The sequence below is a fragment of the Steroidobacter cummioxidans genome, assembly GCF_003104955.1.
Genome location: NZ_LSRW01000003.1, coordinates 173,015 through 218,077 on the forward strand (window position 1 = coordinate 173,015; position 45,063 = coordinate 218,077).

General features: G+C 61.8%; 42 protein-coding genes and 1 pseudogene (1 of these 43 running past the window's edge). 23 read left to right on the forward strand and 20 right to left on the reverse strand.

The features are described from left to right. Window positions 1-454: the 5' portion of an Lrp/AsnC ligand binding domain-containing protein gene (locus D0550_RS02105; protein WP_116807440.1), read on the reverse strand. 86 nt of this gene lie to the left of the window's left edge; the window shows 454 of its 540 coding nt (coding positions 1-454); it begins with the start codon at window positions 452-454; its stop codon lies beyond the left edge, outside the window. 155 nt (window positions 455-609) lie between these two features. Here D0550_RS02105 and D0550_RS02110 point away from each other — a divergent pair, with 155 nt between their 5' ends. From D0550_RS02110 to D0550_RS02135, 6 genes and pseudogenes are all read left to right on the forward strand, one after another. After that, the gene (locus D0550_RS02110; protein WP_116807441.1) at window positions 610-1,650 is read left to right on the forward strand and encodes a Leu/Phe/Val dehydrogenase; all 1,041 of its coding nucleotides are present in this window, start codon (window positions 610-612) and stop codon (window positions 1,648-1,650) included. After that, window positions 1,650-2,901 (forward strand): annotated as a pseudogene (locus tag D0550_RS02115) (thiamine pyrophosphate-dependent enzyme). The gene D0550_RS02110 and the pseudogene D0550_RS02115 overlap by 1 nt, the downstream one beginning before the upstream one ends. Then, entirely contained in the window at window positions 2,898-3,914 is a 1,017-nt protein-coding gene (locus tag D0550_RS02120; protein ID WP_116807442.1) for an alpha-ketoacid dehydrogenase subunit beta, read from the forward strand. The pseudogene D0550_RS02115 and the gene D0550_RS02120 overlap by 4 nt, the downstream one beginning before the upstream one ends. After that, a complete protein-coding gene (locus D0550_RS02125) occupies window positions 3,911-5,173 on the forward strand; it encodes a dihydrolipoamide acetyltransferase family protein (RefSeq protein ID WP_116807443.1) in 1,263 nt (420 codons plus the stop codon). Before D0550_RS02120 ends, D0550_RS02125 begins: the two co-directional genes overlap by 4 nt. Window positions 5,174-5,344: 171 nt before the next feature. Next, window positions 5,345-7,045: a bifunctional diguanylate cyclase/phosphodiesterase gene (locus tag D0550_RS02130; protein ID WP_116807444.1), complete on the forward strand. Its 1,701-nt coding sequence runs from the start codon at window positions 5,345-5,347 to the stop codon at window positions 7,043-7,045. Window positions 7,046-7,093: 48 nt separating this feature from the next. Beyond that, window positions 7,094-7,699, forward strand: a complete 606-nt coding sequence (locus D0550_RS02135; RefSeq protein ID WP_116807445.1) for a GNAT family N-acetyltransferase — start codon at window positions 7,094-7,096, stop codon at window positions 7,697-7,699. On the opposite strand, the gene D0550_RS02140 is transcribed toward D0550_RS02135, so the two are convergent. From D0550_RS02140 to D0550_RS36745, 3 genes are all read right to left on the reverse strand, one after another. Next, on the reverse strand, window positions 7,686-8,207 hold the full coding sequence (locus D0550_RS02140; RefSeq protein ID WP_116807446.1) for a gamma carbonic anhydrase family protein: 522 nt from the start codon (window positions 8,205-8,207) through the stop codon (window positions 7,686-7,688). The genes D0550_RS02135 and D0550_RS02140 overlap by 14 nt on opposite strands. Before the next feature lie 78 nt (window positions 8,208-8,285). Continuing rightward, on the reverse strand, window positions 8,286-8,567 hold the full coding sequence (locus D0550_RS02145; RefSeq protein WP_116807447.1) for a hypothetical protein: 282 nt from the start codon (window positions 8,565-8,567) through the stop codon (window positions 8,286-8,288). Window positions 8,568-8,792: 225 nt separating this feature from the next. Beyond that, window positions 8,793-9,047: a SymE family type I addiction module toxin gene (locus D0550_RS36745; protein ID WP_116807448.1), complete on the reverse strand. Its 255-nt coding sequence runs from the start codon at window positions 9,045-9,047 to the stop codon at window positions 8,793-8,795. A gap of 112 nt (window positions 9,048-9,159) precedes the next feature. Here D0550_RS36745 and D0550_RS02155 point away from each other — a divergent pair, with 112 nt between their 5' ends. The 5 genes from D0550_RS02155 to D0550_RS02175 all read left to right on the forward strand — a co-directional run bounded on the left by D0550_RS02155 (window position 9,160) and on the right by D0550_RS02175 (window position 12,654). Next, complete coding sequence (locus D0550_RS02155) at window positions 9,160-9,516, forward strand: helix-turn-helix domain-containing protein (RefSeq protein WP_116807449.1); 357 nt, start codon at window positions 9,160-9,162, stop codon at window positions 9,514-9,516. 19 nt (window positions 9,517-9,535) lie between these two features. Next, window positions 9,536-10,288, forward strand: a complete 753-nt coding sequence (locus D0550_RS02160) for an AAA family ATPase (protein WP_116807450.1) — start codon at window positions 9,536-9,538, stop codon at window positions 10,286-10,288. 282 nt (window positions 10,289-10,570) lie between these two features. Then, window positions 10,571-10,771, forward strand: coding sequence for a toxin-antitoxin system, antitoxin component, Xre family protein (locus D0550_RS02165; RefSeq protein ID WP_116807451.1), 201 nt, complete (start codon window positions 10,571-10,573; stop codon window positions 10,769-10,771). 5 nt (window positions 10,772-10,776) lie between these two features. Next, window positions 10,777-11,112 (forward strand): type II toxin-antitoxin system PemK/MazF family toxin, encoded by a 336-nt coding sequence (locus D0550_RS02170; RefSeq protein WP_116807452.1) that lies wholly within the window; start codon window positions 10,777-10,779, stop codon window positions 11,110-11,112. Between the two features lie 159 nt (window positions 11,113-11,271). Then, the gene (locus tag D0550_RS02175; protein WP_116807453.1) at window positions 11,272-12,654 is read left to right on the forward strand and encodes a PQQ-dependent sugar dehydrogenase; all 1,383 of its coding nucleotides are present in this window, start codon (window positions 11,272-11,274) and stop codon (window positions 12,652-12,654) included. On the opposite strand, the gene D0550_RS02180 is transcribed toward D0550_RS02175, so the two are convergent. Beyond that, on the reverse strand, window positions 12,587-13,942 hold the full coding sequence (locus D0550_RS02180) for an MATE family efflux transporter (RefSeq protein ID WP_116807493.1): 1,356 nt from the start codon (window positions 13,940-13,942) through the stop codon (window positions 12,587-12,589). The genes D0550_RS02175 and D0550_RS02180 overlap by 68 nt on opposite strands. A gap of 160 nt (window positions 13,943-14,102) precedes the next feature. Between D0550_RS02180 and trxC the strand changes: the two genes are divergently transcribed. Continuing rightward, window positions 14,103-14,564, forward strand: a complete 462-nt coding sequence (trxC, locus tag D0550_RS02185; protein WP_116807454.1) for a thioredoxin TrxC — start codon at window positions 14,103-14,105, stop codon at window positions 14,562-14,564. Between the two features lie 15 nt (window positions 14,565-14,579). Here the strand turns inward: trxC and D0550_RS02190 are convergent, their stop codons facing one another. Then, window positions 14,580-15,518, reverse strand: a complete 939-nt coding sequence (locus D0550_RS02190; protein WP_161965588.1) for an aldo/keto reductase — start codon at window positions 15,516-15,518, stop codon at window positions 14,580-14,582. A gap of 263 nt (window positions 15,519-15,781) precedes the next feature. Here D0550_RS02190 and D0550_RS02195 point away from each other — a divergent pair, with 263 nt between their 5' ends. Together D0550_RS02195 and D0550_RS02200 are read left to right on the forward strand one after the other, a co-directional pair. Beyond that, window positions 15,782-16,768 (forward strand): DUF4394 domain-containing protein, encoded by a 987-nt coding sequence (locus tag D0550_RS02195; RefSeq protein WP_116807456.1) that lies wholly within the window; start codon window positions 15,782-15,784, stop codon window positions 16,766-16,768. Between the two features lie 185 nt (window positions 16,769-16,953). Further along, window positions 16,954-18,246, forward strand: a complete 1,293-nt coding sequence (locus D0550_RS02200) for a serine hydrolase domain-containing protein (protein ID WP_161965590.1) — start codon at window positions 16,954-16,956, stop codon at window positions 18,244-18,246. Between the two features lie 6 nt (window positions 18,247-18,252). On the opposite strand, the gene D0550_RS02205 is transcribed toward D0550_RS02200, so the two are convergent. Further along, window positions 18,253-19,302, reverse strand: coding sequence for an NAD-dependent epimerase/dehydratase family protein (locus tag D0550_RS02205; RefSeq protein ID WP_161965591.1), 1,050 nt, complete (start codon window positions 19,300-19,302; stop codon window positions 18,253-18,255). 218 nt (window positions 19,303-19,520) lie between these two features. Between D0550_RS02205 and D0550_RS02210 the strand changes: the two genes are divergently transcribed. Then, the gene (locus D0550_RS02210; protein WP_206606046.1) at window positions 19,521-22,031 is read left to right on the forward strand and encodes a TonB-dependent receptor plug domain-containing protein; all 2,511 of its coding nucleotides are present in this window, start codon (window positions 19,521-19,523) and stop codon (window positions 22,029-22,031) included. On the opposite strand, the gene D0550_RS02215 is transcribed toward D0550_RS02210, so the two are convergent. Continuing rightward, on the reverse strand, window positions 22,028-22,648 hold the full coding sequence (locus D0550_RS02215; RefSeq protein ID WP_116807495.1) for a LysE family translocator: 621 nt from the start codon (window positions 22,646-22,648) through the stop codon (window positions 22,028-22,030). The genes D0550_RS02210 and D0550_RS02215 overlap by 4 nt on opposite strands. Before the next feature lie 264 nt (window positions 22,649-22,912). Between D0550_RS02215 and D0550_RS02220 the strand changes: the two genes are divergently transcribed. Further along, window positions 22,913-23,428, forward strand: coding sequence for a YybH family protein (locus D0550_RS02220; RefSeq protein WP_116807459.1), 516 nt, complete (start codon window positions 22,913-22,915; stop codon window positions 23,426-23,428). Between the two features lie 7 nt (window positions 23,429-23,435). Here D0550_RS02220 and D0550_RS02225 read toward each other — a convergent pair whose 3' ends face one another. Further along, the gene (locus tag D0550_RS02225; RefSeq protein ID WP_161965592.1) at window positions 23,436-25,214 is read right to left on the reverse strand and encodes a beta-N-acetylhexosaminidase; all 1,779 of its coding nucleotides are present in this window, start codon (window positions 25,212-25,214) and stop codon (window positions 23,436-23,438) included. A 344-nt stretch (window positions 25,215-25,558) separates the two neighbouring features. Between D0550_RS02225 and D0550_RS02230 the strand changes: the two genes are divergently transcribed. After that, window positions 25,559-27,382 (forward strand): outer membrane protein assembly factor BamB family protein, encoded by a 1,824-nt coding sequence (locus D0550_RS02230; RefSeq protein ID WP_161965593.1) that lies wholly within the window; start codon window positions 25,559-25,561, stop codon window positions 27,380-27,382. A 4-nt stretch (window positions 27,383-27,386) separates the two neighbouring features. Here the strand turns inward: D0550_RS02230 and D0550_RS02235 are convergent, their stop codons facing one another. Next, the gene (locus D0550_RS02235) at window positions 27,387-27,998 is read right to left on the reverse strand and encodes a nucleoside phosphorylase-I family protein (protein ID WP_116807462.1); all 612 of its coding nucleotides are present in this window, start codon (window positions 27,996-27,998) and stop codon (window positions 27,387-27,389) included. An 83-nt stretch (window positions 27,999-28,081) separates the two neighbouring features. Here D0550_RS02235 and D0550_RS02240 point away from each other — a divergent pair, with 83 nt between their 5' ends. Next, the gene (locus tag D0550_RS02240; RefSeq protein ID WP_116807463.1) at window positions 28,082-29,491 is read left to right on the forward strand and encodes an amino acid permease; all 1,410 of its coding nucleotides are present in this window, start codon (window positions 28,082-28,084) and stop codon (window positions 29,489-29,491) included. A gap of 14 nt (window positions 29,492-29,505) precedes the next feature. Here the strand turns inward: D0550_RS02240 and D0550_RS02245 are convergent, their stop codons facing one another. Both D0550_RS02245 and D0550_RS02250 read right to left on the reverse strand, forming a co-directional pair. After that, window positions 29,506-30,375 carry an alpha/beta hydrolase gene (locus D0550_RS02245; protein WP_116807464.1) on the reverse strand — a complete coding sequence of 290 codons (870 nt, stop codon included), beginning with the start codon at window positions 30,373-30,375 and terminating at the stop codon, window positions 29,506-29,508. Further along, window positions 30,375-31,373 (reverse strand): hypothetical protein, encoded by a 999-nt coding sequence (locus tag D0550_RS02250; protein ID WP_116807465.1) that lies wholly within the window; start codon window positions 31,371-31,373, stop codon window positions 30,375-30,377. Before D0550_RS02250 ends, D0550_RS02245 begins: the two co-directional genes overlap by 1 nt. 221 nt (window positions 31,374-31,594) lie before the next feature. Between D0550_RS02250 and D0550_RS02255 the strand changes: the two genes are divergently transcribed. After that, window positions 31,595-33,313 (forward strand): redoxin domain-containing protein, encoded by a 1,719-nt coding sequence (locus D0550_RS02255; protein WP_116807466.1) that lies wholly within the window; start codon window positions 31,595-31,597, stop codon window positions 33,311-33,313. Window positions 33,314-33,754: 441 nt separating this feature from the next. After that, window positions 33,755-34,090: a DUF8200 family protein gene (locus tag D0550_RS02260; protein ID WP_153067003.1), complete on the forward strand. Its 336-nt coding sequence runs from the start codon at window positions 33,755-33,757 to the stop codon at window positions 34,088-34,090. A gap of 63 nt (window positions 34,091-34,153) precedes the next feature. Here the strand turns inward: D0550_RS02260 and D0550_RS02265 are convergent, their stop codons facing one another. The 6 genes from D0550_RS02265 to D0550_RS02290 form a co-directional block, all read right to left on the reverse strand. Continuing rightward, window positions 34,154-34,477 (reverse strand): DUF2845 domain-containing protein, encoded by a 324-nt coding sequence (locus D0550_RS02265; protein ID WP_153067004.1) that lies wholly within the window; start codon window positions 34,475-34,477, stop codon window positions 34,154-34,156. Window positions 34,478-34,494: 17 nt separating this feature from the next. Then, complete coding sequence (locus D0550_RS02270; RefSeq protein WP_116807469.1) at window positions 34,495-34,923, reverse strand: hypothetical protein; 429 nt, start codon at window positions 34,921-34,923, stop codon at window positions 34,495-34,497. Window positions 34,924-35,000: 77 nt separating this feature from the next. Then, window positions 35,001-36,779: an amidohydrolase family protein gene (locus D0550_RS02275; protein ID WP_116807470.1), complete on the reverse strand. Its 1,779-nt coding sequence runs from the start codon at window positions 36,777-36,779 to the stop codon at window positions 35,001-35,003. 290 nt (window positions 36,780-37,069) lie between these two features. Next, the gene (locus tag D0550_RS02280) at window positions 37,070-39,145 is read right to left on the reverse strand and encodes a PQQ-dependent dehydrogenase, methanol/ethanol family (protein WP_116807471.1); all 2,076 of its coding nucleotides are present in this window, start codon (window positions 39,143-39,145) and stop codon (window positions 37,070-37,072) included. A gap of 113 nt (window positions 39,146-39,258) precedes the next feature. Beyond that, entirely contained in the window at window positions 39,259-39,465 is a 207-nt protein-coding gene (locus tag D0550_RS02285; RefSeq protein WP_153067005.1) for a hypothetical protein, read from the reverse strand. A gap of 52 nt (window positions 39,466-39,517) precedes the next feature. Next, the gene (locus D0550_RS02290; protein ID WP_116807473.1) at window positions 39,518-40,159 is read right to left on the reverse strand and encodes a hypothetical protein; all 642 of its coding nucleotides are present in this window, start codon (window positions 40,157-40,159) and stop codon (window positions 39,518-39,520) included. Window positions 40,160-40,523: 364 nt separating this feature from the next. Here D0550_RS02290 and D0550_RS02295 point away from each other — a divergent pair, with 364 nt between their 5' ends. Then, a complete protein-coding gene (locus D0550_RS02295; protein WP_116807474.1) occupies window positions 40,524-41,339 on the forward strand; it encodes a class I SAM-dependent methyltransferase in 816 nt (271 codons plus the stop codon). On the opposite strand, the gene D0550_RS02300 is transcribed toward D0550_RS02295, so the two are convergent. After that, window positions 41,336-41,800 (reverse strand): hypothetical protein, encoded by a 465-nt coding sequence (locus D0550_RS02300; RefSeq protein ID WP_116807475.1) that lies wholly within the window; start codon window positions 41,798-41,800, stop codon window positions 41,336-41,338. The two genes, D0550_RS02295 and D0550_RS02300, sit on opposite strands and share 4 nt — an antisense overlap. Window positions 41,801-42,082: 282 nt before the next feature. Here D0550_RS02300 and D0550_RS02305 point away from each other — a divergent pair, with 282 nt between their 5' ends. Then, a complete protein-coding gene (locus tag D0550_RS02305) occupies window positions 42,083-42,472 on the forward strand; it encodes a hypothetical protein (protein WP_116807476.1) in 390 nt (129 codons plus the stop codon). Window positions 42,473-42,574: 102 nt separating this feature from the next. Further along, window positions 42,575-43,606, forward strand: a complete 1,032-nt coding sequence (locus D0550_RS02310; RefSeq protein WP_116807477.1) for a hypothetical protein — start codon at window positions 42,575-42,577, stop codon at window positions 43,604-43,606. Window positions 43,607-43,608: 2 nt separating this feature from the next. On the opposite strand, the gene D0550_RS02315 is transcribed toward D0550_RS02310, so the two are convergent. Further along, window positions 43,609-45,054 carry a DUF885 domain-containing protein gene (locus D0550_RS02315; RefSeq protein WP_116807478.1) on the reverse strand — a complete coding sequence of 482 codons (1,446 nt, stop codon included), beginning with the start codon at window positions 45,052-45,054 and terminating at the stop codon, window positions 43,609-43,611. Window positions 45,055-45,063 lie beyond the last annotated feature (9 nt).

A 45,063-nucleotide genomic window follows, 5' to 3' on the forward strand; every position in this document is an offset into this window, starting at 1 on the left:
TCACTTCTTCCAGCACGAAATAAGTCTGGGTGTGACGCACGCCGCGCACGTTGACGATCTTGTCGCCGAGCACGCGCCGATACTCGTCCATGTCCTGCACTCGCGTCTTGATCAGATAGTCGAAACCGCCCGCCACCATGTGGCACTCGACGATCTCTTCCACCAGTTGCACGGCTTCCTTGAAGCGTTGAAACACGTCCTGAGTGGCGTGATCGAGCGTGACCTCGGTGAACGCGAGCATGCTTTGCCCGAGACGCTTCGGGTTCAGATGCGCGAAGTACCCGTCGATGAATCCTTCCCGCTCCAGGCGCCGCACGCGCTCGATGCAAGGAGTGAGCGTCAGATTGACGGTGCGCGCCAGTTCCGCGACGGTCAGCCGCCCGTCGGTCTGCAATAACGACAAAAGCTGGCGGTCGACGCGATCCAGTTCACGGCTGGGTGGATTGCTGCTCATACGAAGTAGTAATTCCTCCTGTTCTGGCAGGCCCAATTGGCAGACTATGCTGCTAAACAGTCGGTATTGTAGCGCAATATGCTCCGGGACAGGGCGGAGCGGACCGCACCGCTGCGCCACACCCATAACTCCAGCGAACCAGCTTCGTATCAGCCATGTTCGACCATCCTTCGTTCGACCAGCACGAGCGCGTGGTCTTTGCGCACGACGCTGCCACCGGCTTACGAGCCGTCGTGGCGGTGCATTCGAGCGCGCGAGGACCGGCCGCCGGCGGTTGCCGGCTGTGGCACTACAAGTCCACGCAGGATGCGCTTGCGGATGTCCTGCGACTGTCGCGTGGCATGAGCTACAAAAACGCGATGGCGGGATTGCCGCTCGGCGGCGGCAAGGCCGTCATCATGATCGATGCCGACCGGCCCAAGACGCCGGCGCTGCTCGAAGCCTTCGGCCGCTTCGTCGAGTCGCTGCACGGCCAGTACATCACCGCTGAAGATGTCGGCGCTTCGGTCGCCGACATGGAAATCGTCGCCGGCCAGACGCGTTACGTGAGCGGATTGCCTCGGACCGCAGTGACCTCGGACGGCAATCCCAGCCCGAAAACGGCTCTGGGCGTGTATCTGGGCATCAAGGCAGCGGTGAAATTCAGACTGAAGAAAGACGAGCTGCGCGGCCTGACCGTCGCGGTGCAAGGACTGGGCGGCGTGGGTTACGAGCTGTGCAAGTTGCTCGCGGCCGACGGCGCCAGGCTGCGCGTTGCCGATGTTCGCGAGGCCGTGACGCAGAAGGCCGCGACGCAATTCGACGCGACCGTCTCCAGCCCGGATCGAATCTTGTTCGAGCGCGCCGACGTGGTTGCCCCGTGCGCCCTCGGCGCGCTGTTCGATGCCGACACCATTCCGAAACTGCAGACCCCGATCATTGCCGGCGCCGCGAACAATCAGCTCGCGACGGCGCAGGACGGCGCGCGACTGCATTCGGCCGGCGTGCTCTATGCACCCGACTATGTGATCAACGCGGGTGGCATCATCAGCGTTGGTCGTGAATATCTGGGCGGCGCGACGGCCGAATCCATCGGCGCCGAAATCCACCGGATTCCCGTTCGACTCACCGAAATTTTTGTGCGTTCCAGCGCCACCCATCGTCCCACCAGCGAGCTGGCGGACGAGATGGCGCGTCAGCTGCTTGCGGAGGCTTGATGATGAGATCCCGTTTGCACGTTCCGAGACCGCCGGCTCGCCCCGGCGAGAAACCGGACTTCAGTTATGTCGCGGTTTCTCCGGCCGGCGCCGCCGCGCGGCCCGATCCGAACGCGCCCTTGAGCGAGACCGAATTCCTGTCCAAGGAAATGGTCCGCGTCCTCGATGACAACCATCGCGCCGTGGGCCCGTGGAATCCGCATCTGGCCGCCGCCGATCTCGAGCTCGGCCTGCGTCACATGGTGCTGACGCGCGCGTTCGACGACCGCATGCATCGCGCTCAGCGCAGCGGAAAAATCAATCACGTTCTACATGAAGTCCACCGGCGAGGAAGCCGTGTCGATCGCCGCCAACATGGCGCTGAAGCCGAGCGACATGATGTTCCCGGCGTATCGCAATCAGGGCCTGCAGATTGCGCGCGGCCGCAAGATCGTCGATCTGATGTGCCAGTTGCTGTCGAACACCAAAGACATGTGCAAAGGCCGTCAGCTGCCGGTGATGTATCACTCGGTAGAGGGCAATCTGTTCTCGATCTCCGGCAACCTCGCCACGCAGTTCCCGCAAGCGGTGGGCTGGGCGATGGCATCCGCGATCAAAGGCGAAGATCACGTTTGCGCCACCTGGCTCGGCGACGGCAGCACGGCCGAGGCCGACTTCCATTACGCCCTGCTGTTCGCGCAGATCTACAAAGCGCCGGTCATCCTGAACGTCATCAACAATCAGTGGGCCATTTCCACGTTCCAGACGTTTGCCGGTGGCGAAGGCCGCTCGTTCGCCTCGCGCGGCCCGGGCTATGGCATGCCGGGCATTCGCGTCGACGGCAACGATTTCCTGGCCGTCTACGCGGTGACTCAGTGGGCCGCCGAGCGTGCGCGCACTGGCGCCGGCCCGACCTTGATCGAGCTCGTCACCTACCGTGCCGCACCTCACTCGACCAGCGACGATCCGTCGCGCTATCGCCCGAAGGATGAGGAGAAGAGCTGGCCGCTCGGCGATCCGATCGAACGACTCAAAGGCCACCTGCGAGCGCTCGGCGAATGGTCCGATGAGCGCGAGCAGACGATGCTGAAGGAATGCGAAGAGCAGGTGAACCAGGCGTGGAAGGAAGCCGTGACCTACGGCACGCTGACCGACGGTCCGCAGCTCGATCCTGAAACCATGTTCCAGGATGTGTTCAAAGAACAAACGCCCGCCCTGGCGCGTCAGCGCATGCAGCTGGCCCAGGAACTGAAGGAGCGCGCGCAGAAATGACTCAGATGAATATGATCCAGGCGCTCAACTCCGCCATGGATGTGATGATGGCGCGCGATCCGGGCGTCGTCCTGATGGGTGAAGACGTCGGTTACTTCGGCGGCGTGTTCCGCGCCACCGAAGGCCTGCAACGCAAGTATGGCGAGCATCGCGTGCTCGATTCGCCGATCGCCGAAGGCGGCATCGTCGCCACGGCTATCGGCATGGCCATCAACGGCCTGCGTCCGGTCGCGGAAATTCAGTTCGCGGATTACATCTATCCGGCCTACGACCAGATCGTCAGCGAGCTGGCGCGCATTCGTTATCGCAGCGGTGGCGACTTCTGCGCCCCGGTCACGATTCGCACGCCTTGCGGCGGCGGCATTCGCGGCGGCCAGACCCATTCGCAGAGCCCGGAAGCGCTGTTCGCGCATGTCGCCGGCTTGAAGGTGGTGATCCCGTCCAATCCGTACGACGCCAAAGGTTTGCTGATCGCGTCCATCGAAGAAGACGACCCGGTGATCTTCCTCGAGCCGAAGCGACTCTATAACGGCCCGTTCGATGGCGATCCGAACAAGCCGGCGGTGGGCTGGAACTCACATCCACGCGGCGACGTGCCTGAAGGCCATTATCGCGTCGAGCTCGGGGTCGCCGAGATCGCCCGTCCTGGCACCAAGCTCACCATCATCAGCTACGGCACCATGGTGCACGTGTGTCTGGCCGCCGCCGAAAAGGCCGGCGTCGATGCCGAAGTCATCGACCTGCGCTCGATCGTGCCGCTCGATGTCGAGACCATCGCCAATTCGGTGAAGAAGACCGGCCGCTGCATCGTCGTGCACGAAGCAACGCGGTTCGCCGGTTTCGGTGCCGAGATTTCCTCGACCATTCAGGAAGAATGTTTCTGGCACCTGGAAGCGCCGGTGCTGCGCGTTGCCGGCTGGGATACTCCCTATCCGCACGCATTCGAGTGGGAATACTTCCCTGTCCAGGCGCGCGTCGTCGCCGCCATTAAAGCAACGATGGAGGCGTCATGAGTCGCCATGTAGTAAAGCTGCCGGATCTCGGCGAAGGCACGACCTCATCCGAGGTCGTGGCATGGAAGGTCAAGGTCGGCGATGTCATCGACGAAGATCAGGCCGTGGTGGAAATGTCGACCGATAAGGCCGTGGTCGAGCTGCCCGCGCCGGTCGGCGGCAAAGTAGTTTCGCTCGGTGGCCAGCCCGGCGATCAGATTGCGGTCGGCGCCGAACTGTACGTGCTGGAAACGGACGCGTCGGCGGCGGTTGAAAGCGCGCCCGCAGCGAGCACCGCCGCACCTGCTGCCGCTGCAAACGCGCCGTCGAAAACCCCCGCTGCTGCTAACAACGTCACTGCACAGCCTGCCGCCAAGCCTGCCGGCGGCCGAGTGATGGCCTCGCCCGCCACTCGCGCACGCGCCAAGCTCGCTGGCATCGATCTGTCGACCGTTCACGGCAGTGGCCGCGATGGCCGCATTCAGCGCCAGGATCTGGAAGCTGCGATCAACGATCGTCAGTCGGGCAAGGCGCCTGCTGCTGCCCCGGCTGCCGCTCCGAGCGGACGCCAGGTTCGCACGGGCACGGAAGAGATCCGCATTCTCGGCGTGCGCCGCGTGAGCGCGCAGCGCGTGGCGGATTCGAAGAGAAACATTCCGCACTTCGCGTATGTCGAAGAGGTCGACATGACGGAGCTGGAGCGGCTGCGCAAGCATCTGAACTCGCAGCTGCCGAAGGGCTCGCCCTCCTACACCTACCTGCCGTTCCTCGCGATGGCACTGGTGCGGGTCGTCGAGCAGTTCCCGAAAGTGAACTCGCGCTTCGACTCCGAGCGCAACGTGCTGGTTCGTCACGATGGCGTGCACATCGGCGTTGCCACGCAGACCAACGATGGCCTGAAGGTGCCGGTCGTGAAGCATGCGGAGTCGATGTCTCTCAAGGAGCTCGCCGCCGAGATCCGTCGCGTGACCAACGCGGCGCGCGAAGGAACCGCGAGCCGCAACGAGCTGCAGGGGTCGACCATCACGATCACCAGCCTCGGCAAGCTCGGCGGCATCGTCTCGACGCCGATCATCAACGCGCCTGAGGTGGCCATCGTCGGCATCAACAAGGCCGTGGAACGCCCGATGATCGTCAATGGCGAGATCGCAGTCCGCTTGATGATGAACCTGTCCTCATCGTTCGATCACCGCTTCATCGACGGCTACGACGCCGCCGAGAGCATCCAGGCGCTGAAGGAAAAGCTCGAACAGCCGGCGACGATCTTCATCCGGGATTGATGGTTTCCCCTAAGCGGGCCGTGTGATGCAAGTCACACGGTCCGCCGTGCGGGGCGCCAGCATTGCGCCGCACGACACGATTTCCTGCCTCTCGCTCGAGTCTTTGCGAACGGCTTCTCACCTCGCCTTGAGCCGTCAACTTACATTTGCCGCGTCCCCTGGATTCCGTCTATGGACTCGGCAGTCAGCACCATCCGCCAGTTTCTGATCGAAGCGCAACGACGCATCGGCTGCCATGCGGTCGCGTTCACTGCGCCGACGCGCGGTGACTTTCATTTCCACTGTCCCAGCGACGATGCTCGCGAAGTGGAGGAAATGCTGCGCGGGATCGCCGCTACGTTCCTGTCACAAACTCGCGAGACCAACGGCCCGGTGATTCGCAATCGGGTCCGCTACGAGAACGGCGGGCCGATGATCGGACGCTTCCTGGTCGCGCCGGTGTTCGACTCGTCCGGCGACCTGGCGGGCCTCGCCATGATGTATCGTCTCTGCACTCACGACTCCTTCGAGCAGGACGATCTCAAGAAAGGCTCGCAGCTGAGCCGTCAGCTCGCCCACTTGTTGTCTCTGCCTGCGGATCCCGTCACCGGCCTGATCTCGCGCGCCGGCCTCGAGGAACTGGTCGACTGGCGGCTGAAATCGCTGGGCGAACGCGCCAACTCCAGCGTGCTCTACGGCGACATCGATCAGCTGCGCGTCATCAATGACATGTTCGGCTTCGAGGCGGGCGATCGCGCCATCGCGGTCGTCGCCAATGCGCTCGCTGCGGTACTGGCAAACGAGGACGCCGTGCTCAGCCGGTTGTCCGGCGATCGCTTCACCGTCTTCCTTCCCGACTGCCCTCTGCCTCAGGCGCAGAAGATCGCCGCGCGCCTGCGCGAGGCCGTGCAGGCGCGTCCGCTTCACGTCGATGACGACACGTTTCCGCTGTCGATTTGTTTGGGCGCAGCGACGTTGACGAATGGCGAGCGCAGCTTCGATCACTCACTCGCCGCCGCCGAAGTCGCCTGCAAGGCCGCCAAAGAGCGCGGCCGCAATCGGGTCGAGGTTTATCGGATTTCGGACACCAGCATGATCCGCCGGCGCGACGACATTTCCATTGTCAGCCGCCTGCGCAGCGCGCTCGACCAGGGGCACTACCAGATCTTCGGTCAGCCGATCGCCTCTCTGCTGACGCGCGACTCGGTGCATCGCTACGAGATGCTGCTACGGATCATCGACGAGAAAGGTCGGCTGGTGCTGCCGTCGCATTTCATGTCGTCAGCCACGCGCTATCAGTTGCTCCCGCAGATCGATCGCTGCGTCATCGTCGACGTGTTCAGACATCTGCGTAGTGCCAGCGCGCGCCCTGGCTACACGCCGCTGCACGTATCCATCAACCTGTCCGGCCCGACGATCGGCGACGATGGCTTTCTCGACTGGCTGCAAATGCAGCTGGACGAGAACGGCGTCAGCGGCGAGTGGCTGACGTTCGAGCTGACCGAAACCGCCGCGGTCAGCAACATGGAACAAGCCCAACTGTTGATGAGCGAACTCGGCGCGCGCGGCTGCCGCTTCGCGCTCGACGATTTCGGCACCGGGCTGAGCTCGCTCACCCACCTGAAGAACCTGCAGTTCACATCGCTGAAGATCGACGGCTCGTTCATCCGCGACCTGCTGCACAACGAGCGCTCGCAATCGCTGGTCGGTGCCATCGCCCAACTGGCTGGCGCGATGGGCATGGAGACGATCGCCGAGTACGTCGAAACGCCCGAAATCTGTATGCGCCTGATCGACCTGGAAGTCCAATACGGCCAGGGCTACGCCATCGGCAAACCCCGGCCGCTCAACGGCATTCTCGCGCCCACCGCCGACCTGCTGCACGCGAGCTGACGCGTTTGCGCTAAGCTACGGCGCACTCATTCAAACGATGGCGCTGCTATGCCCTGGCCGGACCCGATTTCCTTACATGGCGACTCGGTCTTTCTCGAACCCCTGACCCTGGCCCGGCACGATGAATTGGTCGAAGCCGTGCAAGACGGCGAACTGTGGAACCTGTGGTACACGTTCATTCCGTCGCCAGAGCAGATGAAGGCGGATATCGAGAAGCGCCTCGAACAGCAGCGCAAGGGAACGATGCTGCCGTTCACGGTCGTCGCATCGGACACCGGCAAAGCGGTCGGCATGACGACATACATGAACATCGACGCGGAAGCGCGCCGCATAGAAATCGGCAGCACGTGGTATCGCAAGCAGGTTCAGCGCACGGCGCTCAACACCGAATGCAAGCTGATGCTGTTGACGCATGCATTTGAGAATCTCAATTGCATCGCCGTCGAGTTCCGCACGCACTTCTTCAATCATCAAAGCCGCCGCGCCATCGAACGATTGGGCGCGAAGCTCGATGGGGTGCTGCGTAATCATCGGCGCTCCAGCGACGGCACGCTGCGCGACACCTGCGTGTACAGCATCATCGCCAGCGAATGGCCGACAGTGCGCTCGCACCTCCGCCATCAGCTCGCGACCCGTACCGTTAAATCTCCTTGAGGTTGGCCAAGAACCGCGCGCGCCGCTCGACATAGCCTTGCGCCGCCTTCATCAGTTTCTCCACATCCTCATCGGTCAGCTGACGCGCGACCCGAGCCGGTGAGCCCAGAATCAAGGAGCGATCGGGAAAGACTTTTTTCTCGGTCACGACCGCCCCTGCCCCGACCAGACATCCCTTACCGATGACGGCGCCGTTGAGCACGACGGCTTGAATGCCGATGAGTGAGCCGTCGCCGATGGTGCAGCCATGTAGCATGGCTTGATGGCCGATCGTGACGTTCTCGCCCACGGTCAGCAGGATGCCGGGGTCGGTGTGGAGCACCGCGCCCTCTTGTACATTGGAGCCCTTACCCAGTGTGATGACTTCGTTGTCGCCGCGGATCGTGGCCCCGAACCAGACGCTGACGTTCTCCGACAAGACGACGCTGCCGATGACGCTGGCATTCGGCGCGACGAAGGCGCTGTCGTGGACGGAGGGGATGCGATCGCCGTAACGGTAGATGGGCATGGAAAGCTCCGCGGTCGATTGGCTAGTTGCAGCGGCATTCTAGCTGGAGCCGGCCGGAAGTTTCTGCGGAAACGCGGCTCAACGCCCAGCGGTCTTGAGCTGCGCACCGAGCTTCGCCCCTTCCTCCGCGATCTCGGCGCAGTCCCGATACAACGCACCGTTCGTGTCCAACGCCTCGGCGCAGAAGCGCATCAGCGCACCGGTCGCGAACTCGATTTCCTGGCTGGACCACTTGCGCAGCAACGTTCGCTTGTAGTCGACCAGGTAGCTGCGCAGATACCACTCCGGGCTTTCTTCGACGTCCGCTTGCTCAGAGACTTTATTCAGCAACTCGCTGACCATCTGAATGGGATCTGACATGCGGCGCAATAATACAGGATGGACAAGGCACGACTCGGCTCGCGGCTGCGCAAGTGACAAGACGTTGTCTGCAGCGACTTGTCTGCTGAACGGTTCTGCGGAAACGCCGCTACAGACGGTAGTCCCACAACCAGTCAAGAGCCCGAGAGCAAGAAAAACCTCGATAGGTCTACTCCTATTGAGAGCAACGCACCCAGCTTGACTCTCCGCGACGATGGACTTTCCTTACACCGTCGAATTTCCGCGCTCGCAATGCGCAGCATCGACGACCTGCAGCACCAAACGCCCACGACCCACCCGAACCTCCACCTCTGCGCCGATAGCAAATCCAGCCTCATCCAGCCAACGCCCCGTTAAACGCAAGAACGGCTTCGGCACCGACCGTACGTACTCCCCACGGCGAGCGCGGACTTCGGGATAGCGACAGCTGATAGTGAGGCGGCGCGAGTTCATCTCTTCTGGCTCCCAGGTAAGGCGCATAGTAAAGCAACTCTCAATAAGAGTACTCTCATTACGAGTAGTGTCAACTCATAACACAAGGAGACCGCGTTATACTGAAGCTCTCATCAGAAGGAATTAGATCAGCGGCTCCATGGCTCCCGACGAGCAACAGTTCCTGAAGGCGCTCGGCGCACGGATAGCGCAGCTGCGCAAAGACCAAGGCTTGAGCCAACAGGCGATGGCCGATGCGCTGCAGATTGCGCAACAGACCTATGCGCACTACGAAGTGGGCCGCATCCGCATGCCGGTGTCACTGCTGCCGAAGATCGCGCAGACCTTCGGCGTCACCACCGATGATCTGCTCGGCCGTAAGATGGCCGCCGCCGGCAAGCGCGGCCCGGCCTCCAAGCTGCAACAACAGATCGAACGATTGAGCCAGCTGCCCAAGGCCAAGCAGAAGGTTGTCATCGAGATGCTCGACGGCGTGCTTAGTCAGGCCGGTCGGTAATGCATGCAGCGAGATCGCCATGGTTGCCGTGAGCGAACAGTACGTCCGAGAGGTGAAGCTGCGCCGGGAGCGCATTTCCTCATTCGATCAATACCCGTTCTCGCTGCCAGCCGTGCGCAACCTCCACACGCTGGCGCTACATCCGGCAGTCACATTCATTGTCGGCGAGAACGGCAGCGGCAAGTCGACGCTACTGGAAGCAATCGCCGTCGCGTGGGGATTCAATCCGGAAGGCGGTACAAAAAACTTCCGCTTTCAGACGCGCGGCTCACACTCGATCCTCCACGATCATTTGACGCTCGTTAAGGGAATCAAGCGACCCAAGGATGGTTTTTTCTTGCGCGCGGAGAGCTTCTTCAACCTCGCCACCGATATCGAGCGGATGGATGCGGAACCGGCACCAGGCCCCCCGATTATTAACTCCTACGGCGGCCGCTCGCTTCATGAGCAATCGCATGGCGAGTCATTCTTCGCGCTGATGATGCATCGATTTGGCGGGCAAGGATTTTATGTTCTCGATGAGCCGGAGGCAGCACTCTCTCCTTCGCGTCAACTTGCGATGATCGCGCGCATGCATCAGCTCGTGCAGACACGCTCACAGTTCATCATCGCCACTCACTCGCCGATTCTCATGGCATACCCTGGCGCCTGGCTCTATCAGATCACCCCGGAAGGACTGGCACGCATCGAGTATCAACAGACCGAGCATTACATCGTCGCAAAGCGGTTCTTGAATGACCCGAAGGCGCAGCTCGATCGAGTTCTGTCCTAGACAGTCACGCGCTGATGCCCAGGCCGCCGATCGGATCGCCCTTTAAGTTGCGACCGTTCGTCCGATCTCGATAGTAGTCGCAGCTAGCTCGAGCTTACGAATCGTCGTACAAGGCGACCATTTCTCCACTATCTTCGGGGACTTAGCAGCCACCGAAGCGACAGCAAGCACGCCATTCAAGCTGCTGAGCCCGGAGGCGGGTTTTGGCTTAACATAGCGGGTACGCACGAGCCCCCGGCCTCTTGTAAGTGCCACCCTAGATCCGCAGACTGAATTTACGTCATGAGCGCGCGCGACCACGATCTGATCGAGAAGCTGAAGAGCCTGCCACCGCAGCGTCGTGCGGAGGTCGAGGACTTCGTAGATTTCTTGAAGAGCCGGGAGGACGAACTTCGCCTCACACACGCCGCGGCCCAAGCATCCGAGCCGGCCTTCAAGGCCGTCTGGGACAACCCCGATGATGCCGAGTACGACCGGCTGTAAGTGATATGGCCTACCAGTTTGGTGACATCGTTCTGGTGCCGTTTCCATTCACCGATCAGTCCGCCACCAAGCAGCGACCCGGCGTCATAGTCTCGAGCCCCGCTTACAACCGCGTGCGGCGCGATCTGATCCTGATGGCCGTCACCAGCCAAGTTCGCGGCAGCGGCACCTTCGGCGAGGTGATGGTGCAGGACTGGCAAGCAGCGAGATTGCTCAAGCCGTCCGCCATCAAGCCCGTGCTCGCCACCCTCGAACAAGCCCTCGTCATCAAGACCCTGGGCAGACTTTCCCAGCGCGACTGCCAGGCGCTCAAAGAAACGATCGGCAAAATCATCGGATAGAACAACGGCGCCCGAGGCGGCTCGGACTCCCGTCGCAACTGCCGATAGTTCGAATGTCCGACGAAGATCAGTCGGGACATGGATCGTCCTCCCCCTTAGGAACTCCTTCCCCACCCCAACCCTTCCACTGACAACTCCCTTCCTCGCGGGACCCTTGTCATGCGCGTTCCTACAAACACCGCGATCGCATCATCCATCGCATCTCTGCTAGTAACGACTTCCGCCCTCGCCGCTGAAGTCACAACGCAGATGACGCCGGACCAAGGCTACGGCGCGAACCCCGTGCTTCCCGAGCCGAAAAAATCGCTCATTCCCACGGTAAACGTTGCCGAAGCCAAGCCGTGGCAACTCGATCAAGCACCCACGCCGGCGCAGGGCCTCGCGGTCTCGCGGTTCGCTTGTGAGCTCGATCATCCGCGATGGGTGTATGTGCTACCGAATGGCGATGTGCTGGTGGCGGAGACGAATGCGCCGGAGCGGCCGGAGGATGGCAAAGGCATCCGGGCCTATTTCCAAGACAAAGCGATGACGAAGGCGGGTGCGACAGTGCCGAGTGCCAACCGCATTACGCTGCTACGCGATGCCAACAACGATGGCGAGCCGGAGGTACGTACGAAGTTCATCGAAGGGTTGAACTCGCCGTTCGGCATGGCGCTGATCGGGAATCGACTCTATGTCGCGAACACCGATGCGGTCGTGCGCTTCGACTATGAAGCGGGCGTCACAGAGATCAAACAGCAGGGCACGAAGTTCGCCGGCTTGCCGGGCGGACCGATCAATCATCATTGGACCAAGAATCTGATCGCGAGTCCGAAAGGCGACAAGCTGTACGCCACCGTCGGCTCGAACAGCAATGTCGGGGAGAACGGAATGCAAGCGGAAGACAAGCGCGCGGCGATTTTGGAGATCGATGCCGCTACGGGCGCGACACGCGTGTTTGCATCGGGGCTGCGCAATCCCAACGGTATGGACTGGCAGCCGCAGAGTGGCGCGCTATGGACCGTCGTGAACGAGCGGGATGAGATCGGTGACAACCTCGTGCCCGATTATTTGACGTCGGTGCAAGAGGGCGGCTTCTACGGCTGGCCTTACAGCTACTTTGGCAACAACGTCGATAAGCGAGTCAAACCGCAGCGGCCCGATCTGGTGGCTAAGGCCCTGGTACCGGACTACGCGCTCGGCTCACACACCGCATCGTTGGGCCTGGTGTTCTACGACGCCGAGCTGCTGCCCGAGAAGTATCGCAATGGCGCGTTCATTGGAATGCACGGCTCGTGGAACCGCGAGCCGCGCAGCGGCTACAAAGTGGCCTTTGTTTCTTTCGCAAACGGTCGTCCGATTGGCTTGCCCGAAGACGTGTTGGCTGGCTTCATCGGGCCAAAAGGCGAAGCGCGCGGCCGACCGGTTGGCGTGGCGATCGGCCGCGATGGTGCACTGCTGGTGGCCGACGATGTCGGCAACTGTATCTGGCGCGTTACGCCGGCTGCGTCACGGGTGAGCCAAGCTGCAAACGCATCTGCTTCCGAAGCAAGGCCACACTGATCACGGTCTGTACGACGTTGGCCGCAATCGATAGGTACCAGACGTGCTCGATTTGGAATCCTGGCTGTGCCGTGAGCCACACCAGGGGCACGCCGTAGACCAGCAGTCGCGAGGCCGAACTGAGCAGCGCGGGCACGGTGTTACCCAGCGCCTGGAACAAGCCCGAGCAGGTGAAGATCAGCCCGCTCATGACGAAGTTCCACGAGATCAGATGCAGGAAAACGGCGCCGACCCGAATGACTTCAGGCTCCTTCGAGAAGAAGGCCACCAGCGCTTCCGGCCGCCACTGACACAGCAGCATGACGACCAGCATGATGCCCACGCTTTGCACAGAGGCGACACGGAACGTCTCGCGTACGCGCTCCATCCGCTTGGCACCGTAGTTCTGGCCAGCAATCGGCGCGACCACGAACGCGATGGCCATGGCTGGCATGAAGATGCCCTGCATGACGCGGGAGCCGATACCGAAGCCGGCCTGCGCCGCCGCGCCGAAGTCACGAATCGCCCAATAGGTGATCGCGGTATAAAGGAACATCAGCGCGAACTCGCCGCCCGCGGGTAGACCGACGCTGAACATGCGACGCCAAACCGCGATGCGCGGCTGCCATTCTTCGGGATGGAAAGAGACATACTTCTCCAGCCGCCCGAAATAAATCGACAACAACACCACGCCGGCGGCGATCGAGATCGTGCTCGCCAGGCCCGCGCCCGCAACGCCCATGGCGTAGCCGGTGCCCCACCCGGCGATGAGCACGGGAGCGAGCGCGGTATTGAGCAACACCGTCAACACTTGAACGATCATGGTCGGCTTGACGATGCCGGTGCCACGCAACGCCGAGGACATGGCAACGAGCGCGAACTGCAGCGCCAGGCCGGGAAAGAACCAATACAAGTAGGCTTTGCCGGCCTCGATCGTCGCTTCGTCCGCCGCGACCGCGCTCAGATAAGGGCCGGCCATGAGATAGCCAAAGACCAGCACGAACACGCCGCATAGCGCCGCGATCACCAGCGACTGATTGAAGATCAGGTTGGCGTCCTGCTGATCCTTGCGCCCCACCGCATGTGAAATCAACGCGACGGCGCCGACACCGAGCACCTGGGTCAGTGCCAGCACGACGAACATCACGTTGCCGGCGGCGCTCACGCCGGCAACGGCGGCATCGCCCAGCTCGGCCACGAAGTACAGATCGACGAAGTAATAGAGGGTCTGAAACAGCATGCCCGCCGCCGTCGGTACCGCGAGTGAGACCAGGTGCCCGGCGATGGAGCCTTGAGTGAGATCTTTCATGCGCTGTCGGTCGTGCGCCGCCCGTCCGAGGGCCGGCGCGGATTTCACAGAACTGGGGAGGCCGCTATTGTGCTCGAAGTCGAGCCCGCCTGCGGGGCTTGTATGCGATTTTTGTGGCCCCCATTACGGGGAGACCTGACCGACTCGGTGAACCCACCTCATGAGCGACTCGACCGCTTCCACCTCGCCCGCAGGCATCCACCTCGTGTGCGCACATTGCGATTCCGTCGTACGGATACCCGCCGAGCGCCTCGATCAGGGACCCAAATGTCCTAAATGTCATCACGGGCTGTTCGGCGGCCATCCGCTGGAATTGACCACCGCAGCCTTCGACCGGCACCTGAGCCGCAGCGACCTGCCACTGATCGTGGATTTTTGGGCGCCCTGGTGCGGCCCCTGTCGCATGATGGCGCCCCACTTCGAAGAGGCGGCGCGGCGGCTGCAGACCAAGGCACGTTTCGGCAAGGTCAACTCGGACGACGAGCCGTCGCTGTCGGCGCGCTTTGGCATCCGAGGCATCCCGACCCTGATCGCATTCAAGCAGGGCCGGGAGATCGCGCGGCAATCCGGCGCGATGGACCTCGGGGGATTGCTACGCTGGCTGCAACCTCACGTGCAGTAGTCGCCTGCCAACGGGTCACGCCGAAACCGTGGCCCACAGCTCCTCGATCTTCTTGCGACCGGCCGCGTCGGGCAGGCGACCGCGACCGGCGAGCTGGTTGTCCTTCAGATGCGTGATCTTGGTCGTGCCCGGAATCACGGCGGTCACGGCCGGGTGCGAGATGTTGTACTTCAGGAATAGCTGCGCCCAACTGGTCACATCGTAATCGGCCGCCCAAGCCGGCAGCGGCTTGCCCGCAACCTTGGTCAATACGCTGCCGCGACGGCCGCCGAGCGGCACGTTGGTCAGCACCGCGACGCCCTTCTCTTTCGCGAGCGGCAGAATCTTTTCTTCGGAGCCGCGATTGTCGATCGAGTAATCGACCTGCAGGAAGTCGAGCTTCAACTTGTTGAGCGCATCGAGCACCAGCGGATATTGATCGTCGGTCGACGTGGTGATGCCGATGTAACGAACCTTCTTGGCCTGCTTCCATTCCTGCAACTTCGGGAACAGCTTATCGAGAGCGTTGAAGTTATGGATCTGCAGCAGGTCGATGCGATCGGTCTGCAAGCGCTGTAGCGCGAGCTCCAGCTCACCATCGCCCGCGGTCGGCTCGCCGCGAATCAGCGTCTTGGTGGCGAGGAAGATCTGATCCCGATTGCCCAGCTCCTTGAGCAGCTTGCCGATGACGACTTCGGATTCGCCATAGCCGCGCGCGGTATCGATCACCTTCGCGCCGAGCTTGGGGAAATTATCGAGCACTTCGCGGCGGGCGGCGATCTCGTCGGACGCAGTGACGCTGTATTGATTGGTGCCCAGACCCACGACAGGCAACTTCTCACCCGTCGACGGAATGACCTTGGTGATGGCAGGCAAGCTGTCCGCGGCTTCGGCGATCGCACCGCTCAGAGCAATCCCAACGCCCGCGGCAATGCCGCTCTGAAGCACCGCACGACGCGTCAACACTGAATTCACGACCACCTCCGAGAACGATCCCCTCAGGGAATCACACTGACGAATTCCACTGACCTCACCATGACCTGAAACTGACGTCCGGCTGACGTCCTGCTGACCTCAGGCAGACAAACTGAACGGTGCAGGTGGAGTGCGTTTATGACGTCTGCAGACGAATGCTGTCAATAACAGCGCCGTAACACTGCATCCGATCGCCGCAGAATTACCGAATATTGGCCTCGAGAGCAGTGCAGCTCCATGCAATTACCAGAGGCCGGAAAGTCATGAGATCGACAAGGACATCAGCGGCATGGGCCGCAGTGGCGATGGCCACGTCGCTGCTCGGCATAACGATCGTGAGCGCGCAGAACACAACCACGGCAGCCGTCGCAACGAGCGGCATCGCGAAGGGTGTGACGCTGCCCAACTCACGTTTGTACACACTCACCAGCGATAACTCGCTGTACATCCTCAAGCCCGGCGCCAGTCAGTATGTGCGCGGCGGCCGCGTCGACGTATCCGACGGCGGCAATCTCATCGGCATCGATTTCCGTCCCGCCGACGGTCAGCTGTATGGCCTGACCGATCGCGGCGGTCTGTACGCCATCGACCTGTCGACGCGTTACTTCGGCGCGACCACCAAGGTCAGCCAGGTCAATCCGCGCTTCAGCGGCGGCTTCGGCGCGGTGGTGGACTTCAATCCCGTGTTGAATGCGCTGCGCATCGTGGGCAGCAACGATCAGAACCTCGCGGTCGTGAACGGTGCGAGCGGCGGCAACCTGAACACCACCGCGGTCCAGACCACACTCGCTTACGCGCAGGGCGACGTGAACTTCGGCAAGGATCCGGAGATCGTCGGCGGCGCGTACACCAACAACTTCAACGGCGCGACCACCACGCTGTTCTACATGGTCGATCACGACCTGGACACGCTCGTGACCATTTCCAACAAGAACGCCACCGGCAGCTCCAACACCGGCAGCGGTCTGTTGCAGACCATCGGACCGTTCGTCGATGAGTACGGCAACGCGCTGAACATGTCGCCGACCACCGATTTCGACATCTATACCGATTCGAACGGCACCAACTTCCTGGTCGGCCAGACCACGCGTCTGCTGTTCTCCATCGATCTGTCCCAGATCGATCCGAACCTGCCCCTGGGCAGAACGCAGAAAGTGGTCGTGAAGCGTGGCCAGCCGGCGCCCCTGCCCGGCGCGACCGCACCGCTCACCGGTGGCGTGTTCGACATCGCGATCGTGCCGCGTCCGTAACTCACAATTTCGAATTCCTGGTGAATCCGGGCCTGGACGCCGACGCGAACTCTGGGCCACCGACCCAACAAATGCTTTCCCGGAAGCCATCGTCGCGGGGCTCGCGGCGGTGGCTCTTTTTTATATGTGCGATTGGTAAGATCATTGCGGTCCGTTCATCTTCGGGACCGTTACAAGGACAATCAATGCGCACGCAGCTGTTGACGACGACATTGCTGGCGGCTCTGCTCGGCAACGCTTCGTTCGCCGAGACACCGCAAACGGAAAGTTGGACCGCGCTCAACGGCGCACAGACGCAAGTCAGCGCCGCAACCAGCCTCTCGAAAGAACGGCTCGCTCGCATCGACACACTGATGCAGCAGTACGTCGATGAGAATCTGATCGCCGGCGCAGTGGCATTGATCCTGCAAAATGGCCAGCCCGTGTACGAGCATGCCGCCGGTTGGGCCGACAAGGAAGCCGGCACTCGCATGGCCCCCGATACCATCTTCCGGATCGCCTCGCAGACTAAAGCGCTCACCAGCACCGCCATCCTGCAATTGCAGGAACAGGGCAAGCTCGTGGTCAACGATCCGGTCAGCAAATACATTCCGGAGTTCGCCAAGTCCACGGTGCTCGTGAACGGCAATAGCGTGCCGGCAAAGCGCCCCATCACACTGCGCGATCTGTTGACTCACACGGCCGGCATCTCCTATGGCACCAACCCGGAGATCGCCGAACAGTACCGCGCCAAAGGGCTCGGCCCGGCTGCGGGCATCGGCTGGTACACCGCCGATAAGAACGAGCCGATCTGCACGACCATGGAGCGGCTCGGCTCGTTGCCGTTCGTCGCCCAACCGGGCGAAGCATTCGTGTACGGCTACAACACCGACATTCTCGGCTGCGTCGTCGAGCGCGCCTCGGGCATGCCGCTCGACGAATACCTGCGCAAGAACATCACCCAGCCGCTGGGCATGAAGGACACGAACTTCTTCCTGCCGAAGGATCAGCGCACCCGGCTCGCGGCCGTCTATGGAACGGGCTCGAACGGCAAGATCGCGCGTTCCGGGAACGATGCGAAAGGACAAGGTCACTACGTCGAAGGACCTCGCAGGAGCTTCGCCGGCGGCGCCGGTCTGCTCTCGACCGCTAAAGACTATGCTCGCTTCCTCGAAGCGCTCCGCAACGGTGGCACGCTCGGCAACGTTCGCATTCTCGCTCCGCGCAGCGTCGCATTGATGACCACGAATCAGATCGGCGACATCTATAACAAGCCGGATATGGGCTTCGGGTTTGGCTTCGAGACGGTCGAGCGCTTCGGCGCCAGCGGCATGGAGGCGCCGGGCGCGTTTGGCTGGGGCGGTGCCTACGGGACCAACTATCGCGTCGATCCCACTTCGGGGCTGGTGGTCGTGCTGATGATTCAGCTCATGCCCAACGGCACCGACTTCCGCGAGAAGTTCGCGAACCTGGTGTATCAGTCGCTGCTGCCTCAGTAGCAGCGACTAAGCATCGGCTGTGAGCAACGAGATCAATGAGAAAAATGCAAATGCTTGCGCCACCGTCACAGCGGCGCCGCTTCGTTCGTGCCGCAACGCGCTGAGCGTTGCGGCGAAACCCTCGGCAAGATCTACCTTGGGCTGCCAACCCAGCACTGTTTGTGCCTGGCGCGAGTCGAATGCCGCATCGTTCAAGTAGAAGTCCATCCGCCGGCGATAGATCGGCGGATTGATCTTGAGCAATTTGCACGTGTCCTCGACCACTGCCGCGAGCGCCAGCATCGGCTTCAGCGGCAGGCGAGGTCCGAACGCAGGACGGTTCGCGACTCGAGCAATAGTTTGTAACATTTCACGCAGCGGCACGGCCTTCGGGCCGGCCACGATCAATTCCTGATTCACGGCGGTCGGCGCCGTACACGCTCGCAGGAACGCATCGGCGAGGTCAGTCACGTAGATCATGTGACGGCGCCCATCGCCCGGCCCGAACAGCGGAAACCGCCCCTTCTGCACCGAGCGGAACAGCTTCAACAGCCGCTCGTCACGCGGCCCATAAACTGCGGTGGGCCGGAGGATGACAAATTCCATGCCGGCCTCGGTGGCGATCTCCCGAACCCGCTCGTCGGCGGCGAGCTTACTGCGCTCGTAACCGTTCCACGGGCGGATCGGTGCGCTCTCGTCGATAGTGCCGGCGACACGCTGACCATAGATGCCTGCGGTCCCGCATTGGACGAATCGTTTGATTCCAGCGGCAACGGCGGCTCGCGCCACGTTCGACGTACCCTCGACATTCATGCGCTTGAAATAGTCTTCATCGGCGCCGGACTCGCGAAACGCGGCGGCAAAGTGACAAACGCAATCTGCGCCTCGCAGCGTGTCGGCAAACGATTCGGGATTCAGCACATCGCCGTGCCGGAGCGACGCCCCATGCGCACGCAACCGCTCAATAACCGCTCGATGTTTGGGTCCGTCGCTGCGGTACAGGCCCACGACATCATGGCCCTCCGCCAAAGCGCGCTCGACAAAATGCGCGCCGATGAAGCCGGTAGCACCAGTCACGAAAATCCGCATACATCCGCCGATATTGTTAGAGACGCATTTGCAAAAGTTATATGCAACACAGGCAAATGCGCGAATGCGTATGTACGTTCCCCAGCTTGCCGACTTTTCTGAACCATTCAGGCTGAGTCGCTCAGCGCGATGCCGCAACATTTCCGTTGCCATTTGCTCACAGGCATATTACATCCCAGCGCTGGCCCATCGTTCCGGAGTTACATATGGACAACAACAACGGTTCTTGCGGCTCATTTCGCTGGCTTGCCAGCCTGCCTGCGCTGGCCATGGCCGTGCCATTGATGGCGCAGAACGCGGGGCCCGGCAATGCCGAGCTCGAACAGGTCGTGGTCACCGGCACTCGTGTCGCGAATCGCTCGGCCCTGGACACCGCGGTCCCGGTCGACGTCGTCAGCGGCGAACAATTGCAAAATATCGGCGTCGCCGAAGTGAGTCAGGCACTTTCGGTCATAGTGCCTTCATTTAACTTCCCCCGCCCCGGCCTCGCCGATGGCACCGATACGGTGCGTCCAGCGACATTGCGCGGTCTCGCGCCCGATCAAACGTTGGTGCTGGTGAATGGCAAGCGCCGGCATCAGTCGGCGTTGGTCAACATCAACAACACCATCGGTCGCGGCTCGACCGCAGTCGATATGAACACCATTCCCAATGCGATCATTCAGTCCGTTGAAGTGCTTCGTGACGGCGCCTCGGCGCAGTACGGGTCGGACGCGATCGCCGGCGTGATCAATCTACGACTGCGCAATACCAACGATGGCGGCGATGCCGGTGTGACCTATGGCTGGCGCGACACCACTTACGACGTGCTCGTGGGCGCCCCTCCTCCCGGCGCGAATTACACGTCGCCGCCGGGGCGCAGTCGTGACCGGTCCGATGGCGAAACATTGATAGTCTCTGCGTGGAAAGGCCTGCCGATCGGCAAGACCGGTTCGGTGGTGGTCGCCGCCGAATATAGAGATCAGGAGCACACCGAGCGCGGCGGCTACGACATGCGTCAACAGTATCCGCTGGTGAACGGCGCTTTCGATCCACGCGAGACGACATTCAACCGCTATAACTCATGGTACGGCGAGCCCGAGCTCAATCAGAAGACGGTGTTCGTCAACGCCGAGTACCAGGTGCAAAGCGGCGCGACCATGTATGGCTGGGCCAGCTGGCAGGATCGCGAGGCGGTGTCGGCGGGCTTTTATCGACCTGCCGGCGACCCTCGCAACGTCATCGAAATCTATCCCGACGGCTATCTGCCGCTGATCGCACCCGACGTCATGGACCTCTCGGCGGCTTTCGGCGTGAGCTGGCGTCTGGGCGTATGGAACATGGACTCGTCATTCGTTTACGGCCGCAACGAAATGGATTTTCGCGTCGAGCATTCATTGAACCGTTCGCTCGGCCCGGCCAGCAAGACGACGTTCGACTCCGGCGGCTTCGCTTACGATCAACTGACCTTCAACGTGTCCGGCGTGCGTACCGTCGAGGTTGGCTTTGCTTCCCCGCTCAACATCGCCGTCGGCGTCGAGGCACGGCGAGAAACATTCAGCATTCACGCGGGCGAGCCGGATTCATATCGCAATGGCGGCGTGCTGTTGCCCACCGGCCTTCCGACGCAGTCGGGCGCGCAGGTATTCCCTGGATTCCGGCCAGAGAATGAAGTCGACGAACATCGCACCGCTGTCGGCGCTTACGTCGACCTGGAAGCCAACGTCACCCAGCAATTCCTGGCCTCAGTGGCGCTGCGCGGCGAGAGCTATTCCGACTTCGGTGAGAATCTTGCCGGCAAACTATCGTTACGTTATGACTTCATTCCACAATTCGCGCTACGCGCCTCGGTCCAGAACGGCTTCAAGGCGCCCTCGTTGCAGCAGCAGTACTTCTCGACCACATCCACCAACTTCATCAGCGGCCAGCCGTTCGATATCGCGACGTTCCCGGTCAACAACCCTGCGGCGATCGCATTGGGGGCACAACCGCTGGATGCGGAGGAGTCGTTGAACTACTCACTGGGTGCAGTCGCGCGCCTCGGCGATCTCACGGTCACCGTCGACGCGTATCGCATCTACATCGACGATCGCATCGTGCTCTCGGAGAACCTCACGTCGCCCGACGTCGTGGCCTATCTCACGGGCCTGGGCTTCGTCGGCATCGGCGGCGGACGCTTCTTCATCAACGGCGTCGATACCACGACCGAAGGCGTCGACGTCGTCGTTGAGCTTATTCCCTTGGTTCGACGGAGTCGGCCGGGCGATTTTTTTGATTTTTCACGCTTGACGGCGAACTTCAACTCCACCGATGTCACCAAGGTCCCGACGACACCGCAGTTGTCGGCGCTGCCGACACCGCCGGTGCTGTTCGGCCGCTTCAATGTGTTGAGCTATGAGAAAGGCACGCCGGCTGACAAGTACGGAGCAGCCATCAACTGGGCGCTGCGCGGTTGGGGAGCAACATTGCGCGCCACTCGCTACGGCGACGTGCTTGCTCCGGATCCCAATCCCGCACTGGATTTCACGTTGTCGCCAAAGACGCTGGTGGATGTGGAAGCGCGCCTCGCGATCACCGACCACATCAAGCTGGCGGTGGGTACCGACAACCTGACGGACGAGTATCCCGATCCCTACCCGCCGCAGAACAACCTCACCGGCACGCAGTCGTTCTCGAACTACTCGCCGTTCGGTCGCTCCGGCCGGTTCGTCTATGGGAGAGTGAACTACACGTTCTAGCGCGTAGCTACTGCGACGGCGGCGCAAGCCATCGCGGCACCCGTGCCACGATTGATTCTGCGTACCGCCGTCGCACTCTTGAAGACGCGGCGGGCACGAGCAGCGAGCAAGACGTATGCGCCGAGCGTCGTCGGCAACAGAATAGAAATCGCCACGACCATTTCAGCGAAGCCGAGCAGCGTCAACTTTTCCAGCGCCACGACGGTCGGCAGCAGCGCCAGAAAGAACACCATCGTCTTGGGATTGGCCAGCGTCAACGCCAGACTGCCCAGGAACAGCTGCATCGGTTTCTGGCCTTCTTCCATCTCAGGCCCTTCATCGGACACCGGCGCGGCCGGTGCGGTCCACAGCTTGTACGCGAGGTACAGCAAGTATGCTGCGCCCGCATACTTCACCACGACGAACACCGCGTGCGCGCTCTGTGCGAGTGCGGCGAGACCGGTTGCAGCAAATGCAAACCAGATGAGATCGCCGACCAGGAAGCCCGCGATGAACGCCGGCGCACCGCGCGTACCTTTCGCCAGGGATCGTGCAATTACCGCGGCAACACCAGGACCCGGCGAAGCCACCGCCAGCATATACACCGCGGAAAACACCAACAGCCCGTACAAAGACATGACGACTCCCTTGCGCCAAAACATTTGTCATTGCGATCGATGCCATCGCATTCGCATCAACCACGTATTGAGCATAACCCGAATCACCGCTTCGCGCAGACGTCAGCAGAGGTTTCTTGCAGCCATGTGACCAAACCACTATGGGATATCCGGTGATGACTCCCTGGCCACGCAAATATATTCTTCCGCGCCCGAATGACCAGGGACGCATTCGCGGTGCGGTAGATCCCATGGTGGTGGCAGAGGGCAATAGGAGGAATAGGCATGAAGCGTTTGGTTTATTTCTCGAGCACGATACTGACACTGGGCGCGGTCGCAGCGAGCATCACGCTGGGCGGTTGCAGCACGCGCAGCGAAACATTACCCAAATCCGTCGTCCAGGCCTTCGAGCAGGCGTTCAATGCGGACGATCTCGACGCCGTCATGGTGCTGTTCGACGATGAAGCGCAGATCCTGCCGGAGCGTGGCGCGGCCATCACCGGTCGCGACAACATCTCGGCATTTCTCAAGGATCAGATGACGCCCGTGGTGTCATTCAACACCGAGGCAGACATGAGCCTGGTGCGCAAAGATATCGCTATCGAGCAAGGACACTACCGAGTGCGCGATGTGCGACGCGGCTCGGATGTGGAAGAAGGCAAGTACATGCACGTGTGGCGCAATCGTGGCCAGGGCTGGAAGCTGTATCGCGTGATGTACAACACCGTCGTCACGGAGCCGACGACCGTCTCCATCTCCGTCGCGCAGGCGGCAGAGACAGAGACGGACGGCACCGGTTGAGCGGTGACTACATCGAGCCACCGGCGATGTCGAGGTTGACATCGATGTCGGTGGTTCGTGAAAGCGGCTCGCCGTTGTAGAACACGGCCGCCTTGATCAGAGTCGCACGCGGCACCTCGAACACATCTCTGTAGACGGCTGACTTGGCCGTCGGCTCGGTACCGTTGATCGTGTAACGAATCTCGCCGAGCGGCACTTGCTTGGCGAGCTCGATCGCGATACGCCCACCCGCTTCGCCGCGCTTGAACGCGGTGGCGCGAAATGCCGCGTCGCTGTAACGCAGACCAAGACGCGAGTAGCGTCCCATCATTGCGACCATGCGCGGCTGGAAGTCGGGCCAGCGCAATTCTGCTGAGGGCGTCCAGCCGATTTCCGCCAAAGCGGCCGCGCGCGGGAACGTCATCAGCTCGATGGCTTCTTCGTTGCCATCGGCGCTGTTCCACACGTTGGCCTGCACGCCGATCAACCGGCCGCGGTCCTGTGCCGACAATGCGGCCGGGGCCGGATCGAACCGATACACATCGCCCAGGCTGAGCACATCTCCGGACGTGCTACGCTCGTTGAGCGCCCCGCTCTGCGGACGATCGAAGCTCAGCAGATTCGAGGACGAAACGATCACTTCGTAACCGGATGCGACCGCGCCCAACGCACCGTCCAGCCCGCGCGCCGTCATTATCACCGAGTCCGTCGGCACGCCGCCGCCGAAAATGACATCCCAGCCGACGATACGGCGGCGCTGTTTCTTGGTCAGCTCGCTGATGCGCTCGAAAAAATATCGCTGCAGGCGGACTTCGTTGACGATACCCAGCTCGCGCATGCGTGCTTGCACACCGCTCGATTGCTTCCATTGATCCTTGGACACATCGCCGGCGCCAATGTGAATGTACTCAGCTGGGAACAGCGAGGCCAGGTGCGCGATCACGGCATCGAAGAACGCAAATGTTTCTTCTTCGACGTTGTAGAGATTGGTGCTGGCGCCCGGCGAGTCCGCGGCGCGCAGCGACGGATAAGCCGTCACGGCGGCGGTTGCGTGTCCCGGCATTTCGAGCCCCGGCACGACCATGACGTTGCGGGCCGCGGCGTGCTCGACCACCTGGCGCACATCGTCGGCCGAATAGGAGCTGAGCCCGCCGGTCAGCTTGGGATATTTCGGAATCTGCAGCCGCCACGCGCGCTCGTCGACCAGATGCCAATGCAGCACATTGAGCTTGTGAAGCGCCATGAAATCGATGTAGCGCTTGATGAACGCCACCGACTGATACTGATTCGCCGAATCCAGCATCAGACCGCGCCAGCGCATGCGCGGCTGATCGTTGATGCGGATACCGGGAATACGCACTTCCTGCGCGGCCGTGGACTGCAGACTAGCCAGCTGCCACAACGTCACAGCACCATTGAACAAGCCACGCGGGTCGGCCGCCGTGACCAGGGCCGCCTTGGAAGTCACGTCGAGTTGATAGGCTTCCGGGCCGTTGCCGGCCGCGCCGCCCAATGTAAAGACAACGGACCGCTTCGGCGCTTTCTCGGCAGAACCCTGAACGATCGCGGGGCGCAAACCGCGCGTGTTCTCGATCAACTCACCAAAGTAGTGCGCGACTGCGCTCACCCGCGCGTCGCCGCCGTCGTAGACAATCTGGGTCTCGCGGTCAAGCGTGAACGAGCCGCCCTGCGGCTCCACGCTCGCCGGCCAGGGGACTAGCGATATTTCGGCAGCACGCTCGGCGCCCAGCGCGCCAGCAGCCAGGCAAAACAATAGCGAAAAGACAGCGACCAGACGGCCGATCATTATATTTCCTCCCTCGCCATACGCCTCGACCTTGAGACTCAGCCATGACTGGCTGACGAACTGCGAATGGCGAACTGTTAACTCCGCCATCCTCATGCAGGAGGTATGCCCACCGTGGCTGCACACAAATCTTATGTGGCGACCACGCCGGGGCGCGACTTTAATAGTGGCTGCAACGGGGGATCAATAAGATGCTTGCGCACACCGCGATTCGGACTGTCGCACGTTCAACATGGACCGCACTGATCGGCACATTGGCCCTGTCAAGCGCCTCAGCACAGGTGCAGGAGAGTGCGAAATCCGTAACTGCCGAGACGGCCGCCCTGGCCCGTGCTCAGGCGGCGATGGCAACACCCAATCCGGGCGAGGCGGTCTACGAGCAGAACTGCGCCGCGTGCCACAACCATCCTGAAGCCACGCGCGCACCGTCCCTGGATACGCTCAAGGCGATGCGTTACCAGACCATTCTGTATGCCTTGAACGAAGGCAAGATGAAGGTCCAGGCGTCGGCCCTGAACGCCACGCAGAAGGCCGCGGTGATCGACTATCTGGTCGGCCGCGAAGCCACTTCCGATGAGTGGCTCACGACAGCGATGTGCTCAGCCGAGCGCCGCAAGGTGAAGCTCGATGCGCCCGCGACGGTGACCGGCTTCGGCTTCGATCTCAAGAATCATCGGCACCTCACCGCCGCGCAGACCGGGCTGCGCACCGCCGATATGCGCAATCTCGAGCTGGCCTGGGCGATGGGATTTCCCAAAGCCACACAGATGCGCTCGCAACCCGCGATTGTCGGCACGACCTTGTTCCTGCCCGTCGCCGATGCGCAGCGTGCGTTCGCAATCGATATCTCAGGCGCGCCCTGCGTGCAGTGGGTTTACTCCCATGAAACTCCGCTACGAACCGGCGCAGCCTTCGGCCAGCTGCCGAATGGTCGCAAGGTGATCGTGTTCAGCGACGTCGCCTCGAAGGTGCACATGCTCGACGCCGCCACCGGCCAACTGGTGTGGATCCAGTCCGTCGGCTTGTATCCGCTGTCGCTGACCACTGGCACGCCGGCGATCCATGGAGATCGCATCTATGTGCCCATCTCACAATATGAGATCTCACTCGGCGGCAATGACGATCATGAATGTTGTCGCACGCACGGCGCAGTCACCGCGCTCGATGCGATGACCGGCAAAAAGATCTGGACCACGCACACGATGGCAGAAGCCAAGCCGGTGCGCGATCGCGGCGACGGCAAGATGATCTACGGTCCTTCGGGCGCGCCGATCTGGAACTCACCGGCCATCGATGCGAAACGCGGCGTACTTTACGTCGGCACCGGCGAAGCGACGTCGGAACCCGCAGCACCGACGACCGATGCCATTCTGGCGATCGATCTGAAAGATGGCCGCATTCGCTGGTCCTTCCAGGCCACCGAGAACGACATCTTCCTTACCGCGTGCGCACGCAATCGCGATGGGCTGAACTGCCCGAAGAACTCCGTGCATCGCGATGTCGACTTCGGTGCCTCCGTAATCATCGCGCAGCGGGCCGACGGTTCAGATGTGATCCTCGCCGGCCAGAAGTCCGGCACCGTATGGGCGCTCGATCCGGATCGCGATGGCAAACTGGTGTGGCGTCAGGATTTCGGTGAAGGCTCGCCGCTCGGCGGCATCCACTGGGGCATCGCTTATGACGGCACTCGCGTGTTTGCGCCGATCAATCGGCCGTATGCCTCGGCAGCGAAGACGGATGGCTTGCAGAAGCCCGGCCTGCACGCAGTGCGCGTCGACACTGGCGCGGTTGAATGGACCTACGCAGCGACGCCCGATTGCACCGGCAAGCGCGCCGAGCTGGTGAAAGCCTGCGCGACCAACATCGGTTTCTCAGGCGCTCCCACTGTCATCGACGGCGCGGTCGTCAGCGGCAGCCTCGACGGCTTTCTCCACGCATTCGACGCGAAGACCGGAGAGCTTCTCTACAAGTTCGACACGGCGCGCAGCTTCGAGACTTTCAACGGCGTGCCCGCGACCGGCGGCGCGATCGACAACGCCACGATCGTCGCGGCCAACGGCATGGTGTTTGTCAGTTCGGGTTATGGATTGTTTGGCCAGATGCCCGGCAATGTGCTGCTGGCATTCAAACCGAAGGCCCAGCAGGCACCGGTAACCTCATCGCCGTGACGGCTCAGGCTTCGCCGCGAAAACGTCGATACAACAGCAGAAACTGATCCGCCGCGAGCTTCAGATTGGCGTGCCAGTCTTGGCCCGAGGCGTGATCGGCACCGTCGGTCACATACTTCACAGCGGTGAAAGCCACGCGTTCGAGCCAGCACACTTTGGCGAGCGCGTAGGCCTCCATCTCCATAACGTCACATTCCATGGCGATCTCGCTCATGACAAACGAGTCGCCACTGCCGCACTCGCCGCCGGGCAGCTGAGGAAACAGACGCGGGAATTCCAGGCGGGACGGAATGGCATCTTCGAACGGCGTAACGCCGAGCGGCACCCCGAGACCGGTCACATCCATGTCACGCTGGACGAAGATATGACACTCCAGGATCGACCCGGTGACATGACGCCGGCTGCCAGCGGTGCCGAAGTTGATCACCTGCGGCATGGGTCGGCCAGCGCGCACGTATTCGGACAGTCGCTTCGTCAGTGCGTAAGCGGCGTTCACTTTGCCAATACCGGTATACAACACTGGGATGTTGGCGCGCTCGAACACGCCCTGACTCTCCAGTGGGAGCGCCATTACCAGCAACGGGTCCGGATTGCCCTGGTTGTGTACTGAAGTCATAGCCGCCCCATCATAGCAGCGACGCGTGAGCGAGCGCCCGGCTGTGCCCTTACAATGTCGCCACACGAACAACGGGGAGCGTCATGGCCTTCTGGAACCGCCGCAAGAGTCTCGAGTCCGTCAGCACCCGGCAGTCGCACAGCACGCTACGCCCCACGCTCGGCTGGCCGCATCTGCTGAGCCTGGGCATTGGCGGCATCGTCGGCACCGGCATCTACACCTTGATCGGCGTCGGCGCTGGCCTGGCTGGACCTGCGGTCATCATCTCCTTCGTCGTCGCCGGCTTGGTCTGCGCCTGCGCGGCGCTGGCATACACCGAGATGTCGACCATGATGCCAATGGCTGGCAGTGCCTACACCTACAGCTACGTGGCGCTCGGGGAATTGCCGGCGTGGTTCGTGGGCTGGACGCTGATCCTCGAATACACCGTCGTTTGTAGCGTCGTCGCCGTCGGTTGGTCTGGGTACGCGGGCGGATTCATTCGCGCGCTGGGCGTGGGCATTCCCGACGCTTTGCTGGCCGGTCCCGCCGCAGGCGGCGTGATCAACTTGCCCGCGATCGTGATTGCGTTAGCGGTTGCCGGATTGCTGGCATTGGGATCGAAAGAGAGCGCGACGGTCAATCTGATCCTCGTGTTCGTCAAGCTCATTGCACTCGCGACCTTCGTCGCGCTGGCCATTCCCGCTTTCAATGCAGGTAACTTCGAACCGTTCGCCCCGCACGGCTTCGGCGCGACCGAAATCGACGGCGCCAAGTACGGCATGATGGGCGCGGCGGCCGTGATCTTCTTTGCGTTCTATGGCTTCGATGCGGTTTCGACCGCAGCCGAGGAAGCGAAGGATCCGGGCCGGGATCTGAAGATCGGCATCATCGGCTCCATGCTCGCCTGCACGCTCATCTACATGGTTGTCGCTGCTGCCGCGATCGGCAGCACGCGCACCGAAGCGCTCGCGGCCAGCCCTGAGCCGCTCGCGATGGTGTTGCGCGGATTGGATCATCCGGCCGCCGCGAAATTCATCGGCCTCGCCGCGATCGTGGCGTTGCCCACTGTGATCATGGCGTTCATGTATGGGCAGTCGCGCATCTTCTTCGTGATGGCGCGCGATGGTTTGCTGCCGCAGCGGCTCAGCGTCGTCAGCGAGAAGTCTGGGACGCCGGTGCTCATGACAATGATTACAGGTGTGATCGTCGCCATCATCGCGGGCTTTCTGCCGCTGCAACGAATTGCGGAGGTCGCCAACGCCGGGACATTGGTGGCATTCATCGCGGTGGCGGTGTGCATGCTCGTGCTGAGAAACCAGGCGCCCAATGCACCGAGACCGTTCCGCACGCCGGCCTACACGGTCGTTGCATGGGCGGCGATCGCCGGGTGTGCGTATTTGTTCGTGAGCCTGCCGGGCGTGACGAAATTGACATTCCTGATCTGGAACGCGATCGGCATCCTGGTCTACTTCGTGTACGCCAGATACCAGAGCGCACTGGCGCGCGCGTAGGTTTGGGGCGGGCGTTACTCCGCGGAGGCCGGCTTCGCGGAGTACCGAAACATGTACTTCATCGCATCGCCGAGCGTGCTACCCCATACCGCCCACGTATGGGCGCCATCGACGATGCGCAGTTCCGCCGGCTGCTGATTCGCTCTCAGCAGCGAATATAATTTCGTCGCCTCGGCTTCGATCATGAAGTCATCGTCGTCGCCCGAATTGATATACATCGGCACCGGCTGCTTCTTCGCCAGATAGCCCTGCCACAGCGCCGGATAGTTCAAGCTCTTCCACACCTGCTCATCGAACGCCGGCGCCCCAAACGTCCCGACCTTCCGCGCACTCGAGTTCTGGGGTGGCAGCGGCTCGTAAATCGCCGGTGACAGCAACGCCGCAGCCGCGAACATCTCCGGGTACTTCAGCACGAAGCGCAGCGAGCCATAACCACCCATCGACAGGCCGCCGATCAGCCGCCCTTCACGCGATCTCAACACGCGCAGGTTCTTTTCCACTTCGGGAAACAGATCGCGGAGCATGGCCGTTTCCATCTTCTCCTTACGATCGACGTACCAGGTCACGCCGGCGTCCGGCATCACAATCACCGCCGGTGGCATCTCGCGTTTGGCGATCAACCCGTCGGCCACGCTTTGCACCTTGCCCTTCTGGATCCACTCCTTGCCGGAACCGTTGTTGCCATGGAGCAGGTACAGCACGGGATAGCGCAGCCGCGAGGTCTCGTAGCCGGTGGGCAGGTAGACCTCATACTTCCATGCGCGGCCGAGGGTGCTCGATTTGAACTCGCGAGTGAGGACCTCACTGGCGAACGCTGCCGAAGAAAGCAATAGCGCGCACGCCGCCAGCAACACAGACCGCCACACTCGATTGGATTGATGCATTACTCCGCCTTCGCCGCCGTCTCTTCCTCACGCGCCCCGGACAAGATCCCAGGCAACGCGTAGTTGCCTTCGTGACAAGCATACTCGTAGATGTTCGCGTTCGCCGGCACGAACGGCAGCTCACCGGTGATTCGCTCGGCGAATGTTGCGGGGTCATCGACCGTGAATCGATACACGATCTTGTCCTCCGCCACCCGCGTAAATCTTTCCGTGATCACCGCCTGCTCCGATGAGCCTCGGAAACTCTGCTCCGGGCGGAAGTTGCGCGTTTCGACGACGAGCGTGTCGCCCTCCCAGTGACCGATCGAATCCCCCATCCACTTGCGCACCGAGCCCGGCACGTGCTTGTCATCGATGCGAATGATACGCGCGTCGTGCACCATCTCGACCAGGATCATCACGTAGCCCGGCGACTGCACGATCTGGTAGTAGCTGTTGTACATGACCGGCAGCATCGGCGGCCCCGACGCGTAACCGAACGACAGCAAACATCGCTCGCCCAGCGCCCGCCCCTCTGGTCCATCATTCGAACGCCCTACCCGCGTCTCCGCAATTCGTTGCTGCGCCGAGGCGGTGAGCGGCGGCACGCGGCCGTTGAGCGGCTCAATGATCATCGACGTTCGATACTCCCCATCGATGAGCGCCACACTCATGCCGCGATCGGTCCAGAACAAGTTGTAATTGCCGACCGGCGGCAACGATGCAGCCGCTTCGATTTTCTGGTCCGGATCGCTCGGCTTCGCATCAGCCTCGACTGCCGCGATCGCCGCTTTGCTGATTGCCGCTGCCTCTGTATCGGTGAATGCACGGCGCATCCCGAGCTCTACTGCGCGCTCCATCGGAGTCGCCGTGGCGTTGGTCCACACACCCTGTAGATCAGGCGTGCCATCCGCGAGACGCGGCGGCTGATAGCGGCGGCCCGCGATCTCTCCCGAGTGCGCCGCTGTTGTTACCACTGCAAGCGCAACGGCAATACTGCTCAGCAGTCCTTTGTTCATCCCCCACCTCGTCGAGCGTCGATTTGTGACGTAGCACGCAGCTGTCGCGAAATTGTATCGATACGTCAACACGACCCCGTCGCAAGACACACACAAGATTTATTAAGAAACCCCTTCACGCACGATTTAGAGCCCGCCCGCGCGTGGACAGCGCGCATGCTCCGCAGCAGACTAACTAACGCCAATTCAGTTTGTCGGCCAACCAGTTAAATGGAATTCACATGCGCAACTTTCATTGTGCCGGGCTCCTGCTCTCGTCGATTCTGCTGAGCCCTCAGGTCCTGGCCGCGGCCGATGTCGCGGACAATTTTCGCCTGACGGATCATCACGGCGTCTCCCACGAGCTCCACTATCTTTCTGACATGAAGGCCGTCGTGCTGCTCGCGCAGGGCAATGGCTGCGACGCGTCCCGTCAGGCCGCCACCGCTGTGCAGGCCTTGCAGGGGAAATATGAGTCGCGGGGCGTAGCGTTCCTGGCGATCAATTCGAACCTGAACGATGCATTGCCAGCAGTCGTCAAGGAAGCGAACCAGGCCGGCATCAAGCTACCCATCCTGCTCGATGGCACGCAGCTGGTCGGCGAGTCGCTCAATCTCGCCAACAATGGCGAAGTGCTGGTCTTGAATCCCAAGGGCTGGAAGATCGCCTATCGCGGCGACGCCAGCGGCATCAGCAGTGCGCTCGATGCAGTGGTCGCAGGCAAGCCCGCCCCGGCCGCGACAGCCGCCAAGGGCTGCGCGATCAAGATGCCGGAGCGAGAGAAGCGCAGCGCGCACACCAACATTTCCTATGAAAAGGAAATCGCGCCGCTGCTGATGGACAAGTGCGTGGTGTGTCATCGCGAGGGCGGCATCGGGCCTTGGCAGATGTCGAACTACGACATGATCCGTGGCTTCTCGCCAATGATTCGCGAAGTCGTGCGCACGCAGCGCATGCCGCCGTGGCATGCGGATCCGCACTATGGTGTGTTCAGCAACGATCGTGGCTTGAGCCCGGCGCAGGCAAAGACGCTGGTCCACTGGATCGAAGCCGGCTCGCCGCGAGGCACCGGAACGGACCCGCTGCTGGCACAGAAGAAAGACTGGCCGAAGTGGGAGCTGGGCGAGCCGGACCTGATCGTCGAGCTACCGCCATTCACAACGCCGGCCACAGGCACGATTCCGTATCAGAACATCAAGCTCGACAATCCGCTGGACCGCGACGTCTGGGTGCGAGCGATCGATTTCCTGCCGGGTCAGCGAGCGGTGCTTCATCACATCATCGCGTCGGCAGGCGGCGAGATTCGCGGCAACATCAGCTTGAACAACTACGTGCCGGGCGCGCAGCCGCTGCAGGTGCCCAAGGACAATGGCATCTTGCTACCGGCGAAGTCGAAGCTGCATTTCCAGGTGCACTACACGCCAAACGGTCAGGTGCTCACGGACGTGACGCGCATGGGCCTGTACTTCATGAAGGCGCCGCCGAAGTACAACTTCCGCAGCATGATCTTCGTCAACACCAAGCTGAAGATTCCGCCGAACGACAAGTATCACGTGGAGAAGGCCGAGCGTAAGTTCGACCAGGATGCCGTGATCTTCAGCCTGCACCCGCACGCGCACTTCCGAGGCAAGTCATCGAGCTTCGTGGCGCACTATCCGGATGGGCGTGAGGAGACGCTGATCAACATTCCGACCTACGACTTCAACTGGCAGTCGACCTATGACCTCGCCAAGCCTCTGACCGTCCCGGCCGGCACCCGCATCGTCTACACGCAGGTGTTCGACAACTCGGTGCAGAACAGGGCGAACCCCGACCCGAACCGTGAGGTCACCTGGGGCGAGCAGACCTGGGAAGAGATGGTGTTCGGTGTGATTCGCTATCGGAACGTCAAGGAGGATCAGAAGCAACAGAGCTCCGAGCCGAATCAATCCGACCTGTTCACCTCGATGCCTGGCACCTGACCCTTACTGCAGCGAGCCGGGGCAGTCTCCCGGCTCGCTCTGCCCGCCCGCTGTTATATTTCGTTACGTTCGCCAACATTTCTTTGCGGCCGTAACGACCTCGTCGGCTCTCTTACGCATCATTCGCGCCGTCGCCCACCAGCGAATTTTGCGCGCGACTCGTTACCCCACCTTGCAGTGCTAATCTTTCTTTCATCATTCTTCACAAACACCGTGAATCCATGCATCATAGGCGTGCGGCCCGAGAAAAATAGCTACTAAAACGCCGCCTCCCTACAGCAAAGAAACATTTAGCGCGCGCGCATACATCACAAAACGCGCAGCTCATTCCTGAGCGCGAGGCATTTCACTCGTGCTGAAAAATCCATTGGCTCGCTCTCTTGCGCTGCATACAGTGCGGCCCATTCGAACGCACCTGTTGTGAAGCAAGGAGATTTGACGATGCGTATGTGGGCGATGGCGAGCGCGGTGGCGGTCTGCACTCTGGCGATGAGCAATCTGGTTTCGGCGGCGGCACCGGCGTACCACGCCCAGGCGACGCTAGTGACGCCAGTATCGGCTGCGACCGAAACGGAAGTCTCCGGCGTGACGTGGCGCTGTGAAGGCGATCAGTGCGAGGGCAAGGGCGACCGTCGCGGCAGCCTGGATTCGTACATGAAGGAGTGCCGCAAGGTGGCGGAAGCGCTGGGCGAGCTGTCGTCTTATACGAGCCGCGGTCGCACCATGAGCAAGCGCGACATCCAGAACTGCAACAAGCTCGCCGGCAAGGCCGAGTGATCGAGTCGATGTGAGTTGCGTGCGGCCGGGCAGCGCAGCCCGGCCGCACTTGAAGAGAGCAAATCAGCTGTCAGCGCGCGTGATGCTGATGATCTTGCCATCCACGACGACGACCGCCATCGGCAACGCTCTCGACGAAGCCCGATAGATCCAGCGCTCCGTGACCGTCACTTTCCCGGTCTTCACCCGCGCGCCGTTGACGCTGGTCATGTAGACGTCGTCCTCGGTGGTCTCCCGGCTTTGTGGCTCGCCGCACTTGCTGAGCAACTCGCCGACGGTCATGGACTCGTTGACGACCCATTTGCCACAACGCATGGAATCGGCGCTGGCGACCCCGGGGGCCACCAGCGCCGCAAGGCAAAGCAGGCGATATAGACGGTTACGCAATCAGCTTCGCTGCCTGGTTAGTAGTCGCTCGCATATCGATCGCGCTTGCTGTCACGTGATCGCATTTCGCGCTCCACGTCGAGGTAAGCCTCGGTGACCGGACGGAAGTCCCGTTCCGCTTCCCGGCTCTGCGAGCGCTCCACCTCGTCTCTCATCGCATGATAGCGTTTCGACAGGTCGTTGAAAGCCTCGCGCACATCTTCCTTCGAAGAATCGCGATCCTCGACCGTCCGGCGGAAATCACGCGCCTCGTCCGCCAGTTCGCGAGCATCACCCTGGAAACTCGAGCGCGCATCGCCATTACGTGCCTGCGTGCGCAGAGCCTCTGCGCTGCTTTCCAAACGACTCGCCGAACTGCTCAAACTGCCACCAGTCGTGGCGCAGCCACCGAGCGCCATCAGTCCGACAGTCGCAGCAATCAACAAATGGTTCCTCAAGGTCGACATTGCAAACTCCCGCCCTCGCACGGGCTACCGATGTGAGTTAGCAACGAAACGGACTTGACATAGGGTCGGTTCCGCCCTCAGCGCGGCAACACACCGATACTGCGGTAGAGCGCCTCCACCTCGTAAACTTTGCCGTCTTTCACGACCAGATCGGTATTTCTGATATCGCTGATTCGTCGCGCTGGATCGCCGTCGACCAGAATCAGATCGGCAAATTTTCCAGGCGCGATAGAACCCAGCTCGGCGTCGCGCCCGAGGACTTTCGCGCCGTTCAATGTCGCGATACGCAAGGTGTCAGGTGCTGAGATGCCCGCCTGGACATACATTTCCAATTCACGATGCAAGGTGAACCCCGGCAGATTGTCGGTACCTGCAACCAGCGTGATGCCCGAGTCATACAGCAGCTTGATCATTTGTAACAACGCGTCGGCCGAGGCCTGATATTGCTGTTCGCTGCCTTTCGGAATCGGCAAGCCACCGGTGAGCAACGAGCGCCGGATCTGCGGCGGCAGGCGGCTCGCGATCGGCGCATACCCGGGCCCGACGGTGCCAGGCTGCCTGGTAAACATGGTGTACAAAATCGTCACGGTAGGATCGAGCGAGACGCGCTTGTCCTTCATCAGCTGCACGAAGGAGCGCACCTCGGTCGAATTGAGATCCAACTTCGACGCGCGCTGCGCGACGGTGGTGAAGCGAGCCGGCGTGCGTGTGTCTTTCACTTCATCGAAGAAGAAGTTCAGGAACACGAAATTGATGTGTTGCATCTCATCCGCACCCGCCTCGATGAACTGTCGCGCCGTCATGTTTGCAGGCACGTGGCCACCGACGTGCAGCCGTTTCTCGTGCGCGAGTTTGGCGATGACGGGAACCAGCTCCGGCTTGATGGAACTGTAGATCTTCACGCCCTGAAACCCCAGCTTGGCGTAGTTATCGACGGCCTCGCGCGCCTGGGCTTCATTGTCGATAAGCACCTTCGTCGGGCCGGCGAACGGGCCCGGCCCTTCCATGATGCCGGACATGAAGATGCGCGGGCCCATTTCCTCGCCTGCCTCGATGCGACGTTTCGCGTCCAGCAGCGTATCGGCGTCATTGGCCATGTCACGCACCATCGTCACACCGGCCGCCAGGTGCTGTATGCCCTCGTTATCGCCGATATGCACGTGCATGTCCGCCAAGCCCGGCAACAACGCCCGGCCTCGAGCATCGATTCGCTCGGCACCGGCGGGAATGGCGACTTTGCCGTCTGCGCCGACGGCCTTGATGCGATTGCCCTCGATGAGGACGGTCGAGCCTGGCACGGACTGGCCGGTCTGCGAGTCGAACAGATTGGCGTTGACGATGGCGAGCGGTCCTTTGGGGGTCCGCGTCAGCGCACGCGCGTTCTCCTGGATGCGAGCGTTAGCGCGCTTGCTCTGCAAATCCAGCAGCTGGGGAACGCTCGATTCCCAGCCTTCGAGGATGAACGAGGACCAGTTACTCACCGAAGCAAAGAAGGCGCCGTTCGGATCGAGCCAGATCGTATCAGGCGCGAAACCGAGACCGGAGATTTCGTAACTCACAACGCGTCGCGAGCCCGCGGGCGACTGCAATGTCACTTCATCACCACGTCGCAGCGCCGCTTGCCCCTCCGGCAGCAGCGCCAACTTCTGCCCCTCCGCCTTCAGTAGTGCATTGGCGAGCAGCGCCCCCTCCTCGGGTACGCTTTGGAGGCTGAGATAAAATGCCGGCGCAGTGAGCTTTCGCTCCCCGCTCTCGGCATCGTTCTTCCAGCGCGCCACGCTCTGCTCGAGCGTGAACGCCTCGTTCACAGGCGCCTTCAAATAGTCGTTGCCGCCAGTCTGCACCGAGACCGGCAAGCCTGCTTCGTTGAGCTTGATACGAGCGGTGATCTTCGGCCCGCGACCGCGATCGGTGAACTCATAGGAGACTTCGCGCGTGCCGTCGGGGCGACGGTGGCTACTTGTATACCGGCCTTGTTGCCGCCGAGGAGAACGGTGTGGCGAGTCTCGGCGGCGAGCGCTGGCAAAGAGACGATTGCAGCAAGGAAAGCAACCAAAGCCATTGGGCGAGGCATTTCGACGTTCCGTGACTGGTTTGCAGTGCACGGAGTCTGCCAAGGTGTTAGCTCGGCGCCAAGACTTCCCGCCTATAGCGCGACGGCCAGAGACACCAGATAGGCTCGGATCTCCTCGGCTTGCGCCGGCGTCAGCGTCGAGCCGAACCCCACCATGCCCTTACTGGCCCGCACGCCGTCGATAACGATCGACTTGAACATCTCACGATCGACGATCGTGCTGGAATAACGCAAATCCGGAATCGCCGTCTCGCTGCGCGCACTCATGCCGTGACAAACCGAGCAGACGTTGTCGAACAAGCGCTGACCGGACGCAACATCACCTTCCGCGTTGGCGCGACGCACGTCCAGCGGCTTGCGCGCAGCGTTGGAAATCAGCGCTGGCAACGCAGCTTTGCCACCGATCTTGAACGTCACGACACGACCGAACGCACTACGAGCCTGCGACGTACCCAGAATGCCCGCAACGGCCACACCGCCAATGCCCGCCAGCGCCGACACGTATTGTTCACCATCCAGCTCGAACGTCACTGGTCCGCCGAGAATCGCGTTCTGCACATCCTGTGACCACAAGCGCGCGCCGGTGTCGGCGGCGTAAGCGTTGAACATGCCGTCGACCGAGCCCTGGAATACCAACTTACCCGCGGTCGTAAGCAAGCCGCCGTTGCCCGCTCGCGGATAATTCACTCGCCACACTTCGCGCTGAGCGACCGGATCCCACGCGAGCAACATCGCGCCACCTTTGCTCTTCGCCGCGTCGGCCACAGTCTTGGCATTCGCAGGATCGCGCGAGAGCTGAATGCCCGTGTTCCACGTCCGATCGCGGAACTGGAATGCGTCGTCGTGTTTGTAATAACTCGACGCTTCCAGCGCCGGGATATACGCCAGCTTCGTCTGCGGGCTGAAAGACATGGGATACCAGTTATGCGCACCCAACGGCCCCGGCGACACCATCGCCGGCTCTCGCAGATAACGCGCCTCGGGCACCATGCCGGGCCGGCCGGTTTTCGGATCGAGGCCCGTCGTCCAGCTGACGTGCACATAATTCTTGGCGTGGATGAACTCGCCCGTGGCGCGATCGATCACATAGAAAAAACCGTTCTTCGGCGCCTGCATCAGCACCTTGCGCACTTTGCCGTCGATAGTGAGATCGGCAAGGATGATGTGCTGAGTCGCAGTGAAATCCCACGACTCCGCCGGCGTTGTCTGGAAATGCCACACGTACTCGCCAGTCGACGGACGCAGCGCCACGATAGAAGACAAATAAAGATTGTCGCCCTCGCCGTTGGAGCGGATCTGGTGATTCCAGGGGCTGCCGTTGCCCACGCCGATATACAGCAGATCGAGCTGCGGATCGTAGGCCATCGAATCCCATACAGTGCCGCCGCCACCGTACTTCCACCATTCGCCGTGCCACGTTTTCGCGGCACGCTCCAGCGCCGGGCTTTCGAAGCCATCCTTGGGATTGCCAGGCACCGTATAGAAGCGCCACACCATCTTGCCGTCGTTAGCATCGTAAGCGGAGACGTAGCCGCGCACGCCCATCTCGCCGCCGCCGTTGCCGATGATGACTTTGCCGGCGATCACCCGTGGCGCGCCGGTGATGGTGTAACGTTTGGTTGGATCGGTTGTCTGCACGGACCACGCGGGCGTGCCGGTCGTGCGATCGAGCGCGATCAATCGCCCGTCGAGCGTGCCAACGAATACGCGATTGCCCCACGCCGCGACGCCCCGGTTGACGACATCGCAACAGGCATCGATGGCTTTGGCACCGTCGACTTTGGGATCGAACCGCCACAGCTCGCGACCGGTGCGCGCATCGAGCGCAACCACTTTGCTCCACGCCGATGTGACATACATGACGCCGTCGATCACCAGTGGCGTCGCTTCCTGGCCGCGCGTAGTGTCGAAGTCGTAGAACCAGGCGAGCTTCAGCTCGTTGACATTACCTTGGTTGATTCGCGACAGCGGGCTGAAGCGCTGCTCGTCGTATGTGCGGCCGTGCGTCAGCCAGTCAGCATTGTTGCCGGGAGCCGCGAGCAGGCGGGCGGCATCGACTTCGGCAGCGCCGGCCGACGAATGAGCGAGCACGACGCCGAGCATCGCGCCGTGCAAAACGTGCTGTACCGCTGAACGGAATGGCCGCATCGAATCCCCCAAGCATCAATCCGCGCCTCGCTGGCGGGCGCGGTTGGGGGAATCTTATACGTGCGGCCCCGGGGGAAGCTCCTCGGAAACGACGAGGAGACTCATAAGAAACGTCAGCGTAGCGACTGGCGGGCGATATTGAGCGCCGCTTCGAGGATGTCCGCCATGCTGTCGGATTTATTGTACGACGGCAGGTACACCCACATCTTCACCACGTCCAGCGACGGCTCGGTGGGCGTGTCCTTCTGCGACTGCGCGCCGACTTCCACCGACAGCGCGCCGCTGCGCAGGAAACTGATCGACATCACTTCCAGCTTCATTGCCAACTCCATGCCAGGTTATCGTTGATCCATCGCAACGGCGCCGCGAACCTCAGAATTTGGCTTCGACGCTGAAGCCCATGAAGTTCACACCGCCACCGGTCTCGCTAAACACACCGAACACGCTGGAGCGATGCCACACCAGGAAGCCCACCGAGGCGTCCTTGATGGCGCCGCCCTCGAACAAGCCCTCCAGTGCCCCGAACTGCCGCAGCGGCACGTCGATGGTCCACTCGAGATAATTCATCAGCTTCTCCGACCTGGCATCCTTGGTGGCGAAGTCACGCACCTCGCTCATCGGGATGCGCGAGACGTAGCTGAGTCCCTCAGCCAGCCCGAGCCGGATTTGCTTCTCGGTCCACGGCAAACGCCAACGATAGTGGGCCTTGATGAATGTCGTGAGACCGTAGCCATCCTGCTGATAGCCCCGCTCATTCAGCCACTGCACACCCACGTTCGCGGTCATCTCGATCGGCAGCGTGAACAGCGTATCGCTGTACTGGTAGCCATAGCTCGCGCCGACCAGATAGTTCGACTCGGGTGACCCGTCGAAGTCGCCGATCATCACCGTCCCCAGATCGGTCTCGGACGACTTGTTCCAATGCACTCGCAGACTCTGCTCGCCCTTGGCATGAGCCAGCGGGCTCAGCAGGGTGGCAGTCAATGCAATGGCGGCGAGTGAGCGACGATACACGTTGGGGTTTCTCTCGATTGGCGCTTGAGCACAGGAGCAAGACGGGGCCAGAAAGGCCGGCCGCATCTTAGCTACTGTCACTTTGAGGCGCTGTCCGATGAAACCTTAAGCGGCGGTAGTTTGGCGCGGACAGGCGACCACGAATGTGACGTGGTCGCCATTCGCGCGGTCGGGATTACAAAACTCTACGAGCCTTGGCTCGAGATTCAGCTTCCGGGCACGCTCTGGCCCCCTGCAGAGTCGCCTGTTGCAGCCGGCTGGATAATCAGGCGTTCGATTAATAGCGGGTGGGCGGATGTGTAATGGCTCCAGAGCCGGCGAGCTGAGCCTTTGCCGGCGGCAGCGGCTGGCTCATCATGCAGCCATGAGCAAGCACCGCAATCCGCAAGCCGAGCAAATGGCAGACGAGTCCATGGTCCGCAATCTGCGCGCGCAGGCTGAAGCCATCTGGCCGCAGGAGCAATCGTTGCTGGGGCGTTACGGCCAGCCGTCACACATTGCCGACATCGGCTGCGGCAGCGGCGAGATCACCAGCCGCCTGGCCGCGCGTTATCCGCAAGCTCAGATCGTCGGCGTGGATATCCTGGAGAGCTCCGCAGCCTACGCCCGTCGAGTGCATGCAGCACTCGCGCCTCGTGTGCGCTTCGAGCAAGGTGACGCGTTCGAGCTGAAGTTCAGCGACGCACAATTCGACCTGGTCGTGTGCCGTCACATGACGCAAGCGGTGCCCGAGCCGGACAAAGTCATCGCCGAGCTGTATCGGATCTGCAAACCCGGCGGCTGGCTGCACGTGCTCAGCGAGGATTATGGGATGTTGCACATGCCTGTCGGTGCAGTGGATCCGGATCGGCTGTGGCATGACGGCGTCGTCGAATATACGCGCCGGACTCACACCGACGCCCGCATCGGCCGCCGCACCTGGGCAATCATGAACGATCTGGGGCTGCGGGAATTGCACGTCGATTATGTGATCGTCGATACGTTGCGCGTGCCCCGCGAGACCTTCGCCACCATCATTCAGGCATGGCGCGACGGCTATACGGAAGTGCTCGCTGAAAACAGCAAGCTGACGATCGACGAGCTGCGTGCGCTGTTCGATCAAAGCATCGACGCGATTCTGGATCCTCGCCAGTACGCGGTGTGGCACATCCCTGTCATCAGCGGGCGCAAGCCGTCTTAGCGCCTCCAACCGTAATCGAACTCGAATCTCAAGCCGATCACTCGGGAATCATCCAGCGTCACATCGGTGCCGTGGGCTCGCTCCGCTGGCGTCGGTTGTGACAGTGCCGCCGGCTGCTCATCACGATACGTCAGCTGCCAGGCGTAGCGATGTTGGAAGTCCGGCAATTCGGCGCGACTGTGTCCGTCATGGACGCCGTAGGCGGCCGCATATTCGGCCACGGTCATGGTATCGATCGCGTCGCCTTCGACGACGGAAACGCGGTAGGACGGATATAGGCCGCGCAGCGCTTTGACGACGAACGCGCCGGCAGCATCGACCGCCGCTGTCACATCGACGCGACCGGTGGGCTTGTCGTCTGGCACTCGCTCGCAGTCCTCACACGCCTGGGCGCGCGGACTGATGCTGAGCACGACAATAAAAAAGGCCGCCAGTTGCACAGCGGCCCAAAAGCGGTCCATCCCTTATCTACTCCCACTCGAATGGGGCACCCACCCTTTGATGGATATGTACGCCGCGAAGCGAGAGTTGCTCAAGCGCCGGACCGTGCATACGGCATCAGGCATTCCCTGAAGCGGATGACAGACGTTACTTAGAGCCTCGGCCGGCATTGTGTTGACAACGCAAACTGGCGAGGGACAATCGCGCCCGACTGCTGCAGCGATTTTGCGTTTCCGGCAGGGCTGAACTTCTTTCAATGAAGGGTCGTATCAGCTAGCAGCCGGAGGAAGGGAAAAATAAGGATGGGACAGCATACTCAGGGACCCTGGATCGTCAGTCTCGATCCGCGTTATCCCAACGAGCCGTGTATCGACGCAGTCATCGATGGTGTGGTCTGGCATATCGCCCTGTGTCACAACGCCGTCGGCCCCGATGACGCAAGTGCAGAAGCCAACGCAAGGCTGATCGCCGCCGCACCCGAGCTGCTCGCTACCCTGAAGGACGCCCTGCCGCTGTTACGCGCCGAGGTCGAGAATCAATCGGCGGCGAGCGCCGGGCGACCCGCCGTTGAATCGATCAACCTGCGCACCGCTCGTTCGCGCTATGAGGCGGCGATGTCCGTGCTGGCAAAAATTGACGGCGCGCCCCCCTGTCGTCCACGCCGTGCAAACCAGCCGCTGCGCGGAAATTAATCCGCGAAGCTGAAGAACCGTCAACGCCGGGCCGGGCGGCGCGTGGCTCTGCAATACTCGCCGCACTCGATCGTTTCGATCATCACGGAAAGGCGGCACGCGATGAAATCGGGCCACACGGCGAACTCATTTCATTGGTGGGCGGCAGTCGGTCTGACATTGGCCTCGTCCGCGGCCCTGGCCGGCACCTACAAAGCGCCGCGCACGGCTGACGGTCACCCCGACCTGCAAGGCATCTGGACCAACGCCACGCTCACGCCGGTCGAACGCCCCAAGATGCTGGGCAACAAACTGGTGCTGACCGAGGCTGAGGCGCTACAGATGGAAAAGCGCATGCAGGACTTTGCGGCCGAGTCCGATCGGCCCAGCGATCTGAACCAGGAGCTGCCCAAGGGCAACGTCGGCGGCTACAACGTGTTCTGGTTCGATCCCGCCAACAAAGTCGCGACGGTCAACGGTCAGCGGCGCAGCTCGCTGATTACCTTTCCCGAAGACGGCCAGGTGCCCGCGCTGTCGGAGCTCGGCCAGCAGCGCCTCGCGGCCCGCTCCGCTCGTGCCGCCAAAGGTGCATTCGACGGTCCGGAGCAACGCGCCGTGGGTGAGCGCTGCCTATTGGGTTTCGGCAGTAACTCGGGCCCGCCCATGCTGCCGGTTATGTACAACAGCAATTATCAGATCGTGCAATCGGCCAACACCGTGCTGATTCATGTCGAGATGGTCCACGACGCACGCATCATCCGGCTCGGCGGCAAGCATCTGCCGGATCACGTGCGCAAATGGATGGGAGACTCGATCGGCCACTGGGAAGGCGACACGCTGGTGGTCGAGACCACCCACTTCAATCCGGCTCAGCCGATTCAGATCGGCCAGGGCGCGAGCTACCGCCTGATTCCCATATCACCGAAGCTCAAGGTGATCGAGCGCTTCACGCGCACCGAAGCACAGACCATCCATTACGAGTTCACGGTCGAGGACCCCGACACGTTCAGCACGCCGTGGCGTGGCGAGATTCCGTTCCATTACACCGACCAGCCGATCTACGAGTACGCCTGTCACGAAGGCAATTACGCGCTGCCCGGCATCCTTGCCGGCGCGCGCGAAGAAGAAAAAGCCGCAGCCCAATCCAAGCAGTGACGTTACTGCTTGGCCGGCACGAACTCGGTCATCGCGGCCTGCTCCAGCAGATCGAACGGCAGCAGGCCTTGATTGACGATGAAGTCATGGAACGCCTGCGCGTTGAACCGCCCCGCCTGAGCCAACTCAACCCGCGTGCGCAACGCATTGAAGCGCGTGTAACCGTAGTAATAAGACGTCGCTTGGCCTGGCGCACGGAACGTATAGCGATCCACTTCCTGTTTAGCCCGGGGCTCGGACAGTACGACTTCGTCCATCAGGAAGCGCATCGCCTGCTCGGGCTGCAGCAGTCCAAGATTCAACATTGGGTCGAGGAACGCACGCGCTTCGCGGAACATGCGCGCTTGTAACGAGCCGACGCGTCCTTCCACCGGCAGATATTCCTTCATCACCGCTTCGGCATAGAGCGCCCACCCTTCGACGTTCGCGCTGTTGAATGCGAACACGACGCGCGCCGTCGACACCCCGCGCTCGAGCATGCGGGCAAACTGCAGCTCGTGACCGGGACGGGCTTCGTGCGCCGTGAGCGTCCAGGCAATCGCGTCATAGCTGTAGTCGTCCATCACGACGCCCGGCTTGGCATTGGGGTTGGACGTGGGCAGCACGAATTCGGCCGGCTCGCCGGTGTTGCCAATCAATCTCGGCGGATCGATGTGAGGCGCGGGCTGCGCCGCCGATTCTGCCTCGGAGGCCAGGCGAATCACCGCCTCGCGCTCCGGCAACGTGACGATGCGCTTGTCACGGACGATCGTCTCGAGTTCACGCAACCGGTTCTGATACAAGCTCAGCAGCTGGTCGTTCGGAATGCGCTCCTGCTTCAGGCGCCGGATGACATCTCGATAATCGGACTCCGGCCAGTTGCGTTGCTTCGCCAACTCGGCAGCGGTCAGTTTCAATTCATCGCGCGTCTGGACGTAGTCCGCGAGCGCACGCTCGATGAGTTCCTGCGGACTCATGTCCACACCGAAGTTTCTGAGATTGTCAGCGTACAGCTCCGGCGGCAGCTGATTGGTCTTGCGTGCGCGCGGCAGAACGGTAGCGCGCGCCCAGGCCTCATACTCGGCGAACTGCTTGCGCAGCGTCTTCATGTCACGCTGCCAACCCTTCAAGCCGCTTTCCTTGAACAACTCTTCGGTGCCGTCGAGATAGCGAGGCATGTTCTTGAGGTATTGCTCAGCCTCGACGACCCACGGACCGATCAGCGACGAATCGCCGGCGCGCTCCTCATAACGTGCACGAGCCAGCGACGTCAGCGCCTCATAGCCCTTCTCCGCGCCGACGTAGCGATGCAAGCGCACTACCGCCGCCTGCTGCCGCTGCTTGTCGACGCGCGGATCGAGCAGATCCTGAAAACTCTGAAACACCAGCTGACCGACATCCTGGAACGGCAGCAGCAAGCGATCGTTGAGCTCGAGCGTACGCCGCTGATCGNNGTCTCTTATACACATCTGACGTGC

What these genes read in the sequence shown, in the direction of transcription:
- D0550_RS02285 (WP_153067005.1), bottom strand. Translation starts at nt 39,465, where the DNA reads ATGAAGCTGGAAGTGATGTCGATCAGTTTCCTGCGCAGCGGCGCGCTG.
- D0550_RS02125 (WP_116807443.1), top strand. Translation starts at nt 3,911, where the DNA reads ATGAGTCGCCATGTAGTAAAGCTGCCGGATCTCGGCGAAGGCACGACC.
- D0550_RS02165 (WP_116807451.1), top strand. Translation starts at nt 10,571, where the DNA reads ATGAGCGCGCGCGACCACGATCTGATCGAGAAGCTGAAGAGCCTGCCA.
- D0550_RS02255 (WP_116807466.1), top strand. Translation starts at nt 31,595, where the DNA reads ATGCGCAACTTTCATTGTGCCGGGCTCCTGCTCTCGTCGATTCTGCTG.
- D0550_RS02220 (WP_116807459.1), top strand. Translation starts at nt 22,913, where the DNA reads ATGAAGCGTTTGGTTTATTTCTCGAGCACGATACTGACACTGGGCGCG.
- D0550_RS02195 (WP_116807456.1), top strand. Translation starts at nt 15,782, where the DNA reads ATGAGATCGACAAGGACATCAGCGGCATGGGCCGCAGTGGCGATGGCC.
- D0550_RS02120 (WP_116807442.1), top strand. Translation starts at nt 2,898, where the DNA reads ATGACTCAGATGAATATGATCCAGGCGCTCAACTCCGCCATGGATGTG.
- D0550_RS02240 (WP_116807463.1), top strand. Translation starts at nt 28,082, where the DNA reads ATGGCCTTCTGGAACCGCCGCAAGAGTCTCGAGTCCGTCAGCACCCGG.
- D0550_RS02280 (WP_116807471.1), bottom strand. Translation starts at nt 39,145, where the DNA reads ATGCGGCCATTCCGTTCAGCGGTACAGCACGTTTTGCACGGCGCGATG.
- D0550_RS02260 (WP_153067003.1), top strand. Translation starts at nt 33,755, where the DNA reads ATGCGTATGTGGGCGATGGCGAGCGCGGTGGCGGTCTGCACTCTGGCG.
- D0550_RS02250 (WP_116807465.1), bottom strand. Translation starts at nt 31,373, where the DNA reads ATGAACAAAGGACTGCTGAGCAGTATTGCCGTTGCGCTTGCAGTGGTA.
- D0550_RS36745 (WP_116807448.1), bottom strand. Translation starts at nt 9,047, where the DNA reads ATGCGCCTTACCTGGGAGCCAGAAGAGATGAACTCGCGCCGCCTCACT.
- D0550_RS02210 (WP_206606046.1), top strand. Translation starts at nt 19,521, where the DNA reads ATGGACAACAACAACGGTTCTTGCGGCTCATTTCGCTGGCTTGCCAGC.
- D0550_RS02200 (WP_161965590.1), top strand. Translation starts at nt 16,954, where the DNA reads ATGCGCACGCAGCTGTTGACGACGACATTGCTGGCGGCTCTGCTCGGC.
- D0550_RS02295 (WP_116807474.1), top strand. Translation starts at nt 40,524, where the DNA reads ATGAGCAAGCACCGCAATCCGCAAGCCGAGCAAATGGCAGACGAGTCC.
- trxC (WP_116807454.1), top strand. Translation starts at nt 14,103, where the DNA reads ATGAGCGACTCGACCGCTTCCACCTCGCCCGCAGGCATCCACCTCGTG.
- D0550_RS02245 (WP_116807464.1), bottom strand. Translation starts at nt 30,375, where the DNA reads ATGCATCAATCCAATCGAGTGTGGCGGTCTGTGTTGCTGGCGGCGTGC.
- D0550_RS02170 (WP_116807452.1), top strand. Translation starts at nt 10,777, where the DNA reads ATGGCCTACCAGTTTGGTGACATCGTTCTGGTGCCGTTTCCATTCACC.
- D0550_RS02180 (WP_116807493.1), bottom strand. Translation starts at nt 13,942, where the DNA reads ATGAAAGATCTCACTCAAGGCTCCATCGCCGGGCACCTGGTCTCACTC.
- D0550_RS02145 (WP_116807447.1), bottom strand. Translation starts at nt 8,567, where the DNA reads ATGTCAGATCCCATTCAGATGGTCAGCGAGTTGCTGAATAAAGTCTCT.
- D0550_RS02305 (WP_116807476.1), top strand. Translation starts at nt 42,083, where the DNA reads ATGGGACAGCATACTCAGGGACCCTGGATCGTCAGTCTCGATCCGCGT.
- D0550_RS02235 (WP_116807462.1), bottom strand. Translation starts at nt 27,998, where the DNA reads ATGACTTCAGTACACAACCAGGGCAATCCGGACCCGTTGCTGGTAATG.
- D0550_RS02300 (WP_116807475.1), bottom strand. Translation starts at nt 41,800, where the DNA reads ATGGACCGCTTTTGGGCCGCTGTGCAACTGGCGGCCTTTTTTATTGTC.
- D0550_RS02130 (WP_116807444.1), top strand. Translation starts at nt 5,345, where the DNA reads ATGGACTCGGCAGTCAGCACCATCCGCCAGTTTCTGATCGAAGCGCAA.
- D0550_RS02175 (WP_116807453.1), top strand. Translation starts at nt 11,272, where the DNA reads ATGCGCGTTCCTACAAACACCGCGATCGCATCATCCATCGCATCTCTG.
- D0550_RS02135 (WP_116807445.1), top strand. Translation starts at nt 7,094, where the DNA reads ATGCCCTGGCCGGACCCGATTTCCTTACATGGCGACTCGGTCTTTCTC.
- D0550_RS02140 (WP_116807446.1), bottom strand. Translation starts at nt 8,207, where the DNA reads ATGCCCATCTACCGTTACGGCGATCGCATCCCCTCCGTCCACGACAGC.
- D0550_RS02310 (WP_116807477.1), top strand. Translation starts at nt 42,575, where the DNA reads ATGAAATCGGGCCACACGGCGAACTCATTTCATTGGTGGGCGGCAGTC.
- D0550_RS02270 (WP_116807469.1), bottom strand. Translation starts at nt 34,923, where the DNA reads ATGTCGACCTTGAGGAACCATTTGTTGATTGCTGCGACTGTCGGACTG.
- D0550_RS02110 (WP_116807441.1), top strand. Translation starts at nt 610, where the DNA reads ATGTTCGACCATCCTTCGTTCGACCAGCACGAGCGCGTGGTCTTTGCG.
- D0550_RS02215 (WP_116807495.1), bottom strand. Translation starts at nt 22,648, where the DNA reads ATGTCTTTGTACGGGCTGTTGGTGTTTTCCGCGGTGTATATGCTGGCG.
- D0550_RS02160 (WP_116807450.1), top strand. Translation starts at nt 9,536, where the DNA reads ATGGTTGCCGTGAGCGAACAGTACGTCCGAGAGGTGAAGCTGCGCCGG.
- D0550_RS02230 (WP_161965593.1), top strand. Translation starts at nt 25,559, where the DNA reads ATGGCAACACCCAATCCGGGCGAGGCGGTCTACGAGCAGAACTGCGCC.
- D0550_RS02155 (WP_116807449.1), top strand. Translation starts at nt 9,160, where the DNA reads ATGGCTCCCGACGAGCAACAGTTCCTGAAGGCGCTCGGCGCACGGATA.
- D0550_RS02225 (WP_161965592.1), bottom strand. Translation starts at nt 25,214, where the DNA reads ATGATCGGCCGTCTGGTCGCTGTCTTTTCGCTATTGTTTTGCCTGGCT.